General features: G+C 70.8%; 60 protein-coding genes (1 of these 60 cut by a window edge). 26 read left to right on the forward strand and 34 right to left on the reverse strand.

The features are described 5' to 3' along the window. Positions 1 to 29 precede the first annotated feature (29 nt). Positions 30 to 290: a DUF397 domain-containing protein gene (locus OG520_RS17320; RefSeq protein ID WP_406013753.1), complete on the reverse strand. Its 261-nt coding sequence runs from the start codon at positions 288 to 290 to the stop codon at positions 30 to 32. Between OG520_RS17320 and OG520_RS17325 the strand changes: the two genes are divergently transcribed. After that, the gene (locus OG520_RS17325) at positions 285 to 1,406 is read left to right on the forward strand and encodes a radical SAM protein (RefSeq protein WP_406013754.1); all 1,122 of its coding nucleotides are present in this window, start codon (positions 285 to 287) and stop codon (positions 1,404 to 1,406) included. The genes OG520_RS17320 and OG520_RS17325 overlap by 6 nt on opposite strands. Before the next feature lie 13 nt (positions 1,407 to 1,419). Here the strand turns inward: OG520_RS17325 and OG520_RS17330 are convergent, their stop codons facing one another. The 10 genes from OG520_RS17330 to OG520_RS17375 all read right to left on the reverse strand — a co-directional run bounded on the left by OG520_RS17330 (position 1,420) and on the right by OG520_RS17375 (position 12,956). Next, a complete protein-coding gene (locus OG520_RS17330; protein WP_406013755.1) occupies positions 1,420 to 2,994 on the reverse strand; it encodes an AMP-binding protein in 1,575 nt (524 codons plus the stop codon). A gap of 50 nt (positions 2,995 to 3,044) precedes the next feature. Continuing rightward, complete coding sequence (locus OG520_RS17335) at positions 3,045 to 4,205, reverse strand: acyl-CoA dehydrogenase family protein (RefSeq protein ID WP_406013756.1); 1,161 nt, start codon at positions 4,203 to 4,205, stop codon at positions 3,045 to 3,047. Beyond that, the gene (locus OG520_RS17340; RefSeq protein WP_406013757.1) at positions 4,202 to 6,157 is read right to left on the reverse strand and encodes an acetyl/propionyl/methylcrotonyl-CoA carboxylase subunit alpha; all 1,956 of its coding nucleotides are present in this window, start codon (positions 6,155 to 6,157) and stop codon (positions 4,202 to 4,204) included. Before OG520_RS17340 ends, OG520_RS17335 begins: the two co-directional genes overlap by 4 nt. Positions 6,158 to 6,165: 8 nt before the next feature. After that, complete coding sequence (locus OG520_RS17345; RefSeq protein WP_406013758.1) at positions 6,166 to 7,773, reverse strand: acyl-CoA carboxylase subunit beta; 1,608 nt, start codon at positions 7,771 to 7,773, stop codon at positions 6,166 to 6,168. Positions 7,774 to 7,833: 60 nt separating this feature from the next. Beyond that, positions 7,834 to 9,567 (reverse strand): acyclic terpene utilization AtuA family protein, encoded by a 1,734-nt coding sequence (locus tag OG520_RS17350; RefSeq protein WP_406013759.1) that lies wholly within the window; start codon positions 9,565 to 9,567, stop codon positions 7,834 to 7,836. Next, on the reverse strand, positions 9,564 to 10,364 hold the full coding sequence (locus OG520_RS17355; RefSeq protein ID WP_406013760.1) for a TIGR03084 family metal-binding protein: 801 nt from the start codon (positions 10,362 to 10,364) through the stop codon (positions 9,564 to 9,566). Before OG520_RS17355 ends, OG520_RS17350 begins: the two co-directional genes overlap by 4 nt. Before the next feature lie 153 nt (positions 10,365 to 10,517). Further along, complete coding sequence (locus OG520_RS17360) at positions 10,518 to 10,922, reverse strand: GntR family transcriptional regulator (RefSeq protein ID WP_406013761.1); 405 nt, start codon at positions 10,920 to 10,922, stop codon at positions 10,518 to 10,520. Positions 10,923 to 10,967: 45 nt separating this feature from the next. Beyond that, positions 10,968 to 11,252, reverse strand: coding sequence for a hypothetical protein (locus OG520_RS17365; protein WP_406013762.1), 285 nt, complete (start codon positions 11,250 to 11,252; stop codon positions 10,968 to 10,970). A gap of 200 nt (positions 11,253 to 11,452) precedes the next feature. Then, a complete protein-coding gene (locus OG520_RS17370; RefSeq protein ID WP_406013763.1) occupies positions 11,453 to 11,884 on the reverse strand; it encodes a DUF3592 domain-containing protein in 432 nt (143 codons plus the stop codon). Positions 11,885 to 11,966: 82 nt separating this feature from the next. Then, on the reverse strand, positions 11,967 to 12,956 hold the full coding sequence (locus OG520_RS17375) for an EamA family transporter (RefSeq protein WP_399331378.1): 990 nt from the start codon (positions 12,954 to 12,956) through the stop codon (positions 11,967 to 11,969). 150 nt (positions 12,957 to 13,106) lie between these two features. On the opposite strand from OG520_RS17375, the gene OG520_RS17380 reads away from it, so the two are divergent. Beyond that, on the forward strand, positions 13,107 to 14,006 hold the full coding sequence (locus OG520_RS17380) for a LysR family transcriptional regulator (RefSeq protein WP_406013764.1): 900 nt from the start codon (positions 13,107 to 13,109) through the stop codon (positions 14,004 to 14,006). A gap of 32 nt (positions 14,007 to 14,038) precedes the next feature. Here the strand turns inward: OG520_RS17380 and tgmC are convergent, their stop codons facing one another. The 6 genes from tgmC to OG520_RS17410 all read right to left on the reverse strand — a co-directional run bounded on the left by tgmC (position 14,039) and on the right by OG520_RS17410 (position 18,705). Next, entirely contained in the window at positions 14,039 to 15,160 is a 1,122-nt protein-coding gene (tgmC, locus tag OG520_RS17385) for an ATP-grasp peptide maturase system methyltransferase (RefSeq protein WP_406013765.1), read from the reverse strand. After that, positions 15,153 to 16,097, reverse strand: a complete 945-nt coding sequence (gene tgmB, locus OG520_RS17390; protein ID WP_406013766.1) for an ATP-grasp ribosomal peptide maturase — start codon at positions 16,095 to 16,097, stop codon at positions 15,153 to 15,155. The genes tgmC and tgmB overlap by 8 nt, the downstream gene beginning before the upstream one ends. Further along, positions 16,040 to 16,837 carry a helix-turn-helix domain-containing protein gene (locus OG520_RS17395; protein WP_406013767.1) on the reverse strand — a complete coding sequence of 266 codons (798 nt, stop codon included), beginning with the start codon at positions 16,835 to 16,837 and terminating at the stop codon, positions 16,040 to 16,042. The genes tgmB and OG520_RS17395 overlap by 58 nt, the downstream gene beginning before the upstream one ends. Further along, positions 16,834 to 17,370, reverse strand: coding sequence for a DUF6879 family protein (locus OG520_RS17400; RefSeq protein ID WP_406013768.1), 537 nt, complete (start codon positions 17,368 to 17,370; stop codon positions 16,834 to 16,836). Before OG520_RS17400 ends, OG520_RS17395 begins: the two co-directional genes overlap by 4 nt. Further along, a complete protein-coding gene (locus OG520_RS17405) occupies positions 17,363 to 17,581 on the reverse strand; it encodes a hypothetical protein (protein ID WP_406013769.1) in 219 nt (72 codons plus the stop codon). Before OG520_RS17405 ends, OG520_RS17400 begins: the two co-directional genes overlap by 8 nt. A gap of 176 nt (positions 17,582 to 17,757) precedes the next feature. Then, entirely contained in the window at positions 17,758 to 18,705 is a 948-nt protein-coding gene (locus OG520_RS17410) for a MarR family transcriptional regulator (RefSeq protein WP_406013770.1), read from the reverse strand. 598 nt (positions 18,706 to 19,303) lie between these two features. Here OG520_RS17410 and OG520_RS17415 point away from each other — a divergent pair. The 3 genes from OG520_RS17415 (at position 19,304) to OG520_RS17425 (ending at position 21,051) form a co-directional block, all read left to right on the forward strand. Further along, a complete protein-coding gene (locus OG520_RS17415; RefSeq protein WP_399331362.1) occupies positions 19,304 to 19,843 on the forward strand; it encodes a hypothetical protein in 540 nt (179 codons plus the stop codon). 2 nt (positions 19,844 to 19,845) lie between these two features. Then, positions 19,846 to 20,232: a tail fiber domain-containing protein gene (locus OG520_RS17420; protein WP_406016505.1), complete on the forward strand. Its 387-nt coding sequence runs from the start codon at positions 19,846 to 19,848 to the stop codon at positions 20,230 to 20,232. 69 nt (positions 20,233 to 20,301) lie between these two features. After that, positions 20,302 to 21,051, forward strand: coding sequence for a 2OG-Fe(II) oxygenase (locus OG520_RS17425; protein WP_406013771.1), 750 nt, complete (start codon positions 20,302 to 20,304; stop codon positions 21,049 to 21,051). Between the two features lie 30 nt (positions 21,052 to 21,081). Here OG520_RS17425 and OG520_RS17430 read toward each other — a convergent pair whose 3' ends face one another. After that, complete coding sequence (locus tag OG520_RS17430; RefSeq protein ID WP_406013772.1) at positions 21,082 to 23,928, reverse strand: FAD-binding and (Fe-S)-binding domain-containing protein; 2,847 nt, start codon at positions 23,926 to 23,928, stop codon at positions 21,082 to 21,084. A 293-nt stretch (positions 23,929 to 24,221) separates the two neighbouring features. On the opposite strand from OG520_RS17430, the gene OG520_RS17435 reads away from it, so the two are divergent. From OG520_RS17435 to OG520_RS17470, 8 genes are all read left to right on the forward strand, one after another. After that, positions 24,222 to 25,787: a sensor histidine kinase gene (locus tag OG520_RS17435; protein WP_406013773.1), complete on the forward strand. Its 1,566-nt coding sequence runs from the start codon at positions 24,222 to 24,224 to the stop codon at positions 25,785 to 25,787. After that, the gene (locus tag OG520_RS17440) at positions 25,784 to 26,227 is read left to right on the forward strand and encodes a roadblock/LC7 domain-containing protein (RefSeq protein ID WP_399331352.1); all 444 of its coding nucleotides are present in this window, start codon (positions 25,784 to 25,786) and stop codon (positions 26,225 to 26,227) included. Before OG520_RS17435 ends, OG520_RS17440 begins: the two co-directional genes overlap by 4 nt. Beyond that, complete coding sequence (locus OG520_RS17445; protein ID WP_362195378.1) at positions 26,224 to 26,586, forward strand: DUF742 domain-containing protein; 363 nt, start codon at positions 26,224 to 26,226, stop codon at positions 26,584 to 26,586. Before OG520_RS17440 ends, OG520_RS17445 begins: the two co-directional genes overlap by 4 nt. Further along, the gene (locus OG520_RS17450; RefSeq protein ID WP_406013774.1) at positions 26,567 to 27,220 is read left to right on the forward strand and encodes a GTP-binding protein; all 654 of its coding nucleotides are present in this window, start codon (positions 26,567 to 26,569) and stop codon (positions 27,218 to 27,220) included. Before OG520_RS17445 ends, OG520_RS17450 begins: the two co-directional genes overlap by 20 nt. After that, on the forward strand, positions 27,217 to 28,497 hold the full coding sequence (locus tag OG520_RS17455) for a cytochrome P450 (protein ID WP_399331348.1): 1,281 nt from the start codon (positions 27,217 to 27,219) through the stop codon (positions 28,495 to 28,497). The genes OG520_RS17450 and OG520_RS17455 overlap by 4 nt, the downstream gene beginning before the upstream one ends. Continuing rightward, positions 28,494 to 29,702, forward strand: a complete 1,209-nt coding sequence (locus OG520_RS17460) for a cytochrome P450 (protein ID WP_406013775.1) — start codon at positions 28,494 to 28,496, stop codon at positions 29,700 to 29,702. Before OG520_RS17455 ends, OG520_RS17460 begins: the two co-directional genes overlap by 4 nt. A 96-nt stretch (positions 29,703 to 29,798) precedes the next feature. Beyond that, positions 29,799 to 30,917: a phosphoserine transaminase gene (serC, locus tag OG520_RS17465; RefSeq protein WP_406013776.1), complete on the forward strand. Its 1,119-nt coding sequence runs from the start codon at positions 29,799 to 29,801 to the stop codon at positions 30,915 to 30,917. A gap of 149 nt (positions 30,918 to 31,066) precedes the next feature. Beyond that, positions 31,067 to 31,678 carry a Uma2 family endonuclease gene (locus OG520_RS17470; protein ID WP_406013777.1) on the forward strand — a complete coding sequence of 204 codons (612 nt, stop codon included), beginning with the start codon at positions 31,067 to 31,069 and terminating at the stop codon, positions 31,676 to 31,678. Here the strand turns inward: OG520_RS17470 and OG520_RS17475 are convergent, their stop codons facing one another. From OG520_RS17475 to OG520_RS17485, 3 genes are all read right to left on the reverse strand, one after another. After that, positions 31,679 to 32,086, reverse strand: a complete 408-nt coding sequence (locus tag OG520_RS17475) for a DUF4259 domain-containing protein (RefSeq protein ID WP_406013778.1) — start codon at positions 32,084 to 32,086, stop codon at positions 31,679 to 31,681. 66 nt (positions 32,087 to 32,152) lie between these two features. Continuing rightward, entirely contained in the window at positions 32,153 to 32,680 is a 528-nt protein-coding gene (locus OG520_RS17480) for a GNAT family N-acetyltransferase (protein ID WP_406013779.1), read from the reverse strand. A gap of 61 nt (positions 32,681 to 32,741) precedes the next feature. Further along, a complete protein-coding gene (locus tag OG520_RS17485; protein WP_406013780.1) occupies positions 32,742 to 33,737 on the reverse strand; it encodes a WD40 repeat domain-containing protein in 996 nt (331 codons plus the stop codon). Positions 33,738 to 33,795: 58 nt separating this feature from the next. Here OG520_RS17485 and OG520_RS17490 point away from each other — a divergent pair, with 58 nt between their 5' ends. After that, positions 33,796 to 34,482, forward strand: a complete 687-nt coding sequence (locus OG520_RS17490; RefSeq protein WP_406013781.1) for a GDSL-type esterase/lipase family protein — start codon at positions 33,796 to 33,798, stop codon at positions 34,480 to 34,482. Positions 34,483 to 34,554: 72 nt separating this feature from the next. On the opposite strand, the gene OG520_RS17495 is transcribed toward OG520_RS17490, so the two are convergent. Then, positions 34,555 to 35,178: a helix-turn-helix domain-containing protein gene (locus tag OG520_RS17495; RefSeq protein ID WP_399331332.1), complete on the reverse strand. Its 624-nt coding sequence runs from the start codon at positions 35,176 to 35,178 to the stop codon at positions 34,555 to 34,557. A gap of 35 nt (positions 35,179 to 35,213) precedes the next feature. Beyond that, positions 35,214 to 35,804 carry a TetR/AcrR family transcriptional regulator gene (locus OG520_RS17500; RefSeq protein WP_399331402.1) on the reverse strand — a complete coding sequence of 197 codons (591 nt, stop codon included), beginning with the start codon at positions 35,802 to 35,804 and terminating at the stop codon, positions 35,214 to 35,216. 480 nt (positions 35,805 to 36,284) lie between these two features. Between OG520_RS17500 and OG520_RS17505 the strand changes: the two genes are divergently transcribed. Next, positions 36,285 to 37,034: a class I SAM-dependent methyltransferase gene (locus OG520_RS17505; RefSeq protein WP_399331330.1), complete on the forward strand. Its 750-nt coding sequence runs from the start codon at positions 36,285 to 36,287 to the stop codon at positions 37,032 to 37,034. Between the two features lie 30 nt (positions 37,035 to 37,064). Here OG520_RS17505 and OG520_RS17510 read toward each other — a convergent pair whose 3' ends face one another. Then, positions 37,065 to 37,673: a TetR family transcriptional regulator gene (locus OG520_RS17510; RefSeq protein WP_406016506.1), complete on the reverse strand. Its 609-nt coding sequence runs from the start codon at positions 37,671 to 37,673 to the stop codon at positions 37,065 to 37,067. Between the two features lie 105 nt (positions 37,674 to 37,778). On the opposite strand from OG520_RS17510, the gene OG520_RS17515 reads away from it, so the two are divergent. Further along, on the forward strand, positions 37,779 to 38,747 hold the full coding sequence (locus OG520_RS17515; RefSeq protein WP_406013782.1) for an oxidoreductase: 969 nt from the start codon (positions 37,779 to 37,781) through the stop codon (positions 38,745 to 38,747). A 60-nt stretch (positions 38,748 to 38,807) separates the two neighbouring features. Here the strand turns inward: OG520_RS17515 and OG520_RS17520 are convergent, their stop codons facing one another. After that, positions 38,808 to 39,461: a hypothetical protein gene (locus tag OG520_RS17520; protein WP_399331328.1), complete on the reverse strand. Its 654-nt coding sequence runs from the start codon at positions 39,459 to 39,461 to the stop codon at positions 38,808 to 38,810. A gap of 118 nt (positions 39,462 to 39,579) precedes the next feature. Beyond that, positions 39,580 to 40,164 (reverse strand): isochorismatase family protein, encoded by a 585-nt coding sequence (locus OG520_RS17525; RefSeq protein ID WP_406013783.1) that lies wholly within the window; start codon positions 40,162 to 40,164, stop codon positions 39,580 to 39,582. Between the two features lie 136 nt (positions 40,165 to 40,300). Here OG520_RS17525 and OG520_RS17530 point away from each other — a divergent pair, with 136 nt between their 5' ends. The 4 genes from OG520_RS17530 (at position 40,301) to OG520_RS17545 (ending at position 42,056) form a co-directional block, all read left to right on the forward strand. After that, complete coding sequence (locus OG520_RS17530) at positions 40,301 to 40,633, forward strand: hypothetical protein (RefSeq protein ID WP_266415905.1); 333 nt, start codon at positions 40,301 to 40,303, stop codon at positions 40,631 to 40,633. A 21-nt stretch (positions 40,634 to 40,654) separates the two neighbouring features. Beyond that, a complete protein-coding gene (locus OG520_RS17535; protein ID WP_266415907.1) occupies positions 40,655 to 40,966 on the forward strand; it encodes a pore-forming ESAT-6 family protein in 312 nt (103 codons plus the stop codon). Between the two features lie 105 nt (positions 40,967 to 41,071). After that, entirely contained in the window at positions 41,072 to 41,509 is a 438-nt protein-coding gene (locus tag OG520_RS17540; RefSeq protein WP_406016507.1) for an SUKH-3 domain-containing protein, read from the forward strand. Positions 41,510 to 41,528: 19 nt separating this feature from the next. Continuing rightward, entirely contained in the window at positions 41,529 to 42,056 is a 528-nt protein-coding gene (locus OG520_RS17545) for an SUKH-3 domain-containing protein (protein WP_406013784.1), read from the forward strand. Positions 42,057 to 42,112: 56 nt separating this feature from the next. Here OG520_RS17545 and OG520_RS17550 read toward each other — a convergent pair whose 3' ends face one another. From OG520_RS17550 to OG520_RS17560, 3 genes are all read right to left on the reverse strand, one after another. Further along, positions 42,113 to 42,730, reverse strand: a complete 618-nt coding sequence (locus tag OG520_RS17550) for a hypothetical protein (protein ID WP_406013785.1) — start codon at positions 42,728 to 42,730, stop codon at positions 42,113 to 42,115. A 128-nt stretch (positions 42,731 to 42,858) separates the two neighbouring features. Beyond that, the gene (locus OG520_RS17555) at positions 42,859 to 44,898 is read right to left on the reverse strand and encodes a serine/threonine-protein kinase (protein WP_406013786.1); all 2,040 of its coding nucleotides are present in this window, start codon (positions 44,896 to 44,898) and stop codon (positions 42,859 to 42,861) included. A gap of 123 nt (positions 44,899 to 45,021) precedes the next feature. Beyond that, complete coding sequence (locus OG520_RS17560) at positions 45,022 to 45,516, reverse strand: hypothetical protein (RefSeq protein ID WP_406013787.1); 495 nt, start codon at positions 45,514 to 45,516, stop codon at positions 45,022 to 45,024. A 79-nt stretch (positions 45,517 to 45,595) separates the two neighbouring features. On the opposite strand from OG520_RS17560, the gene OG520_RS17565 reads away from it, so the two are divergent. Further along, a complete protein-coding gene (locus OG520_RS17565; RefSeq protein WP_406013788.1) occupies positions 45,596 to 46,591 on the forward strand; it encodes an aldo/keto reductase in 996 nt (331 codons plus the stop codon). Positions 46,592 to 46,853: 262 nt separating this feature from the next. Here OG520_RS17565 and OG520_RS17570 read toward each other — a convergent pair whose 3' ends face one another. Further along, positions 46,854 to 47,381 (reverse strand): PadR family transcriptional regulator, encoded by a 528-nt coding sequence (locus OG520_RS17570; RefSeq protein ID WP_399331314.1) that lies wholly within the window; start codon positions 47,379 to 47,381, stop codon positions 46,854 to 46,856. Positions 47,382 to 47,460: 79 nt separating this feature from the next. Here OG520_RS17570 and OG520_RS17575 point away from each other — a divergent pair, with 79 nt between their 5' ends. After that, the gene (locus OG520_RS17575; RefSeq protein WP_406016508.1) at positions 47,461 to 48,237 is read left to right on the forward strand and encodes an alpha/beta fold hydrolase; all 777 of its coding nucleotides are present in this window, start codon (positions 47,461 to 47,463) and stop codon (positions 48,235 to 48,237) included. 215 nt (positions 48,238 to 48,452) lie between these two features. Here the strand turns inward: OG520_RS17575 and thpR are convergent, their stop codons facing one another. Beyond that, positions 48,453 to 49,028 (reverse strand): RNA 2',3'-cyclic phosphodiesterase, encoded by a 576-nt coding sequence (thpR, locus tag OG520_RS17580; protein ID WP_406013789.1) that lies wholly within the window; start codon positions 49,026 to 49,028, stop codon positions 48,453 to 48,455. 100 nt (positions 49,029 to 49,128) lie between these two features. On the opposite strand from thpR, the gene OG520_RS17585 reads away from it, so the two are divergent. Then, positions 49,129 to 49,713: a Uma2 family endonuclease gene (locus tag OG520_RS17585; RefSeq protein ID WP_406013790.1), complete on the forward strand. Its 585-nt coding sequence runs from the start codon at positions 49,129 to 49,131 to the stop codon at positions 49,711 to 49,713. 93 nt (positions 49,714 to 49,806) lie between these two features. Here OG520_RS17585 and OG520_RS17590 read toward each other — a convergent pair whose 3' ends face one another. Together OG520_RS17590 and OG520_RS17595 are read right to left on the reverse strand one after the other, a co-directional pair. Next, positions 49,807 to 51,141 (reverse strand): MFS transporter, encoded by a 1,335-nt coding sequence (locus OG520_RS17590; RefSeq protein ID WP_406013791.1) that lies wholly within the window; start codon positions 51,139 to 51,141, stop codon positions 49,807 to 49,809. A gap of 95 nt (positions 51,142 to 51,236) precedes the next feature. Beyond that, entirely contained in the window at positions 51,237 to 51,677 is a 441-nt protein-coding gene (locus OG520_RS17595) for a MarR family winged helix-turn-helix transcriptional regulator (RefSeq protein WP_266415935.1), read from the reverse strand. A gap of 145 nt (positions 51,678 to 51,822) precedes the next feature. Between OG520_RS17595 and OG520_RS17600 the strand changes: the two genes are divergently transcribed. Next, complete coding sequence (locus tag OG520_RS17600; protein ID WP_266415937.1) at positions 51,823 to 52,038, forward strand: ribbon-helix-helix protein, CopG family; 216 nt, start codon at positions 51,823 to 51,825, stop codon at positions 52,036 to 52,038. On the opposite strand, the gene OG520_RS17605 is transcribed toward OG520_RS17600, so the two are convergent. Then, the gene (locus OG520_RS17605; protein ID WP_406013792.1) at positions 52,031 to 53,485 is read right to left on the reverse strand and encodes an NCS2 family permease; all 1,455 of its coding nucleotides are present in this window, start codon (positions 53,483 to 53,485) and stop codon (positions 52,031 to 52,033) included. The two genes, OG520_RS17600 and OG520_RS17605, sit on opposite strands and share 8 nt — an antisense overlap. A 189-nt stretch (positions 53,486 to 53,674) precedes the next feature. Here OG520_RS17605 and OG520_RS17610 point away from each other — a divergent pair, with 189 nt between their 5' ends. Both OG520_RS17610 and OG520_RS17615 read left to right on the forward strand, forming a co-directional pair. Beyond that, entirely contained in the window at positions 53,675 to 53,953 is a 279-nt protein-coding gene (locus OG520_RS17610) for a DUF2530 domain-containing protein (protein WP_317865990.1), read from the forward strand. A 149-nt stretch (positions 53,954 to 54,102) separates the two neighbouring features. Further along, positions 54,103 to 54,973 carry the 5' portion of an HAD-IC family P-type ATPase gene (locus tag OG520_RS17615; RefSeq protein WP_406013793.1) on the forward strand. The gene runs 1,610 nt beyond the window's last position, so 871 of the gene's 2,481 nt are visible here — the first part of the coding sequence; its start codon is at positions 54,103 to 54,105; the stop codon falls past the right edge of the window.

A 54,973-nucleotide genomic window follows, 5' to 3' on the forward strand; every position in this document is an offset into this window, starting at 1 on the left:
TGCCCCGCCCGCATCGCCACGGGCAGGTCCTACAACGCGCCCTCGGCCACGCTTCCGATAAAGGTCTGCCACCCCTCGGAAGCACAGGTCAGAACCGGCCCCGCCTGCTCCTTGCTGTCTCGCACGGCGACCGCGCCGCCAAGGTGTGCCACCTCGACGCACTGAACCTCTCCGTTGCTGTAGCTCGACTTGAACCAGTCGGCGTTCTCACCGCGGTTCGGGTAGGCCGACACCCGCACCCGTCGGCCGGGACTCCCGCCCCGGCCGGACCGAGAGGGACCAACATGCACAACCTGTCCAACCTGCCGGTCGAAGCGCAGCCGGACCGGACCTTACGCGTGAAGATCATCGATGCGTGCGGCCTCTCCTGTTCCTTCTGCCACAACGAAGGGACGCCCGTGACGGCCGACAACATGCACCGTCCCGCCGATCAGTTCACCGGCAGCTCAGGCCGTTCCGGGCGCGTCTCCATCTACCTGCGCACCAACGGCGCCGACTTCTTGCCGACTCGGATCGCCGCCGACGCCGACTTCGCCCTCGCGCTCGCGCTCGCCGCCGTACGCGGCGCACTGCCGACCTCAGAAGTCCACCTCACCGGCGGAGAACCCACCCTTCACCCGGACCTGCCCGGCCCCATCACCATTGCCCGCCGTCTGGGTCTCACCGTGGGACTCACCTCGAACGGCGAAGCCGGAGCCGCAGTACTGCCCGCTGCCGCGGCCGCCGGCCTCGACCGCATCAACCTGTCCGTCTTCGGAACCACGCCCGAAGAACTCGCCGCCGTACAGGGGCCTCGCCTCGCCTCCCCGAAACTGGCCGAGCGCAAGCTCGCCACCCTTGATGCCACGATCGAGACTGCGACCGCGCACGGGGTAAAGGTGTCCGCGAACATCGTGATCCCCGACCGCAGTCACGTGGACCGCGTGCTTCGGATCATCGAGCGGCACGGCCGCGCCGTCGTCGTGCGCATGCTCGTGTCACTGGAGGACGGCGGTGCGTCACTCAACGCGATGCAAGCTGTCGTTGATCACGTCGGCGCCGTACCGGTCCGCCGCATCGTCACAGCCGGGGCGTCCGATCAGCGCGTGCGTTATGTCCTCCCGGACGGGCGCACACTGTACGCCAAGAGCATCCGCCCCGTGCGCCTCCCCGAGACATGCATCGGCTGTCGGTTCAACAATGACCAGGACTGCCAGGAGGGCTATTACGGGGTCCGGCTGTACCGGGCCACGGACGGACCTTTCATGGTCGGGGTGTGCATCCAGCGCATGGATCTGTGCATGAGCCTCGGCGAATTCGTCATGAGCCAGCGGTGCCGCGAGGTGGCCGCGTTCCGCGACGACGAGACCGCGCGTCTCACAAGACTGCACGCCACGGCGTCGCGGGCCGCGCAGGGCTGCCCTTGAGTCCTGCATGCGGTCAGTGGCTCCGTTCCCGGTCGCGCAGTTCGCGGCGGAGGATCTTGCCCGAGGTGGCGCGTGGTATCGCGTCGATGAACTCGGCCTGCCGGACCTTCTTGTACGGGGCGACGCGCTCGGCGACGTACGTCATGACGTCGTCCGCCGTGAGGTCCGGGGCGGAGGGCTGGCGGACGACGTATGCCTTGGGGACCTCGTTGCCCTCGTCGTCGGTCACGCCGATGACGGCGGCGTCGGCGATGGACGGGTGGGTCAGGAGGAGAGCTTCGAGTTCGGCGGGGGCGACCTGGTAGCCCTTGTACTTGATCAGTTCCTTCACCCGGTCGACGACGAACAGCCAGCCGTCGGCGTCGACGTGTCCGATGTCGCCGGTGTGCATCCAGCCGTCGGCGTCGATCATTTCGGCGGTGGCCTCGGGGCGGCCGAGGTAGCCCTTCATCACCTGCGGGCCGCGGATGAGGATCTCGCCCTGCCCGGACGAGGAGTCGGACAGCGGGACGATGCGCATCTCGGTGCTGGGCAGCAGCTTGCCGACTGTGCCGGGCGGCGGGTTCTCGGCGGCGAGCGGGACGACGTGGGTGCCCGGGGAGAGTTCCGTCATGCCGTACGCCTGGCGCACGGGCGGCAGGCCGAGCCGCTTCGAGCAGGCGGCGGCGAGCGCGGCGTCGAGCGGGGCGGCGGCGCTGACGACGTACTCCAGGGAGGAGAGGTCGTAGCGGTCGACCGCGGGGTGCTTGGCGAGGGCGAGGACGATCGGCGGGGCCACGTACAGGCCGGTGATGCGGTGCTTCTCGATCGCGGCGAGGAACTGGTCCAGGTCGAAGCGGGGCAGCACGACGACGGTGGCGCCCAGGCGCAGCGGGGCGTTCATCAGGGCGGTGAGGCCGTAGATGTGGAAGAAGGGCAGGACGGCCAGGATGCGGGCGCCGGGGCCCATGGGGATGAAGGGGCGGAGCTGCTCCAGGTTGGTGCCCATGGAGCGGTGGGTGAGCATGACGCCCTTGGGGGTTCCGGTGGTGCCGGAGGAGTAGGGCAGGGCGGCGATGTCCTCGCCGGGGTCGACGGCGACGTGGGGTTCGGGGGCGGTCGTGGCGAGCATGTCGAGTACGGAGGTGTGTCCCTCGGCCCGGTCGCAGACGAAGATCTGCTCGATGGAGCCGACGAGTCCGGCGGCCTCGCGCGCTGTGTCCAGGAGCGGGGAGACGGTGACGATCCAGCGGGCGGAGGAGTCGCGGAGCTGTTTGGCGAACTCCTCCGCCGTGGCCAGCGGGTGGACGGTGGTGACGGTGGCGCCGGCCCGTGTCGCGCCGAAGAACACCGCCGGGTAGGCGATGGTGTTGGGGCTGTGCAGGGCCAGTACATCGCCCTTGTGCACCCCGGTCCCGGCGAGCGCCGCGGCGATCTTCCGGTGGAAGGCGTCGAGCTGCCGGTAGGTGAGGGCGGAGCTGTCGTCCGTCCCGTCGATCAGGGCCACCGTGTCGCCGTACGAGGTGGTGGCCTGCCCCAGGACCGCGTCATGGATGGGCACGTCGAGTGTCTGTACGGCGGGGTAGTCGCTGTGGAACACGTGCGCCATGGCGGTGGGTCCCTTCGGAGCGGCGGTGTGGGGAGACAGACTGCCGTGTGTCAGTACGACTTGGGGAGGCCCAGGGACTGGTGGGAGACGTAGTTCAGGATCATTTCCCGGCTGACGGGGGCGATCCGGGCGACGCGGGCCGCCGTGATCAGGGACGCGAGGCCGTATTCGCGGGTGAGGCCGTTGCCGCCGAGGGTGTGGACGGCCTGGTCGACGGCCCTGACGCAGGCTTCGCCGGCCGCGTACTTCGCCATGTTGGCGGCCTCGCCCGCGCCGATGTCGTCGCCGTCGTCGTAGAGCCGGGCGGCCTTCTGCATCATCAGCCGGGCCAGTTCCAGTTCGATGTGGGCCTGGGCGAGGGGGTGGGCGATGGCCTGGTGGGAGCCGATGGGGTCCTTCCAGACCTGGCGGGTCTTCGCGTACTCGACGGCGCGGTCGAGTGCGTAGCGGCCCATGCCGATGCCGAACGCGGCGGTCATGATGCGTTCGGGGTTGAGCCCGGCGAAGAGCTGGAGCAGTCCGGCGTCCTCATCTCCGACGAGGGCGTCGGCGGGGAGGCGTACGTCGTCGAGGACGAGCTCGAACTGCTTCTCCGGGGCCTGGAGTTCCATGTCGATCTGCGAGCGGCCGAAGCCCGGGGCGTCGCGGGGGACGATGAAGAGACAGGGCTTGAGCCTGCCGGACCTGGCGTCCTCGGCGCGGCCGACGACGAGGGTGGCGTCGGCGATGTCGACGCCGGAGACGAAGACCTTGCGGCCGGTGAGCAGCCAGTCCTCGCCGTCCTTGCGGGCGGTGGTGGTGATGCGGTGGGAGTTGGATCCGGCGTCGGGTTCGGTGATGCCGAAGGCCATGGTGAGGCTGCCGTCGGCGAGGCCGGGGAGCCACTGGCGCTTCTGGGTGTCGGTGCCGAAGCGGGCGATGACGGTGCCGCAGATCGCCGGGGAGACCACCATCATGAGCAGCGGGCTGCCGGCCGCGCCCAACTCCTCCAGGACTATGGAGAGTTCGGCCATGCCGCCGCCTCCGCCGCCGTACTCCTCGGGGAGGTTCACGCCGAGGTAGCCGAGCTTGGCGGCTTCGGTCCACAGTTCGCGCGGGTGGGCGCCGTCGCGGACGACGGAGGTCATGTAGTCGCGTCCGTAGCGCTTTCCGAGTGCGGCGACGGCGGCGCGCAGCGCCTGGTGCTCTTCGGTTTCGAGGACGGTGCTCATTGCTTCGGTTCCTCCTGTACGTCTTGCACGACGGCGAGCAGGGCACCGACCTCCACCTGGAGGCCGGGAGCGGCGTGGAGCGCGGCGAGGGTGCCGGAGGCGGGGGCGAGGATGCGGTGTTCCATCTTCATCGCCTCCAGCCAGATCAGCGGCTGTCCGGCCCGGACGGCGGCCCCGGGGGTGAGTCCTTCGGCGACGCGGACGACGGTGCCGGGCATGGGAGCGAGCAGAGAGCCGGGTTCGGTGCGGTCGGTGGGGTCGGTGAAGCGGGGCAGGGCGGTGAAGGTGTACGAGCCGTGGGCGGTGTCCACGTACGCCTTGTCCCGGTGGACGGCGATGTCGAAGTGGCGGGTGATGCCGTCGGCTTCGAGGGTGACGCGATCGGGCCCGGCGGCGATGACGCGTTCGCCGGTTTTGGGGACGGGGCCGGTGCGGGTGGTGCGGTAGGCGGCCTCGTGTTCGGTGCCGTCGGGTTCGGCGCGGTAGCGCTTGGTCCGGGGCTGCGAGGAGATGTTGCGCCAGGCGCCGAGGCGGACGGGGCCAGGTCCGGGGCCGTGCTGCCGGGCGGCGGCGTCGGCGAGTGCGGCGGCCAGGGCGGCGCGGCGCGGTCCGGCTTCGTCGGGGGCCGGGGCCGGGGTGAGGGCGTCCAGGTGGCGGTCGTAGAAGCCGGTGTCGAGGCGGGCGGCGAGGAAGTCGGGGTGGCGCAGGGACCGTACGAGCAGGTCGCGGTTGGTGACCGGGCCGTGGATGCGGGCGCGTTCCAGGGCGCGGGCGAGGAGGCGTACGGCTTCGGTGCGGGTGGGGGCGTGGGCGATGACCTTGGCGATCATGGGGTCGTAGTGGACGCCGATGGTGTCGCCGCCGGTGTATCCGGTGTCCAGGCGGATGCCGGGTTCGCCGGGTACGTGAAGGGTGTGCAGGGGGCCGGTCTGCGGCTGCCAGTCGCGGGTGGGGTCCTCGGCGTAGAGGCGGGCCTCGACGGCGTGGCCGTGCGGTGCGGGGGGTGCGGTGGTGGGCAGCGGTTCGCCCTCGGCGATACGGAGTTGGAGGGCCACGAGGTCGAGCCCGAAGACGGCTTCGGTGACGGGGTGTTCGACCTGGAGGCGGGTGTTCATCTCCAGGAAGTACGGCTGCCCGTCGGCGGCGAGGAGGAATTCGACGGTGCCCGCGCCCCGGTAGCCGACGGCGCGGGCGGCGGCCACGGCGGCGTCGTGCAGCCGGGTCCGCAGCGCGCCGTCGAGACCGGGTGCGGGGGCCTCCTCGACGACCTTCTGGTGGCGTCGCTGGAGGGAGCAGTCGCGGGTGCCGAGCGCCCAGACCCCGCCGTGCTCATCGGCCATGACCTGGACCTCGACGTGCCGGCCGCGCTCCACGTACGGCTCGGCGAAGACCTCGCCGTCCCCGAAGGCGGCCGTGGCCTCGGCTGCCGCCGCCGTCAACTCGGCGGGCAGTTCGGCGAGTTCGCGGACGATCCGCATCCCGCGACCGCCGCCGCCCGCCGCCGCCTTGAGCAACAGTGGCAGGTCGTCGGCGGTGGCCCGTTCCGGGTCGACGGGGGCGAGCAGCGGCACCCCGGCGGCGGCCATCAGTTCCTTGGCGCGGGTCTTGGACGCCATCAGCTCGATGGCCTTGACCGGCGGGCCGACCCAGACGAGGCCGGCGTCCTGCACGGCACGGGCGAATCCGGCGTTCTCGGAGAGGAAGCCGTAGCCGGGGTGGACGGCGTCGGCACCGGCCGCGAGCGCGGCGCGTACGACGAGGTCGCCGCGGAGATAGGTGTCGGCCGGGGCGGCGCCGGGCAGCCGTACGGCGGTGTCGGCCTCCCGTACGTGGAGCGCGTCGGCGTCCGCGTCGGAGTACACCGCGACGGTGGCGATGCCGAGCGCGCGGCAGGTGCGGAAGATCCGGCAGGCGATCTCGCCCCGGTTGGCGACGAGCAGGGTACTGATCATGGTCGTCCTCACATCCGGAAGATTCCGAAGCCGCCGCGGGCGCCTTCGACCGGGGCGGTGTGGATCGCGGACAGGCACATCCCGAGGACGGTCCTGGTGTCGCGCGGGTCGATGACCCCGTCGTCGTACAGCCGCCCGGACAGGAACATCGGCAGCGACTCGGACTCGATCTGCTGCTCGACCATGGCGCGCAGTGCGGCGTCGGCCTCGTCGTCGTAGGGCTGCCCCTTCGCGGCGGCGGAGGCGCGGGCGACGATGGACAGCACTCCGGCGAGCTGCTGCGGCCCCATGACGGCGGACTTGCTGCTGGGCCAGGCGAAGAGGAAGCGCGGATCGTAGGCCCGGCCGCACATGCCGTAGTGCCCGGCCCCGTACGAGGCGCCCATCAGTACGGACAGGTGCGGGACCTTCGAGTTGGACACCGCGTTGATCATCATCGCGCCGTGTTTGATGATGCCGCCCTGCTCGTACTCCTTGCCGACCATGTAGCCGGTGGTGTTGTGCAGGAAGACCAGCGGGATGTCGCGCTGGTTGGCGAGCTGGATGAACTGGGCGGCCTTCTGCGACTCCTCACTGAACAGCACCCCCTGCGCATTGGCGAGGATGCCGACGGGGTAGCCGTGGAGGGTCGCCCAGCCGGTCACCAGGCTGGTCCCGTACAGCGGTTTGAACGCGTCGAAGTCGGAGCCGTCGACGAGCCGGGCGATGACCTCGCGCGGGTCGAAGGGCACCTTCAGGTCGCCGGGCACGATGCCGATCAGCTCGTCCTCGTCGTACTTCGGCGGTTCGGCCGGGCCCGGATCGGCGTGTGCCTTGCGCCAGTTGAGGCGGGCTACGATCCGGCGGGCCTGGCGCAGCGCGTCCAGCTCGTCGACGGCGAAGTGGTCGGCCAGCCCGGAGGTGCGGGCGTGCATCTCGGCGCCGCCGAGCGATTCGTCGTCGCTCTCCTCGCCGGTCGCCATCTTCACCAGGGGCGGCCCGCCGAGGAAGACCTTGGACCGTTCCTTGATCATGACGGTGTGGTCGGACATGCCGGGGACGTACGCCCCGCCCGCGGTGGAGTTGCCGAAGACGACGGCGACGGTCGGGATCCCGGCGGCCGACAGCCGGGTGATGTCGCGGAAGAGCGCCCCGCCGGGGATGAAGATCTCCTTCTGCGAAGGGAGGTCGGCGCCGCCCGACTCGACGAGGCTGACGCAGGGCAGCCGGTTGGCGAAGGCGATCTCGTTGGCCCGCAGTGCCTTCTTCAGGGTCCAGGGGTTGGAGGCGCCGCCGCGTACGGTCGGGTCGTTGGCGGTGATCAGGCACTCCACGCCCTCGATCACCCCGATCCCGGTGATGAGCGAGGCGCCGACTGTGTACGCGGGGGCCTCACTGCCCCAGGCGGCGAGCGGCGACAGCTCCAGGAACGGGGTGTCCTCGTCGATCAGCAGCTCGATCCGCTCGCGGGCCAGGAGCTTGCCGCGCGAGCGGTGCCGCGCCACGTACTTCTCGCCGCCGCCCGCCTGCGCCTTGGTGTGCTCGCCGGCCAGTTCGTCGAGTTTCGCGAGCATGGCCGTGCGGTTCGCGGCGTATTCGGGGCTCGCGGTGTCGAGCGCGGTGGGCAGGACGGTCATGCGTGCGCCTCCGGTGTATGGGCGGTCATGTGTACGCCTCCCGTACGTGGACGGTCAGGCTCATGCGTGCGCCTCCGGTGCGTGGACGGTCTCCAGCAGCGCTACGGGTACGGGCAGGTGCCGGGAGCGCAGCCACTCCCCCACCGCCTTGGCCTGCGGGTCGAACCGGTGCTGGGCGGCGACGCCCTCGCCGAGCAGCCCGTGGACGGTGAAGTTCAGCGCGCGCAGGTTCGGCAGGACATGGCGTACGACGGTGAGGGCGGCGGTCTCCGGCAGCAGCTCCCGGAACCGTTCGACGGTCAGTTCATGGGCCAGCCACCGCCAGGCGTCGTCCCCGACGGCCCATACGCCCACATTGGCGTCCCCGCCCTTGTCGCCGCTGCGGGCGCCCGCGATCCGGCCGAGCGGGGCGGACCGGGTGGGGCCGGGGTCCGGCAGGGGTTCGGGCAGCGGGGGTTCGTCGGCGTCCCGGAGCGGCCGTGTCGTCGCGGGGGGTGCCAGGCTCTGTCGCCGACCGTCGGGGAGCACGGCGATGTGCGGGACCTCGCCGGCCGGTACGTACCGCGCCTCGAACACCCCGTACGGCGCGCCCTTGCCGGGCGGGGCGGTGACGTGGAAGCCGGGGTAGCTGCCGAGCGCCAGCTCGATCGCGGCGCCGGAGACCGCGCGTCCTACGGTCTCCTGGTCCCGGTCGCGGACGACGAGCCGGAGCAGGGCGCTCGCGGTCTCCTCGGCGGCGGCGTCGGCCCGGTCGGTCCGGGACAGCTCCCACCGCACCTCGCCGGGTTCGGCGCCGGAGCGGGCGAGCGCGTCCGCGAACTGTTCCCGTACCAGCTGCGCCTTGGCCTCGATGTCGAGGCCGGTGAGCACGAAGACGACCTCGTTGCGCCAGCCGCCGAGCCGGTTCAGCCCGACCTTGACGGTGGGCGGCGGGGCCTCGCCGCGCACCCCGGAGATCCTGACCCGGTCGGGTCCGTCCTGGGTCAGCCGTACGGTGTCGAGCCGGGCGGTGACGTCCGGTCCGGCGTACCGGGCGCCGCCGGTCTCGTACAGCAGCTGGGCGGTGACGGTGCCGAGGTCGACGACGCCGCCGGTGCCGTCGTGCTTGGTGATGACGGACGAGCCGTCGGCATGGATCTCGGCGACGGGAAAGCCGGGCCGGCGCAGGTCGTGGCCCCGGAAGAACGAGTAGTTCCCGCCGGTGGCCTGGGTGCCGCACTCCAGGACGTGTCCGGCGACGACGGCCCCGGCGAGCGCGTCGAGGTCGTCGGGCCCCCAGCCGAACCGGGCGGCGGCGGGTCCGGTGACGAGGGCGGCATCGGTGACCCGGCCGGTGACGACGATGTCCGCGCCCGCGTCGAGGCAGGCGGCGATCCCGGCGCCGCCGAGGTAGGCGTTGGCGGTGAGGAACCCCTCGGGTACGGGGAGGCTGTCGCCCTCCACATGGGCGACGCGCACGGGGACGCCGACCTTGCGCGCCAACTCCCGTACCGCGTCGGCCAGTCCGGCCGGGTTGAGTCCGCCCGCGTTGGCGACGATCCGCACCCCGCGCTCCTGGGCGAGCCCGAGGCCCTCTTCGAGCTGGCGCAGGAAGGTGGTGGCGTAGCCGCGCGCGGGGTCCTTGAGCCTGCTCCGGCCGAGGATGAGCATGGTCAACTCGGCCAGGTAGTCCCCGGTGAGGATGTCGAGCGGCCCGCCGGTGAGCATTTCGCGCATCGCGTCGAAGCGGTCGCCGTAGAACCCGGAGGCGTTGCCGATCCGCAGCGGTGCGGGCGCGTCCGCCGTCGACGTCACGCCCCGCTCCCCCGCTTCGGGGCGCGGCCGGGTCCGGCGGGTCCGGCGAACGCCTGGGCGATGTCGAGCCACTGGTCGGCGTCGGGGCCGACCGCCCGGACGGCGAGGTCGCCGCGGTGGGCGCGCTGGGTGACGAGGAGGCAGAAGTCGACGAGCGGCCCGCTTACGCGCTGCGGTGCGTCCGGCGTTCCGAAGGCGATCAACTCCCCGCCCGGGGCCCGGAGTTCGACCCGGAACTCCTCCTCGGGCGCCTTGATCCCGCGTACCAGATAGGCGTAGTCGCGGGCCCGCACCCCGATCCGGGCGACGTGCCGCAGCCGGGCGGTGGGGGTCCTGGTGACCCCGAGGGCGTCGGCGATGTCCTGGCCGTGCGCCCAGGTCTCCATGATCCGGGCGGTCGCCATGGACGCGACGCTCATCGGCGGCCCGTACCAGGGGATGCGCGTACCCGCCGGGGCCTCCCGCAGCACCGCCTCCAGCCGCTCCCGCCCGGCGCGCCACCGCGCGAGCAGCGCCGCCGGGGCGAGGGCGGCGGCGATCTCCTCGGCGCCCCGGTCCACGAAGGACTCGGGCGCCTCCATGGCCTTGGCCACCTCCCCGGCGAAGGCGTCGGCATCGGTGGCGGCGAGCAGCGCGACCTCGTCGGTCCAGGTGAGGTGGGCGATCTGATGGGCGATGCTCCAGCCGGGCGCAGGCGTCGGCACGGACCACTGCTCCGCGCCCAACTCCCGTACCAGCAGGTCGAGTTCATCGCTCTCGTCGCGCAGATCGCCGATCACGGCTGCGACTTCGGACACGGTGCGCTCCCCTCGGGGCGTGGCGGTGTGCCCAGGAGCATGGCAGCGAAGCAATAAACAAGCAAGCATGCTTGCATTATTTTCCGCCGCCCGCCTGCGCCCGCCACGTCCCGCCGGGTCGCCGGACCACCGAGTCACTCGGCGGATCGCGGCTCAGCCGTCCGTACCGCCCGGATACACCGCCGCGCGGACCGACTCGAAGAGGGCGAGGACCTCCTGACCGCCGAGGCCCTGGGAGCGTGCCTCGTTCAGCCACTCGGCCAGCTGCGCCCGCAACGGGGATTCGGAGGCCGTCTGCGCCGGGGCGAGGGAGCGGGTGACGAAGGTCCCCGCTCCCTGCCGGACCTCGGCGAGGCCCGCGCGTTCCAGCTCGCGGTACGCCTTGAGGGTCGTGTTCGGGTTGACCTTGGTGTCCGCCGCGACCTGCGCGGCCGTGGGCAGCCGGTCCCCCACCTTCAGGGTGCCCATGCGCAGCGCCTGTTCGACCTGTCGCACGATCTGGAGGTACGTCGCCACTCCGCCGCGTCTGTCGATGCGGAACACGACCACTGCTTTCACCTCCCGTGGGACTGCCGAAACGATACGCACATGCGGTGATATGTCCTAAAGAGGGCGCCGGGAGGCCCACCACAGGGCGAACGCGGTGAGGGCGATCGTACCCAGGAGCAGGAAGCCCGCCCCGGTCCACTGCATGGACGGCATCTGGTCGTACCCCAGGTACTTGACCACGTTGTCGACGATGCCGTTCTCCTTGACGCAGGCATTGACGGCCGACTCGGATTCCAGGCTGCTGCAGTGGGCCCAGCCGAAGAGCTTGCCGTCGGAGTCGCTGACCCAACGATCCATTTCGTACATGTCGTTGAGCTTGGCGGGGGCAGCCGCGTTCAACGGATAGTTGATCATCCGTGGCGAGGGCGACGTGGGCGGGTCAGCACGCTCGCACGACTTTCCACGCGCCCAGATGGTGCCTTCCATCAGACCCTGTTGCGGGTTCCACAGACCCCGTTGCGGGTTCCACAGACCCCGTTGTGCGTTCCATCAGGCCCTGTTGCGGGGCGAGCGCCCCAGGGAACCGGCGAGCGCCGCGCTCAGCCGACCACGGCGATGACGACCGCCGAGACCAGGGCGAAGAAGCAGCCCGCCGCGGTGATCACGGCCCTGGCGTGGCGCATGCCGAAGGACGGAGCCCGGGTCGTCGCACCCTCCGGGTTCGCGGCGCTGTAGTGGACGGTCACGAAGTCGCCCTCGGCCGGGACGAGGCGCGACTGACGCTCCTCGAAGCTGACGGCGCGCCCGTCGGCCGTGCGGAACTCCAGGGTGGGCCGGGCGTTCAGGACGAAGCCGCCCTCGGCGTCCTGGACCTCCTCGGTGCGCACGGCGGTACACCGGGCCTCGGCCGTGAGGCCCTCGGCCCAGGCTGCCCGGAGCCGGGGGCCCTGGAGGTTACGGTCCAGGCCCCTTCCGGACATCACGGCCGCCCCCACGGCGACGACGAAATAGACGGCGGCGACAACGACCATGGGGTCCCCCTGCGTGATCCCGTGCGAGGGCAGACATGATCCCGCGCGCGGAACGGGCCGACAAGGGCCCAGCCCCCGGGCGTCAGGCGCGTTCGCGGGGTTTCGCGCGCCGGGTCTGGCTGCGTACCGCGCCCATGCTCGCCCCGATGACGAGCGCGATCGCCAGCGCGTCGGTGGTCGTCAGGGCCTGGTCGAGGATGAGGAAGCCGGCCGTGGCCGCGATCGCCGGTTCCAGGCTCATCAGGATCGCGAAGGTCGGCGCGGGCAGGCGGCGCAGCGCCATGAGTTCGAGGGTGTACGGAAGCACCGAGCTCATCAGCGCCACCGCCGCGCCCAGCCCCACCGTGGACGGGACCAGCAGCTTCGAGCCCGACTCCATGATGCCGAGGGGCAGCGAGAGGAGCGCGGCGACGACCATGGCCAGGGCCAGGCCGTCCGCCTGGGGGAAGCGGCGGCCGGTGCGGGCACTGAAGACGATGTACGTCGCCCACATGGCACCGGCGCCCAGGGCGTACGCGGCGCCGACCGGATCGAGACGGTCGAGGCCGCCGCCGCTGAGCAGCACGACGCCGCCCAGCGCGAGCCCGGCCCAGACCACGTTGATCAGGCGCCGGGACGCGAACACCGAGAGGGCGAGCGGGCCCAGCACCTCCAGGGTGACGGCCGCGCCCAGCGGGATGCGGTCGGCGGCCTGGTAGAAGAGCGTGTTCATGCCGCCCATGGCCAGCCCGAAGGCGAGGACCGTGCCCCAGTCGGCGCGCGAGTGGCCGCGCACCTTCGGGCGGCAGACGACCAGCAGCACGAGCGCGGCCACGGCCAGGCGCAGCGTGACGACGCCGAGCGCACCGGCCCTCGGCATCAGCAGCACCGCGACGGCGGAGCCGAACTGGACGGAGAGGCCGCCCGCGACCACCAGCGCGACCGGGGCGAGCGCCGCGCCCCGGCCCTTGGGGCGTGCGGGGCCTGCCGCGTCACCCAGGGCGGGAACGGCCTCGGGTACGGCGACAGCCGCGGCCCGCTCTACGGCCGCCACGGCCGCCGGGGCCCCTGCTGCACTGCGCTGGTCGTTCACCTGCGGTGTTCCTCCCGAATCCGACAGTGCAATTCAATGCACTACTCGATTGAACATACTGCACTCCACTCGTGCGGTACGTCCTCTTACGGTAGGTACCTCCGCGTGCCACGTGAAATGTCGATCGTGCTGTGGTTATGCTCCCGGCGCATGAGCATCGGGCGTTCCGGACAAAGCACCGGCCGCGGTATCGAAGTGCGGCATCTGCGCGCCTTCCTCGCCGTGGCCGACGAGGGCAATGTCACTCGCGCCGCCGCCCGCCTCCGCCTCACCCAGCCCGCGGTCTCCCGCACCCTCGCCGCCCTGGAGCAGCACCTCGGCGTCCGGCTCGTCGAGCGCTCCACCCACCATCTCGCCCTCACCCCCGAAGGCGTCGTCTTCCGGGACAAGGCCGCCGCCGCGGTCGCCGCCTTCGACGAGGCGCTCGACTCCGGCGGGCTGCACCACTGGCCGCTGCGGCTCGGGCACGCCTGGTCGGCGTTCGGCCCGTACACCACACCGCTGCTGCGCCGCTGGCACGAACGGTATCCACGGACCCCGCTCGAACTGCTGCGGATCGACGACCGCACCGCCGGGCTGACCCGCGGCGAGGTCGACGCCGCGCTGCTGCGGGGCCCGGTGGAGGCGCCGGGACTCGTCACCGAGGTGCTGTTCGAGGAGGACCGGGTGGCGGCGGTCGCGGCGGACGGCCCGCTCGCGGACCACGCGGCGCTCCGCCTCGCCGACCTGGTGGGCGAGACCATCGTCCTCAACACCGTCTCGGGCACGACGACCATCGACCTGTGGCCGCCGGACGCACGGCCCACCGCGACCCTCACCGTCGCCAACACCGACGACTGGCTGACCGCCATCGCGGCGGGACGCGGAGTCGGCGTCTCCGCCGCGTCCACCACCGACATGCACCCGCACTCCGGTGTCGCCTACCGTCCGCTGACCGACGCCCCGTCCGTACCCGTACTACTGGCCCGGCGGGATGTCCCGGGGCACCCGGCACTGCCGAACCTGGTCGCGCTGGCGCGCGAGGTGGTGGGGCGGGGTGGCGGCGGCTGAGGCGGCGTGGCTCGGAGGCCGTCAGCCCGCGGTCACGCCCAGGTGAGGCGCTGCCCGTCGGGGCCCACGTGCAGCCGCATGCGGTCGGCGGGCAGGCATCCGTCCGCCTGCCACTGCGAGACACCCTCGGTGATCTCGTCCCACAGACGCACCGGGCCGCCCTGCCGGACCATCCACCGTCCGCCGACCTGGAAGAGGACCGCCCACGCCCCGGCGTCCACGTCGACCACGACGTGTTCCGTCCGGCCGTCACGTTCCAGCGTGAGCCGCTGCGCGCGGGGCGCGGCGAACTGCGCGACGAACCGGGCCGTCCAGTCGTCGAGCGCGTCCGCGCCCAGCTCGGCGGGCACCGCGTCGCCCTCGCCGAGGTTCGGCAGGATGCCCAGCGGGGGCGGAAGGTGGGGCCGGGCGAGCATGAACGAGACCTGTCCGCCGAGCACCGGGCCGTCGGCCGTGCCGTCGTCGGCGACGGTGAGCCGTACGAGTTCGGATGCGTGCATCCACCCGCCGACCGTGACCAGGATTTCGCCGCCCGGCCGGGTCTGTGCGAGCCAGTCGGCCGGCACGGTGCGCACCGCGCACGTAGCGATCACGCGGTCGTACGGGCCCCCCTCCCCGTAGCCCGCCAGGCCGTCACCGACCACGCGGAACGGCCAGTACCCGGCCCCCACGAGGGCCGTTCCCGCGCGGGCGGACACCTCGGCATCGACCTCGACCGTGGTCACGTCGTCCTCGCCGACGACATGACAGAGCAGCGCGGTCGAGTAGCCCGTGCCCGTACCGATCTCAAGGACGCGCGTCCCCTCGGTCGCCCGCAGGTCTTCGAGCATCCGCACGACCAGACTCGGCAGGGTGGACGACGACGTGGGGGCCGCGGCGATGCGCCCGTCGACCTGGTCGGGGAAAACGCCCCCGGCCACCTGTGTCACGAGGGTGTCGTCCTGGTAGATCCGCGAGAGTCCTCCCGTGGAGTTCCCGGATGCCGGGCGGTACCAGCCGCCGCCTTCGTACTCGAACCAGCCGTGCGCGAGAAACGCCTCGCGGGGCACCGACATGACGGCCGCTGCCCATTCCGGGTTGCGCAGAGTGCCGGAGTCCGACAGGCGCCGCGCGAGATCGGTACGAAGGTCCTTCGAGGCCAGGGGGTCAGTCATGGCGGCTCGCTCCGTTCTCCAGCAGGTCCGCGATTGCGGCGGTGATCGGCAGTCCGGCCGCGTCTTCGAGCCACGCCCACTGGCCGTTGGGGTTGCACTCCAGGAACCACCATGCGCCGTCGCCGGTCACGGCGAAGTCGAAGGCTCCGAAGTTCAGCCCGAATTCGGTGAGGAAGCGCGCCAGTACCCCACGCGTCTCCACCGGGCAGGCGACCGGCTCGTAGGTGAGGTTCCGGTACTCGGATCTCCAGTCCACGACCCCGGGCGGCGCGGTGATCCGGGCGCTGAACACCCGCTCGCCGACCACGACCGCCCGCACGTCCGCCACCTTGGGCACCCGCGCCTGGAACAGGTGCGCGCTGTGGCTCACCGCGCCGTCGATCTCGCCCGCCTCGACTCGGGCGGCCCAGATCCCGGCGGGCTCGCCCTCGATGCCGTACACCCCCGCGTGCAGGGGCTTGTAGATGGCGGGCTGTCCGGCGCAGAACTGTTCGGCGTCCCCGGGGTCGTTGGTGATCAGGGTGGCCGGGACAGTGAGTCCTGCCCGGGTCGCCGCGTCCAACTGCGCGGGCTTGTACTCCGCCCGCGCGATGGCCTGCGGATGGCTCAGATACAGGCACCCCGGCAACGCGCCCAGCACGCCGCCCAATCCACGCCGGTTCTCCTGTGCGGCGAACCGGGCTGCCTGCACACCGCCGTCCGTCCGGCAGGGGCTCGGTCGGCGGTGGTACAGGGCGCGTACGGCGGAGAGATCGGCCGTACGCTCACCGACCGTCAGCCGCCCCTCCCAACCCCCTTCACCGATGTGTGCGGCAAGCACGGCAGGTGCGGGGAAGTCACACCCCGGGTCGAACCGGACGACAGGCACCCGGCGCCGGTTCAGTTCCGCGATGACCAGATCAGCGGTCGCGTCCTCGCGCTCCGTGCAGACCAGCACAAGCCGGTCTCGGCAGCGTCCGTGAGGCGCAGTTCCGCACCGATCGTCTCGACCATGACGAGCTGCTCGTCGAAGATCCAGAAACCGTGGGTGGGCACAACGGTCAGTGCCGCACCGAGCGGGACGACGGCCAGGTGGACGGTCGACATTCCGAAGACCCCGGCGAGCCGGTCCAGCTGTCCGGCCATGACATCACGCGGGCACAGGAGCATGCGCAGGGCCGGTTCCCAGACCATGAAGTGGAACATCCTGCCTGGTGTGTAGAGAGCCTGTTGCCGTTGCATACGCGCGTTCACACCGGCGTCGATGTCCTGCACCGTGCGGTGGAGCGCGGTCGTGCGGATGAACATGTGGCGTGCGTACTCGGCAGTTTGAAGCAGGCCGGGAATCACGGCGGACTCGAAATTCCACACCGTGCCGGCCGCATTCTCCGTCACCTGCCACGCTTCCTGACGCGCCCGCACTCCGGCTGCCAGCTGGCGGCGCCACGCCGCATAGTGCGTTTCGAGAGACCGCAGCCGACCCGTCAGTTCGCCCATGGTCTCCGGCACATGGAGCGCGTCCGTCCAAGCGCGCAGGTCGTTGCCGGTCGGGCTCTGCTTACCCGTCTCGATCTTGCTGACCTTCGATGCCGGCCACCCGAGCCTGGACGCCAACGACTTGCCGGTCAGCCCGCACTCGACGCGCAGCTCACGAAGCCGCGCGCCGAGTGCGGTCCGGGACGCCTGGTAGTCGCTCACGGGCGAGGCACGTGCTCCTTGCGGTACGTCTCGAAGGTGATCGCATGGTGCCATGCCGCCTCGCGCCATCGCGCGTGACGCAGGATGTCCTCGGGATCATCCGAGAGCACGACACCCAGGAACCGGTCGTGCTCTCCGAACCGAAGCAGGGCAACGGCCTGGGCATCGAACAGCCAGAAGTCGTAATCCGGCAGTCCAGCAGCCTTGGCCCGGTCACGGTCGAGGTAGCGAATGTCCTCACCGGCCGCGAGATTGTGGGGTGTTCCCCACAGCTCGAACCGCAGGTAGTCCGACGGCGGAGCGTCGATCACCCTGACCCGCTCGATCCTTTTCCCTTTCCCGGTCTCCGCCCGCATGAGGTCGAGCCACGGGGCAAACCAGTCAAGCCCCGGATCCTCCCCCGCGAGGAAGCGCCGGTACGGTTCGTCCTCGTCCGGGATTCCGTAGGAGGTACGGACTTCCAGGCGGAACGCGGAGTGCGCACAGTCTTTGAAGAGCCGAAGGAACGCCTCACCACTGACCAGATCAGGCACCGGTCACCTTCGCAGCGTGGTACTCGAACAGGACAGCCGGTACGACGACGAACTCCTCGCCCGGTTTCACCTTGAGGAGCTGAGCGATCTTGTCGGGGTCCGCGAGTTTGTTTCCCTGGACGACGATGTCACCCGTTTCGGTGTCACGGTAGAAGGAAGGACAGCCGCCTCCTTGCGAGGTGTTGCTGCTGCCCAGAAACTCAAGTGCCATGGCTCCAGCCCTCCGTCGTGGTGGACGACTCAGTTTGCTCGCCGTGGCACTCCCACGGACTTCGATTGCTCGAAATTTCGCCTAGGAGTGCGGCTCCGATCGAGTTTCTTCGCCGCGGGTCCGACTCCGGACACCCGAAACCGTCCCCGGTTCCGGCGGGGGCCGTTGTCATGCCGTCAGGCCGGGTCGGGTTCGCGGCAGGGCCTGCACAGGCCGTCGCGGAACGCCTCGGGCCTGCCCGGGGCGCCGCACTCGGTGCACTCGACCATCAAGCGGCGTACGGGAGTTCCCGGCGCGGCCGGGGCCGTGGCGGGCAGGCGGGGCGGGAGTTTGTCGTGGAGGCGGCGGCGGACGAAGCCGAAGGGTGAGTCGACGGACGCGGGGAGCCCGGCGGTGAGGGCGTGCGTCAGGTAGTCGGCGTCCACACCGCGTGCCAACCACTCGGCGGCCGCCCGCTCCAGTGCCGCGCAGTCCGCTGCCGAGAGGGCCAGGCGGGAGTCGGTACGGCCGAGGCGGGCCAGGGCGGCGAAGGCGGGAGAGGGATGCCCCACCGTATGACTTGGCGCCGACGCCAGAAGTCCCACGGTGCGCTGCTGCGGTACCACCATGGCGGGCGGCTGCGCCGGTACGGGTGCGGGCTCGGGTACAGGCGCGGGCTCGGGCGCTTCGTCCGGGACGTCCGCCCCGGCGGCCTCTGCCGCCTCCTGCGGCGCGGGGTGGTGCTCCTCGGCGGCCAGGAAGGCGTCCCACCACTCGTTGTCATGGGCGACCCGGGACCAGAAGGTGCGGGTCACCCAGCGGACCTGGTCGCCCTCGCCGCTCAGGCATCGCACATGCCGCAGATGACCAGCCACCCCCAGGGCCCGCAGCGCGCTGCCGACAGCCATCTGTCCGTACAACGGCTGGCTCCTGGCCAGCGACTTGATGTCCATCGCCGCACCCTCGGGCAGCGCGTCCACGTAACCGGCGATGTGCCGCTCGCGTTCGGGGAGAAGCGTGAAGTCGCCCTCGCGGCCTTGGCGTTGCTTCGGCACGGATCGCTTTCCGTAACCGGGCCTGGCCTTCGGGTGGGCGCGCGAGGATGCGGGCGCACGCAGGGCAGGGCTAAGGTTTGAGACAGCCACGGGATCGCCTACTTCGGTCTTGGGGTCAGACCCCGGCCGGTGCTGAGAACACCGCGTCGGGGTCGTTACGTTGGGCACCGTAAGCAGCCGCGACTCCGCGCCGCAAGTTGGTCACGACTAGTCATACTTGCTGGCCGTGACGGGGCAGGGAGGGGGGGAGGTTTTCCCAACCCCCTTCATTTACCCACCGGTTGTACGGCATCGCTCGAATCCCGACGTCCGGATCCCGGCTCCCGAAGCCCGAAGCTCAAGACCCGGCCCCGAGCCTCACCGCGTACCCACGAAAGAGTGAACAAGCCCTCCCCGAAGCTCGAAACCCGACTCCCGGGACTCGGGCTCCGGATATGCCCCCAACAGGGGCTTCGCCGGTCGTTCGTCGGTTTGTACGCGTTGATCGTGTTCGTCACTGTTCTACCGACGGTTCATCAGATAGCGCTAACTCGCGTTTGTCTGCTGGTTGGGCCGGATGGGCGTGGATAGCGTCGTTCGCGCCGTCCGGAGAGGTCGGCACCCGTCACGTGCTGCACGCGCCCCGGGCCGTCCCTCCGTCATGCGCCGGTACGGGGCTCGCGCCAGGGCGGTTCCTATGGGAGTGGACATGAGTTCTGTAGGCCGTAAGACCGTCGCGGTGATGGCCGCGGCTCTGGCGTCGCTGGGCGCGGGAAGCGGTGTCGCCGCGTCCGCGGCCACCCCGCCGGCCACGTCGTGCAGCGGGGCGGAATGCTCCAGCCTGAAACCGGTCAGGCTCGCGGCCAGTCAGGCCACCCTGAACATCACGCAGATGCAGCTGGAGAACATCCAGGCGATGGCGTCCGACGCGGTGACCGGGGAGCCCATCCGCGGTGCGAAGGTCGTGTTCGCCACCGTCGGCGGCCGGACGCTGGGGGCCGCCTATACCGACTACGACGGCGTGGCCGCGATCACCGCCCCGGAGAACCTGGGTCCGGGAACCCTCCAGGAGCTGCTGGGTGGCTACGAAGCCGCGTTGGTCGGCGACGGCGTCCACGCCCCGGTCGGGGCCCACGGAGCGATCACCGTCGGCACCGACCAGGCTCCCGGTGTCCCGAACGCCCCGTGCGGCATCTGCAGCGACCGCGGGCTCAAGCAGGACGTGGTCCCGGTCGACTGGAGCCGGTGAGGATGCGGATCTTCCGCCGCCGGTCCCGGGCGGCCGGTCAGGGCGCCCCGGACCCTCGTCCGGCCGGGGCGCGGGAGAGCGGGGCCGGGGCCGTGGCCCCGGTCGGTGCGGTCAACGGCCACGCGGTCCTGGACACCGTGGCCGCGCTGCCCATCAGTACCTGGCGCTATCTCTGGGAGCCCGAGGACGTGCGTCACCTCGGACCGATGGCCCAGGACTGGCACGCCGCCTTCGGTTTCAACCGGGACGACACCACCATCCCCGTCGTCGACGGCCTCGGCGTCGCCCTGGTGTGCGTCCAGGCACTGCACCGCCGGGTGGAGGAGCTCACGGCCGAAGTGGACCGTCTGCGAGAAGCCGCCCGCGTGAACCCGGCCGAGGCCGCGTGACGACGCCGGGGCCCGGACCAGAGGATCAGGACACCGTGACAAGCAGGACACCGTGACAAGCAGGACGGCATGACAGAGACGGAACAGGGCACCTCGGCAGGGCACGGAACCGTGACGGAGCCGTCCGGGGCGGTGGATGAGCCGTCACCGGTGTGCACGGACGCGATCTGGCGGCTTCCGGTGACGGTCTGCCGCATCACCCAGTTCCTGGGGGAGCGGACGGCCGACGCCCTGCTGGAGCGCGCCATCGCCTCCACCGGCGACACCTTGAAGCCCTCGATGATCCGGGACCGGGAGGTGGTTCCCGACGTTCGCCGGTCCCGGTCGTGCCAGGGCTTCGCCGCGCCCGAACTGATGGCGGCCATCGACGACGTGCTGGAGGCGGTCGAGCACACGCTGGGCATCTCCTGCCGGTACACCGAACCCGACTACAGCCTCAACGTGCACAACGACGGCGACTTCTACCGGCCGCATCAGGACACCAGCGCCGATTTCTCCCCCCGGCGTCTGCTCACGTTCGTGTATTACCTGCATCGCACGCCCCAGCCTTTCGACGGGGGCGAACTGCGGGTGTTCGACGCCGCCCTGCCGCTGCACACCGACACGACCGGGAAGTGGGAGGAGCGCACCTGGCGGGACTGGGAGCCCGAGCACGACAGCATCGTGTTCTTCCCGCCCACCGCCTGGCACGAGGTGCGGCCGGTCGGCTGCCCGAGCAAGCAGCACGCGGACAGCCGCTTCGCCGTCAACGGCTGGCTGTGCAGCCCCGACCCCGCACACCGCGCATCGCACACCCCGGGGCATGACGTGAGCCGGTGAGACCCGTCGCGTCTCGGTACTGCCCCGCTACTACCCCGCTTCCCGCCCGTCGGCCGGTCCTTCCGCCAGGCCCTGCGCCAGTACCTCCGCCAGGTGCCGTGCCCGTACGCCGCCCAGTTGTTCCAGTTGCGTCCGGCAGGAGAATCCGTCGGCCAGGACCTCCGTGCCCGGCTCGGCGGCCCGTACCGAGGGCAGCAGGCTCTCCTCCGCGCAGGCCGCCGACACCTCCCAGTGGCCGTGTTCGAAGCCGAAGTTCCCGGCCAGGCCGCAGCAGCCGCCGGTCAACTCGCCCGTCAGCCCGGCGCGTTCACGCAGCCGCCGTTCCGCCGCGTCGCCCAGGACCGCGTGCTGGTGGCAGTGGGTCTGGCCGACGACCGGGCGGTCCAGGCGGGGTGGCTGCCAGTCGGGGGCGTACTCCTCCAGGTACTGGGCCAGCGTCCGCACCGAAGCGGCCAGTTCGGCGGCTCTCGGGTCGTCGGGGAGGAGTTCGGGCAGGTCGGTACGGAGGGTCGCGGCGCAGCTCGGTTCGAGGACGACCACGGGGGTGCCGAGCGTGCCGCCCAGCCGGTCCAGGGTGCGGCGCATCACCGTGCGGGCCTTGTCCAGCTGGCCCGTCGAGACGTACGTCAGCCCGCAGCACAGCCCGCGTCCGGCGGGAATCGCGTGGCGGCCCGCCGCCTCCAGGACCCGCACCGCCGCCCGGCCCACCTCGGGAGAGAGGCGCTCGGTGAAGGTGTCGGGCCAGACCATGGCCACCTCGTCGTTCGAGAAGACGAATGTGCCCCTGCCCCAGCGCCGGTTCAGCCACCGGGTGAACGTCTCCCGCGCCAGGACCGGAATCCCGCGCTCCGGTGCGACACCCGCCAGCCGCTTGGCGAGTGCGGCGAGCAGGCGCACCCGGGCCAGCGCGTTCAGCGGGCCCGCGAAGGGGGACGCCAGGCGCAGCCACGTCGGCAGCCGGCCCATCGTGTAGTGGGCGGCGGGGCGCAGCCGCCCCCGGTAGTGGTGGTGCAGGAACTCGGCCTTGTACGTGGCCATGTCGACGCCCACCGGGCAGTCGCTCCGGCAGCCCTTGCAGGACAGGCAGAGGTCGAGCGCGTCGCGCACCTCCGTCGACCGCCAGCCATCCGTGATCACCCCACCCGCGTCGCCCGCGAGCATCTCGTGCAGCAGCCGGGCCCGGCCGCGGGTGGAGTGGGCCTCCTCGCCGGTCGCCCGGAACGACGGGCACATCACACCCGCGCCCGCCGGCTCCGCCGTACGGCATTTGGCGACGCCCACGCAGCGGCGTACCGCCGCCGAGAAGTCGCCGCCGTCGTGCGGATAGCCGAACTCGACGTCCACCGGGCGCTTCGGCAGCACCTCGAAGCGGAGGTTCTCGTCGAGCCGGGCGGGGCGGGCGAGGATGCCGGGGTTCATGCCGCCGTCCGGGTCCCAGACGTCCTTGAACCGGGAGAAGAGGGCGACCAGTTCGTCCCCGTACATGCGCGGGAGCAGTTCGGCGCGGGCCTGGCCGTCGCCGTGTTCGCCGCTCAGTGATCCGCCGTGCGCGACGACCAGGTCCGCAAGGTCCTCGGAGAAGCGGCGGAAGCGGGCCACGCCCTGCGTGCTCAGCAGGTCGAAGTCGATCCGGACGTGGATGCAGCCGTCGCCGAAGTGCCCGTACGGGGCGCCGCGCAGCCCGTGTCCGGCCAGCAGGGCGCGGAAGTCGCGGAGGTAGGGGCCGAGGCGGGCGGGCGGTACGGCGCAGTCCTCCCAGCCGGGCCAGGCCTCCGTGCCGTCCGGCATCCGGGTCGCGGTGCCTGCCGCGTCCTCGCGGATGCGCCACAGGGCCCGCTGTCCGGCCGGGTCGGTGACGACCGTGCCGTCCAGCGCGTCGGCCGCCCGCAGGACGCGCTCGGCGTGCGCCCGCGCTTCGGCCGGGGTGGCGCCGCCCGTCTCGACGAAGAGCCAGGCACCGCCGCGCGGCAGCCCGGCCGGTTCCCGTACGAGATCGGCGGCCATGCCCTCGACGGTGAGCGGGTGGTGCGGGAGCAGACCGGGGGCGGCTTCGGCGGCCGTAGCCTCGTCGGCGTAGCCGAGTACGGCCAGTGCGCGTGCGGCCGGTGCCTCGACCAGTCGTACGGTCGCCTCCGTCACCACGCCGAGCGTCCCCTCGCTGCCGCAGAAGGCGCGGGCGAGGTCGGTCCCGCGCTCGGGCAGGAGGGCGTCCAGGGCGTAACCGGAGATACGGCGCGGGAGCTCGGGGAATCCGGTGCGCAGCGGGGCGAGGTGGGTGCGGATGAGTTCGGGGAGGCCGGTCAGGGCCTCGGGGACGGTGCCCCGGTCCAGGCGCAGGGTGTCGCCGCCGTAGCGGGTCACGGTCAGGGCGTGCACGTTGTCGGCCGTGGTGCCCCAGGCGACCGAGTGCGCGCCGCAGGAGTTGTTGCCGATCATGCCGCCCAGCGTGCAGCGGCTGTGCGTGGACGGGTCGGGGCCGAAGGTGAGGCCGTGCGGGGCGGCGGCGGCGCGCAGCTCGTCCAGGACCACGCCCGGCTGGACGACGGCGGTACGGGAGCCGGGGTCCAGCTCGACGATCCCGCGCAGGTGGCGGGTGAGATCGAGCACGACGCCGGTGCCGGTGGCCTGCCCCGCGATGGAGGTGCCGCCGCCGCGCGGCACCACGGGGACCCCGTGCGCACGGCAGACGGCGAGTGCGGCGGCCACGTCGTCGGCGTCGCGCGGGGAGACGACGCCGAGCGGTACGCGGCGGTAGTTGGAGGCGTCCATCGTCGTCAACGCCCGTGCGGTGGGGCCGAAGTCGGCCTCGCCGCGGACCGCGGTGCGCAGGGCCTGTGCGAGTTCGGCGCGTTCCGTCGGATTCTGATGTGCGGCCATGCGGGCCAGGATGCCGTTGATCGGGCCACTGGACCGTCCGGCGCCGCTCGTTTCCCCTGAATACGTCAATACGTCGGAATACGTCGGACGCGTAGTCACATACGTAACAGAGAACGCTACAAGATCTTCCCAAAGAGAGCGTCAATTCTCATATAGTGACCGAGACTTGCCTTGGAATTGTCAGCTCCAGTTGCCATGTTCACCCCGGCAGTTCCGAACTGTCCCGATCTGAACCGTTCAATCTGCCCGACCTGTCCGTTCTGTCCCCACCCGTCCGTAACCAAGGACTCCCATTGAGCCCCTCATCCCGGCCGACCGCAGTGGCCCTGCTGCTATCGCTGGCCGTCACCGGATCCCTGTGTCTGTGGGCGGTCGTCGCCGCCCCCGACTCGGTACGGACCGAGCTGGCCTGGGGGGCGGGTGCCGCCGCCGTACTGCTGTCCGCCGCCGTGGCCACCGCCGTCCAGGCCCGTGCCAACGCCGGCCGCCTGCGCGCCCGGCTCGCCTCGGAGACCCAGCGGTTCACCGGCGAGATCAGCCGCCTCGTGTCCGCCTCGGCGGCCGAGGGCCAGCGGTTCACCGCCGAGACCGCCCGGATCAAGTCCGCGGCGGCGGCCGAGACGGCGCGGCTCAGGTCCGTGACCGAGGCCGAGACCGCCCGGATCACCACGCAGGCCGCCGCCGACGTCGAACGGCTCACCGCCGAGACCGCGCGGCTCACCGCCCGCGCGACCCGCAGCGAGACCGAGCGGTCCGCCGCGGTGGCCGCCTGCGCCAACGCCGCGGGCCGGATGCAGGCCCTGGCCACCAGCATGCTCGCCGACCTGCGCGAGATGGAGCACCGGCACGCCGCCGAGGACGTGCTCGGTGATCTGCTCCACCTGGACCACCGCACCGCCCAGGCGGGCAGGCTCGCCGACTCCATCGCCGTACTGACCGGCGCCCGCTCCGGACGGCGCTGGGCGAAGCCGATCGTGATGGAGTCGATCCTGCGCGGCGCCATGGGCCGGATCAGCGGCTACCAGCGGGTGCGGCTCCACTCGACCAGCGATGTCGCGGTCGCCGGCCACGCCGCCGAGGGCGTCATGCACGCGCTCGCCGAACTCCTCGACAACGCCGCCAACTTCTCGCCGCCCACGGCGGAGGTCCATGTGTACGTCGAGGAGGTGCCGGCCGGCATCGTCCTGACCGTCGAGGACAGCGGCCTGGTCATGAGCGATGTGCAGCTGCGCCGCGCCGAGCGTGCGGTGTCGGCCACCGACCACGACCTGACGGGTCTCTCCGGCACCCGGCTCGGCCTCGCCGTCGTCGGCCGGCTGGCCCGCAAGCACGGTCTGACCGTCTCCTTCCGGCCGTCCGCGCGCGGTGGCACGGGTGCCCTGATGATGCTCCCGCAGGAGCTCCTCACCCGGACCCCCGTACCGGCCCCGGAACCGGCGTCCCGGCCGGTGCCCGAGCCGGAGCCCGCGCACGGCACCGCGTCGGCATCGGCGTCGGCATCGGCATCGGCGGGGACCGCGGCGACGGTCACGGCCGACGCTCAGCACCCCGTCACGGCCGACGCGCAGCACCCGCCGCACGCACCGGCCGCCGCCGAACCGGCCGAACCCGGCCCCACGGACTCCCCGGCGTCCGAGACCACCGGCAGCCTCCCCCGGTTCGGCGAGAGCGGGCTGCCCAAGCGCCCCCGAGGCCGCACCCTCGCCGCCGCGGAGGCCCGCGCCCACGCCCACTCCGACGACGCCACGGCCTCCCGGCCCCGCACCTCCGACCCCAAGGAACAAGCAGCCCGCTTCAGCAGCTTCCGCCAGGCTGTTCGGGCCAATTCCCCGCACCCGGAAGAAGGCAACACCCGATGACCGCCACCACCGACGAGAAGCTCAACTGGCTGCTGGAGGGGCTCCTGGAGCGCACCCCCGGCACTCGTCACGCCCTCGTCCTGTCCAGGGACGGCCTCAAGCTGTGCCGCACCCCCGAGCTCTCCGTCGACCAGGCCGACCAGTTGGCCGCGATCTCGGCCGGTATCCAGAGCCTGTCCCACGGCGCCTCCGTCGAGTTCGGTGACGGCACCGGCGGCGTACGGTCCGCGATGGCCGAGTTCTACGGCGGTGTGCTGTTCATCGTCGAGGCGGGCGCGGGCGCCCATCTCGCGGTCGTCGCCTCCGAGGACTCCGATGTCGGCCTCATCGGCCACAACATGAGCGAGCTCGTCGAGCAGCTCGGCGAGCACCTCAGCGCCCCGCCGCGCTCCCCCTCCGCCTCCGAGGTCACCGCCGCCGACGCCGACGCGGCCGTATGACCCGCCCCCGCCCCGGCCGGGACGACGATCCGGACCGGCTGTACACCCTCACCGGGGGTCGCAGCCGGTCCGACTCGGACGCGTTCGACCTGGTGACGCTGGTGGTCTCCGAGTGCGAGCCGACCCCCGGCATGCAGTCGGAGCACGTCACGATCCTGCGGATGTGCCAACTGCCCACCGCGGTCGTGGAGATCGCGGCGGGCCTCGGCCTGCCCGTCAGCATCGTCCGGATCATGCTGTCCGACCTGCTGGACACCGGACGGATCAGCGCCCGCCACCCCCGTACTGCCCGTGTCGCGGACCGGCTCCCCGACCCCGACATCCTGGAACAGGTGCTCGTTGGACTCCGCAACCTCTGACCGTGCCGCCCTGCAGGCGACGGCCGACAACGGACTGAAGATCGTCGTCGTCGGCGGCTTCGGGGTCGGCAAGACCACCATGGTCCGCTCCGTCAGCGAGATCCGTCCGCTGAACACGGAAGAGACCATGACCCGCGCGGGCGAGGCCGTCGACCACCTCGACGGTGTGCAGTCGAAGACGTCCACGACCGTCGCCTTCGACTTCGGCCGGATCTCGCTCGACGAGCGCTCCGTGCTGTACCTCTTCGGCGCGCCCGGCCAGGAACGCTTCTGGTTCCTGTGGGACCGGCTGTTCTCCGGCACGCTCGGTGCCGTCGTGCTCGTCGACACCCGCAGGCTCGCCGACTCCTGGTACGCGATCGACCGGCTGGAGCACCACGGCACGCCGTTCATCGTGGCCTGCAACGACTTCGGCGGCCCGCTCCACACCGAACAGCAGATACGCGAGGCGCTCACCCTCTCGGACGACGTGCCCCTGGTGGAGTGCGACGCCCGGGACCGCTCGTCCAGCAAGTACGTACTGATCACGCTCGTCGAGTACCTCCACACCCTCTCGCAGGGCGGGGCTGCCGCCCGGTCCGCCGCCGCCCGTCCGGAGATCGCGCCGGAGAAGACCCCGGAGCCCACCCCGTGACCCAGCCCCCGGCGCCACCCGCAGGATGCCCCGTCTCCCAGGGCCGCGTGCCGCTCTCCGGCCCCCGGTTCCAGACCGATCCGACCGGGCTCTACCGGGACATGCGCCGCGACCACGGGTCCGTGGCACCGGTCGTCCTCGACGGCGACATCCCCGCCTGGCTCGTGATCGGCTACCGCGAACTGCACCAGGTCACCGGCGACCCGGTGCTGTTCAGCCGCGACTCCGACCTGTGGAACCAGTGGGACCGCATCCCCGACGACTGGCCGCTGCTGCCGATGATCGGCCGCAAGCAGCCGTCGATCCTGTACACGGTCGGCCCCCGGCACACCGAGCGCGCCGCGATGATCAGCAACGCGCTGGAGGCCGTCGACCCGTTCGCGCTGAAGCGGTACGCGGAGGAGTTCGCCGACGGTCTCATCGACCGGTTCTGCGCCACCGGCGGCACCGAGATCATCGCCGAGTACGCGATGCTGCTGCCCGCCCTCGTCCTGGCGAAGATCTACGGCTTCAGCGACACCATCGGCGAGGCGCTGGTCGGCTCGCTCAACGACATGATCGACGGCCGGGAGCGGGCGCTGGCCGGTCAGCAGCACCTCGCCTCGTCCATGTTCCAGCTGCTGGCCGACAAGCACGCCGAGCCCGGCGACGACGTCGCCTCGCGGATGCTCGCCGACCGCGGCCACTTCACCGACGAGGAGGTCGCGCAGGACCTGATGGTCATGATGGCCGCCGGTCACCAGCCGACCGCCGACTGGATCGGCAACTCGCTGCGGCTGATGCTCACCGACGACCGGTTCGCCGCCTCCCTCTCGGGCGGCCGGCACAGCGTCGCCGAGGCCATGAACGAGGTCCTGTGGGAGGACACCCCGACGCAGAACGTCGCGGGGCGCTGGGCCTCGCGCGACACCCGCCTCGGCGGCCGTCACATCCAGGCGGGCGACCTGCTGCTGCTGGGCATCGGAGCCGCCAACGCGGACCCGCAGGTCCGCACCGACGGCTCCGCGATGACCGGCGGCAACAACGCGTTCCTCTCCTTCGGCCACGGCGAGCACCGCTGCCCGTTCACGGCCCAGGAGACCGCCGAGGTCATCGCCCGTACCGGCATCGAAGTACTGCTCGACCGGCTCCCGGACATCGACCTCGCCGTCCCCGCCGGACAGCTCACCCGGCGCCCGTCCCCATGGCTGCGGGGCCTGACCGACCTGCCGTTGACCTTCACGCCCACCCTCGCCCTGGGACCCACCGCGGGAACCGCCACCGGAGGCAAGAGATGACCCGGATCGCCCTCGACCCCTTCGTCACCGACCTCGACGGCGAGAGCGCCCGGCTGCGTGCCGCGGGCCCGCTCGCCGAGGTGGAACTGCCGGGCGGGGTGCACTGCTACGCGGTCACCCACCACGCCGAGGCGCGGCAACTGCTCACCGACAGCCGGATCGTGAAGGACATCGACGTCTGGAACGCCTGGCAGCGCGGCGAGATACCGATGGACTGGCCGCTGATCGGCCTCGCCAACCCGGGCCGCTCCATGCTCACGGTCGACGGCGCGGACCACCGCCGGCTGCGCACCCTGGTCGCGCAGGCGCTGACCGTGAAGCGGGTGGAACGGCTGCGGGCCGGCATCGAGGCGCTGACCACGGCGAGCCTGGACCGGCTGGCCGCGCTGCCGAAGGGCGAGCGGGTCGACCTGAAGGCGGAGTTCGCCTACCCGCTGCCGATGAACGTCATCAGCGAGCTGATGGGTGTGGACAGCGCGGACCACCCGCGGCTGAAGGAGCTGTTCGAGAAGTTCTTCTCGACGCAGACGCCGCCCCAGGAGGTCCCGCAGATGATGGCGGACCTCGGCGCGCTCTTCACGAAGATCGTCGACGCCAAGCGGGAGAACCCGGGCGACGACCTCACCAGCGCCCTGATCGCGGCCTCCGAGAACGGTGACCAGCTCACCGACGAGGAGATCGTCAACACCCTCCAGCTGATCATCGCGGCCGGTCACGAGACCACGATCAGCCTGATCGTGAACGCGGTCGTCGCGCTCCAGACGCACCCCGAGCAGCGCGAGCAGGTGCTCGGCGGCGAGGTGCCGTGGGAGAACGTGATCGAGGAGACCCTGCGCTGGAACACCCCCACGTCGCACGTCCTGATCCGGTTCGCCACCGAGGACGTCGAGGTGGGCGACAAGGTCCTGCCCAAGGGCGAGGCGCTGATCGTCTCCTTCGGCGCGCTCGGCCGCGACGAGGCGCAGCACGGCCCGACGGCCGGTGAGTTCGACATCACCCGCGCCCCCAACCGCCACATCGCGTTCGGCCACGGCCCGCACGTCTGCCCGGGTGCGGCGCTCTCCCGGCTGGAGGCGGGCGTGGCACTGCCCGCGCTGTACGGGCGGTTCCCGGAGCTGGAGCTCGCCGTACCCGCGTCCGAGCTGCGGAACAAGCCGATCGTCACCCAGAACGACCTGCACGACCTGCCGGTGGATCTGGGCTGACCGGCGGTCCCCGCACGCCGTCCACGGACCGGAGCGGGCGTCTCATCCGACGGACACGGTGCTCGGCCGTGTCCGTGAGGCACTACGCTCCGGTTCGTGGCCGATATCCAGATTCCCGCTGACATCAAGCCCGCCGACGGACGCTTCGGCGCCGGTCCTTCCAAGGTGCGGACGGAGGCGCTCGACGCGCTGGCCGCCACCGGTACGTCTCTTCTCGGTACGTCCCACCGCCAGGCCCCGGTCAAGAACCTGGTCGGCGCGGTGCGTCAGGGCGTGCGCGACCTCTTCTCCCTCCCCGAGGGCTACGAGGTGATCCTGGGCAACGGCGGCTCCACCGCCTTCTGGGACATCGCGACGCACGGACTCATCGAGACGAAGTCCCAGCACCTCAACTTCGGCGAGTTCTCGTCGAAGTTCGCGAAGGCCGCCAAGCTCGCCCCGTGGCTGGCCGACCCGACCGTGATCGCCTCCGACCCGGGCACCCACCCGGACCCGCAGGCCGAGTCGGGCGTCGATGTCTACGCCTTCACGCACAACGAGACCTCGACCGGTGTCGCCGCGCCGGTCAAGCGCGTCGCGGGCGCCGACGAGGGCTCCCTGGTCCTGGTGGACGCCACCTCCGGCGCGGGCGGCCTGCCCGTCGACATCACCGAGTCGGACGTCTACTACTTCGCCCCGCAGAAGTCCTTCGCCTCCGACGGCGGCCTCTGGATCGGCGTCTTCTCCCCGGCCGCGCTGGAGCGCGCCGCGCGCGTCCACGCCTCGGGCCGCCACATCCCGGAGTTCTTCTCGCTGCCCACGGCGATCGACAACTCCCTGAAGAACCAGACGTACAACACCCCGGCCCTGGCCACGCTGTTCCTCCTGAACGAGCAGCTGACCTGGATGAACACCCAGGGCGGCCTGGACTTCACCACCGGCCGCACGGCCGCCTCGTCGCAGAACCTGTACGGCTGGGCCGAGGAGTCGAAGTACGCGACCCCGTTCGTCACCGACCCGGCGAAGCGCTCGCAGGTCATCGGCACGATCGACTTCGCGGACGAGATCGACGCCGCCGCCGTCGCCAAGGTGCTCCGCGCCAACGGCATCGTCGACACCGAGCCGTACCGCAAGCTGGGCCGCAACCAGCTGCGCGTGGCGATGTTCCCGGCGATCGACCCGTCGGACATCCAGGCGCTGACCGCCTGCATCGACTACGTGATCGAGAAGCTGTAACGAGTAGCCGTACGAGAAGGGCCCCGCGCCGTTTGCGCGGGGCCCTTTGCCGTCGTTCACTCGGTCGGGTGGCGGAACGGCTTTCGGGCACTGGCGACCGGACCGGCCTACGATGATGACCTCGACATCACCCCTTCAGGAGGCCCGCAATGTCTGCAGCAGCAGTCGAGCACCCCTGTGACGGTGAGCCGGAATCGCTGCTCGACACGGCCAACAGGCTCGCGGAGCAGAACCCGGGTTGCCGTGTCGAGATCATCGGAGGCGTCATCACCGTGGCCCCACCCCCGGACGGCCCGCATGCCAACGCACTGACCACGCTCATGATCCCCTTCCTGGCCGCAGGCCTTCACGGCGAGGAGACCAGCGTCCTCCAGGGAATCGGCCTGTGGCTCCCCGGCGGCCCCGAGGACTACGCCTTCCCCGACCTGGCGATCGTCGATGCCGATCTCGACGAGCATCTGGTCGAGAACAACTGCTACGACCCCGCCGTCTTCCGCCTCGTCCTGGAGGTCACCTCCAGCAACTACAACAACGACCTGCGCAACAAGGTCGCCGCCTACTCCGAGGCCAAGATCCCGGTGTACGTGATCATCGACCGGAAGCACGGCCGGGTACATGTCCTGACCGAGCCCATGGGCGGCGGTTACGAGAGCCACCAGGTGTACGCCCCCGGGCAGACCGTCACCCTCCCCGAGTCGATCGGCGCCCCGGTGACCCTCGATGTCGCCGAGCTCATCCGGGCCGGCCGCCCCCGCGCCTGATCACCCGGCCGCCGCCACCAGGACCTCCCGGAGCCGGGTTATGCCCGGGGCCCACTCCTTGTCCCCCGCGTCGTCCCACAGCTCGCGCAGCTCCGAATTCTCGCCCAGCACCGCGTCGAGGGCCTTCACCGCGAGGGGGCGCAGGTCCGTCGCGAGGACGGGCAGCGGCTTGTCGGGGCCGTACGCGGTGGTCACCGGCTCGCCACCCGGGCACTGGGAGGCGACCAGCGCGGCCGACGCGACGGCGATCACGGCTTCGTCGCTGTCCAGGTAGTCCGAGGGAGCGACCGCCCCCTCCAGGGCCTTGCGAATCACCGCTTCCCGCCCCGCCTCCGGCGCATCGTCGATCTTCCCCGAGAAGTCCGCAGCGGTGTCGTTGTCGAAATGGCCGGTGTCCCAGGTGCCCATGAGGTCCCCTCCGCAAGTGCTGTCCGTACGTGGACCACTCTCGCACCGGCCACTGACAACGGCGGGTCAGTCCTCTCCCGCGCCCCGCTCCCAGCGCCGTTCGCCCTCGCACCACTGCTCCGTCGGTGCCAGCCCCGCCGCACCGGCCACGGCTGCGGAGGCGTCGTGGTCCGGATGGATGTGGGCGAGGACGGTACGCACCGCCCCCGTCCCCGGCCCCGCCGCCAGCAGGTGCGCCACCAGCCCCGCCGCGGCCTCCTTCGCGTACCCGCGCCCCTGCCACCGCGTCCCGACCACCCAGGCGATCTCCGCCTCCGCGCCCGGCACGTCCACCGTCGCCTGGACGTATCCGGCCAGGCGGCCCTCGCCCCGTACCCGCAGCACCCAGTTCCACCACCGCACCCCGGGGTCCGGCGAACCGGCGGTCTGGCGTCCGTAGCGGGCCCTCAGCTCGTCGGCGGTCTCCGGGGCGCCCCCGGTGTACGTGTGCAGGGCCGGGTCGCCGAGCACCGCCGCCATCTCGTCCGCGTACGCGACCCGCAGCGGCAGTACGTCCAGTCGTGCGGTGGCGAACGGTTCGGGCGCAAGGATCATTTGGCTCTCCATAGGGCCCCGACCTTACGCGCGCCCCGGTGTGCGCCGGGTCGCGGCGTCCTCAGTTCCCCTTCCGCCGACGCCCCATGAGCACCAGGAAGCCGATGCCGGCCAGCACGAGCACACCGGTCAGGGTCGTCCCCTTCACGTCACCGGTGCCCCCGCTCCCCGCTCCGGCGGACGAGGCCGACGCGTCGCCGCCCCGGGACGGCGACTTCCCGCCGCCCCCGCTGCCGCTGTCCACGTCCACCCGTTCCACGTCGCTCTGCTCCCCCTCCGAGCCGAACATCAGCGCCGAGCCGTCCGCCGTGTACGTCACGGATTCGGCCTGCCGCTGGATCGGCGCCCGGACCGCGTGGTCGGCGCCGAGCCTGCCGCTCTCGAAGACGTAACCACGGGCGCTGAAGTACGAGCGCAGCACCAGTTCCTTGCCGTCCGGCGAGAACGCCCCGTCCGTCACCCACGGCACCTCGCCCACCCGCCGGAAGACGTTGGTGGCTCCGGTGGTCAGCTTCGCCGGGCCCTCGTACAGCCCGCCGCCGTCCTCGTTCTTCGACGCGATGTAGACGCGCCCGGTCGTGGGATGGACCATCAGCGCCTCGGCGTTGCGCGGGCCGTCCGCGTACTTCACGTCGAACTGGGTGGCGCTGACCGTCGCGTCCTTCAGCTGCTTCGGCTCCGGGAAGCGGTAGATCCAGACGTGGTCCCAGCTGCCGTTCAGGTTGTCGCCGATGTCACCGACGTACAGGTTGCCGTCGGGTCCCAGGGAGATCGCCTCCACGTCGCGGGGTTCGCCCACCCCCTTCATGGTGATGGTCGCGACGGTCTTCCCGGTCCGGGAGTCGACGGCGTAGACGTACGGCCCGTCGTCGCTGTCGTTGTGCGTCCAGTAGATGCCGGGGTGGGCGCGGCTCGCGGCGAGGCCGCTGGACTCGGTGATCCGGGGGTCCTCGATCGTGAAGCTCCGGTCGGCTCCGTCGTCGGCCACGGCCGGAGCCGACCCGGCGAGGAGGAGGAGCAGCGCGGCGGCTCCGGACACAGTCAGGTACGAACGCATGGCACAAGTGTCCATCGTCACGTCGCAGGCGGCAGGAGTGATCCGCGATGATGACGCCATGCGGTTCACGTTTGTCGGCGATTCCATGACCATCGGCTGCGCCGGCGACTTCACCTGGCGCTACCGGATGTGGCAGCACCTCACCGCCGCCCTCGGTGAGCCGTTCGCGATCGTCGGGCCGCGCAGCGCGCTGTACGACACGGCGGCGGGCACCCCGGTCAGTCACGCGTACGGCGCGCCGGACTTCCCCGCCGAGGCCCGCACCCACCTGGCCGGCTGGGGCGAGGGCTGGCTGCACATGGCCCCGGTGATCGCCGGCACGGTGGCCGGACACCGCACGGACGTCCTGCTCGTCTCGCTCGGCCTGATAGACCTCGGGTTCTACACGGACAGCGCACAGACCGCCCTGAACGCAAGGGCGTTCATCGTGGCGGCGCGCACCGCGAACCCGCACGTCAAGATGGTCCTCATGCCCGTGATACCGAACATCAGGGCCGAGTCGGACGCCCCGTTCGCCGCCGAGTGCGACCGCTTCAACGAACTGCTGGCGAAGGCCGTCGCCGACCTCGACGACCCGATGTCCCCGGTCCTGCTGGCCTCCAGCCCCCCGGGGTACGACATCCACGAGGACACGTACGACGGAACGCACCCCGGCCCCACCGGCGAGCACGCGCTGGCGGGCGCGTTCGCCGACGCGATGCATCAGGCATGGGGGCTGGGCGGCCCGTACACGCCCCGCCCGTGACCGGACGCGTCGCGCCCCGGCGGAGTTCACCGGTCGCCGGGCCTCCGGCTCCGAGCCCGGGGGCGGGGCGGCTCACCGCTCCGAGGAAGGCCGGGCCCTCACATGCATGCGCTCACCCTGCTGCCCGAACAGGCTGAGGAATTCGACCGGATCGGGCCCGGCGCTGGCCCAGGCGTGCGGCGTACGCGTGTCGAACTCGGCGACCTCGCCGGCCGTGAGCACCAGATCGTGCTCCCCCAGCAGCAGCCGCAACCGCCCCGCCAGCACGTACAGCCACTCGTATCCCTCGTGCACCCGCTGCTCCAGCGGCCCCGTGGACCCACGGCCGCCGGGCAGGATCTGCTTGTACGCGTGCAGTCCGCCGAGGTGCCGGGTGAGCGGTACGAACGTCATGCCGTCGCGGGTGAAGGGGCGGAAGTGGATGCGCGGGTCTCCGGTGGCCGGGGCGCCGACCAGTTCGTCCAGCTGCACCCCGTACGCCTTGGCCAGCGGCAGCAGCAGTTCGAGCGTGGGCTTGCGGCCGCCCGACTCCAGGCGCGAGAGGGTGCTGAGGGAGATCCCGGTCGTCTCGCCGAGCTGCGCCAGGGTCGTGCCGCGTTCCTGGCGCAGGGCCCGCAGGCGCGGGCCGACGCCTGTCAGGGCCGTCGTGATCTCGTCGTCGTCCGGTCGTTCCGCGTGCTCCGCGCCGTCTTCCATCTCCCCATTATTTGCCGTCCCCGCGACCGGACGCGTCAGGACGACAGGATCATGGCCAGCGAGAGCCGGGTCAGCTCGTCGGTCAGCCACTCGGCGTCGACCTGACGGGGCCTGCGGCCGTGGTGGGCCATGAGCTCGTCCACCGCGTGGTTCAGCACCGTGACGGTCACCGTGTGGTCGCTCGCCACCGCCTCGCCCCGGCGCACGGCGCGCTCGGCCTCGGACGTCAGGAACTCGATCCACATCGCCCGCCAGGTCGCCAGGTGCCGGTCCACCTCGCGGCTCACCCCGAGCACCTCGACGAAGGCCACCCGGGCCGCGCACCGGTCCTCGGTGACCGCCTTCACGTAGGCCTCGAAGAGCAGCCGGACCCGTTCCGACGTCGGGCAGTCCTCCATGCCCTCCGCCATCAGGGCGTTCTCGGCGGCGCGCAGCCCGTAGGTCGCCACCTCGTCGTACAGCGCCATCAGCAGCACCTCCCGGGAGAGGAACTCCTGCTGGAAAACGTGGACGGGCACCTTCGCCCGAGCGCACAGCTCCTCGACGCCCGTGCGCGCGAACCCGTACGCGCCGAACAACTCGCGCCCTGCCCGCAGGAGTCGGTCCCGTGCTCCCAGGAGCTCCATGGACTGCCCGGCCGCCCCGTTCCGCCGGCTCGCCACGACACCCTTCATCGGTCCTCCTTCGTCGTCCGTACCGCTGCCCCCCACTCTCCCCGCTCCGCCCGGTCGGTGGTGGGTCCGCCACGCACTCCGGCCCGCGCAGGGTGGTGCCCCGGCCAAGTCCGATTACCCATCGAACCGTTGCTGGTATGGGGGGCGTTCGCGGCTCTCCCGCTCCCTCGGCTCACCTCCCGGACTCCATCACCTCCGGGGCTCCCCCGCCCCCGGAACTCCCCAAGAAACCACCCTCGGGGGGCGCGAAACCTGCCTCTTCACGCCTCGGCGCGGGTGCCCCGGCGCCCGAAGCAGGCCCGCACGACAGGGGTTTCGACCCCGTCTCCTCCCGCCCGTCACGCTGCCGCCGACAGGTTTCGCCGGCACGTTCCCAACTGGGCCCCGGGGCCCCGCGGATCTACGATTTCCCCTGGTGGAAAGGGGGTCCACATGGACCGGAACATACGCACGACGGATGACGTACTGAGGCTCATGGACGGCCTGTTCGCACGGGATGCCGACCGGTGGACGGCCGACGCGAGCTCCTGGTGGGACGGCTTCTACGCGGACCGGGAGAAGCCCGTGCCGTTCTTCGTGGCGAAGCCGGACGAGAACCTCGCCTCGTACGCGGACCGCGGGCTGATCGCCCCGGGCCGTGCCCTGGAGCTCGGCTGCGGTCCGGGCCGCAACGCCGTCCATCTGGCGTCCCTGGGCTTCGAGGTCGACGCGGTGGACCTGTCCCCCTCGGCCCTCGCGTGGGCCGAGGACCGCGCCCGCGAGGCCGGGGCCGACGTCCGGTTCCACCACGGCGACGTCTTCGCCCTCACGTCGACGGAACTGACCGGCCCGTACGACCTCGTCTACGACTCCGGCTGCTTCCACCACCTGCCGCCGCACCGCCGCATCAGCTACCTCGCCCTTCTCGACAGCGTCCTCGCCCCCGGCGGCTGCTTCGCCCTCACCTGCTTCGCGTCCGGCGAGGGCGGCATGGGCTCCGAACTCCCCGACGAGGCCTTCTACGACCGGGGCGGGCTGCGGGGCGGCCTCGCCTACACGCCGGAGTCGTTGCGCCGGATCTTCTCGGACCTGACGGAGGTCGAGCTCCGCCGGATGCACGACGAACCGTCCGACTCCCCGCTCTTCGGCGAGCCCTTCCTCTGGACGGCCCTGTTCCGCCGGACCGCCGGGGAGGGCGTCTGACCGACGGGAGGCGGGCGGCGGAAACGGGAGTCAGGAGGCCGCGGTGCCGCCCCGGCCCGCGTCCAGCGCCGGAGCGATCACGTCGAAGGCCCGGTCCAGCAACGCGACGGGATCCTCGGCGCCGTCGCCGGCACTCCACCGCTCCAGCACCGCGTCGAAGGCGGTCAGCGCCATCCCGGCGGCCAGCCGCGGGTACAGATCGGCGTCGGACCCGAGCCCCGTCCGGTGCGCCAGCTCCGCCGTCAGCTCCTCGCGCCACTGCGCCTGACGCTCCATGAAGCGTGCCCGCAGGGCGGGCGTACGCAGGATCAGCTGGACCACGCGCAGCGCCCGCTCGGAGTGGTCGGGGTGGGCGCAGGCGGCGAGGGAGCCGGAGACGGCGCGCAGCAGCGCCACCGAGGGGCGCTCCCCGGCCGGGCGGGCCGCCAGCTCCTCGCGCATACCGGCGCCCATGTCGGCCAGGAACTGGACGACCACGTCCTCCTTGGACGCGAAGTACCGGAAGAACGTCCGCTTGGACACACCGGCGGCGGTCACGATCTCGTCGACGGTGACCGCGTCGAACCCTTTCGACGCGAGCAGTTGCAGCGCCGCTTCGGTCAGCTCGCCAGAGACGAGACGGCGTTTGCGCTGGGCCATGGTCACTTCGGGGCGGGAGCTCACCCACTCATGGTAACCCCATGCCTTTTGTGGCACCCGGGATACTTCTTGACACCGAGTGCCACTGAGGGCAACGTGTGTCACATGACACGGCAACAGCACTGGACCACCGAGCAGATCCCGGACCAGACCGGCCGGGTGTACGTCGTCACCGGAGCCAACAGCGGCCTGGGGCTGGCGACCACCCGGGCGCTCGCCCTCCGGGGCGGACACGTGATCCTCGCCGTACGCGACGAGGAGAAGGGCCGCCGGGCGGCCGCGGAGATCGCCGCCGCGCAGCCGGACGCCGATCTGGAGGTGCGCCGTCTCGATCTGGCGGACCTCGACTCGGTCCGGGCCTTCGCCGACCGGCTGCGCGCCGACCATCCACGACTGGACGTGCTCGTCAACAACGCCGGGGTGATGGCACCGCCCCGGTCGCTGAGCGCACAGGGCCATGAACTCCAGTTCGCCTGCAATCACTTGGGCCACTTCGCGCTCACCGGGCTGCTGCTCGACCTGCTGTCCGTCGGGCGCGATCCCCGTGTGGTCACGGTGAGTTCACCCAATCACCGGCAGGGGCGGCTCTTCTTCGACGACCTCTCCGGCGAGCGCTCGTACGCGCCGATGGGGTTCTACAACCAGTCGAAGTTCGCCAACGCCGTCTTCGGCCGGGAACTCCATCTGCGGCTGACCGCGGCCGGCAGCCCGGTGCTCAGCCTGCTCGCCCACCCCGGCTACACCTCCACCAACCTGCAGACGAGCGCGCCGGTCGGCCTGGTGAAGCTGCTGTACGGCCGCGTGCTCCGCCCGCTCGCCCAGACCCCGGCGCGCGGCGCACTGCCGCAGCTGTACGCGGCGACCCACCCGGGCGTGCGGGGCGGCGAGTTCATCGGGCCGGACGGCCCGGCCGAGCTGCGCGGCGGGCCGACCCGGGTGCGGCTGGCCCCGGCGGCAGCGGATGCCGGGACCGGACGCCGCCTGTGGGAGCTGTCGGAACGGCTGACCGACGTACGGTTCGCGTTCCCGGCCCCGGGGCCCGTCGATTCCTCCGGGACACCGCACGGCCGGTGAAGCGTGGGCTTCACCGGCCGCGGTGAGTTCATGGGCGTGGCGCCGGCCGGCGCCGGCCGGTCAGGCCTTGCCGGTGCAGATCGCGTCGTACGGCCGCCCCGGGCTCGGGAACAGCTCCAACGGCTTGCTTCCGACCGGGCACTGCTCGGCCGTCTTCGTCAGGTCGAGCACCTTGCTCACGCCGCTTCCCCCGCTGCCGCAGGCGACCTCCTTGGCCTGGTCGTCCACGCAGTCGCCCTTCACCAGCTGGCCGCCGCCCATACCGGCGTCACCGGGGTGGTCGCCGGTCAGGTTGCGGCCGCAGATGGTCTTGCTGGGGATACCGGACTTGGCGTCACCACCCGAACCGAAGGAGACCTTCACCGAGATGATCGCGTCCGTGCCGGCCGGGCACTGGATGGAATCGGAGAAGATGGCGCCGTCCTTGATCTCCAGGGCCTTGAGCGTCGCCTTGGAGTCGCCGCAGTCCAGGGGCTGGTAGGCGTCCTTCGCGCTGCTGTCGGGCCCGGCACAGTCGCCGACCTTCCAGTCCTTGGCCGCGTGGGTCCCGTCGCTCGACGACTTGTTGCAGGCGGTGGCCGCCCCCAGGACGAGCGCGACGGCCAGCACCGCCTTCGAGCCGTTCAGGAGAGCCGTACGGGAGCTGCGTCGCGAGGAGGAAACGGTGCTGCTCCGGCTGCCGCTGCGAGGTCGCGTGCTGCCGTTAACTCTCATGCTGCTCCTTTGAGTTGCGTGTATGGGGCGCGGCCCGCACGGCACTCGGCGCGGACCGCGCGTGGTGGCGCGCCTGATGACGACAGGACCGGGCGCCGCGGTTCCCGATCCGGCCGATTCAGCGGGCCCGCGCGGGAGGGGCGGCGAACGCCACGTCCGCGGCGCACGGCACGACCTCCAGCTCGCTGCCGAGGGCCCATTCCGCGACCCGTGAGACCGCGGCGGCCGGGATCCTGTCGCTGATTCCGGGCGCGGCCGGGATGTCGTGCGTCGCATGGGCGTCGTGCGGCATGACGACCCGGTACCCCAGCGCCAACGCCGTACGGGCCGTCGCCTGTACGCACATCTCGGACATCACGCCGCAGATGGCGAGCGCCCGTACCTCCGACCCGGTCAACAGGCCCTCCAGGGGCGTCCCGTGGAACCCGTCGTCCCTGGTCTTGCGGATCACGACCTCCGTGGGCGAGGCCTCGACGGCGTGGTGGAGCTCCCACCCGGGCGTGCCCGGCTCGTCCCCCGCTCCGGGCTGCCCGTCGTTCTGTACGTGGACGACGAGCGCCCCGCCCCTGCGTGCCCGAGCGATCAGATCCGTCGTCCGGTCCAGGAGCCGGGCCGCCTCGGGCACCGCCCGGTCACCGCCGACCGCGTCCGCCTGAACGTCCACAACGACCAGTGCCTGTACGGGAAGTACGCGATTGTTCATGGCGCCATCATGTCCGCCGTCGCCGGGCGCCTCCACATGTTTGAATCGGAGGGTGCTCCCACGCGCCACCGGCCCCATTGGTAGGGTCTTCAGCTCAATGTGATGTGAGCGCATGCATGGAACGGGGAAAACCGGCATGAAGTTCGACATGGGGGCGCAGGTTCTGACGAATCTGTCGTCGAAGTCGCGTGGGTCGAGTGATGACCTGGGTACGTTGATTCGTCAGCTGTTGCAGGCGGCGGCGCCGTTGGAGGGGAAGTTCAACGGTGCGGGCCGTGCGGCGTTCGATTCGTTCAAGGGTCGTTCGGACGAGATCACGGCGGCGTTGAACGGTTCGCTTTCGGCTCTTCTCGGTGGTCAGTCGGGGATGGAGCAGGCGTTCGGTTCGGGTGATCAGGAGCAGGGTGACAACGCGCGGCAGCAGATGTCGGCGGCAAACTTCGACGCGGCGCGCTTCGGCGGCCGGTGACAACGGGGAGTTGGGTTTCTGATGGCTGGTGACGGTGACCGTCGTTCGTACGACATCGGTGCGTCCGCGGACGCGCAGGGCAACATCCAGGTGGTGATCGGGCGTCTGGAGGAAGTGATCGCCGCGCGGGACGGCCAGGTGAAGGCGGCGATGGCGGACTTCGCGGCCGATGGTGTGGCGGACGAGTACCACGGCAAGGAACTGCGGTGGAACCGTTCCTCGCAGGAGGTCAAGAACATCATCCAGCTGCTGAAGACGACGCTGGAGAAGAACGACGGCACGGCGCAGCACACGATCACGCGCGCGAAGGCCGCGGTCGACAACATCGGCTGAGCTGTTCCTGATCGGCTGTCATCGATTGATTGGCTAAAGATCCACCCACAGAACAGGAAACGCACCATGCCTCCGACTCGACCAACCACAGAAGTACTCGATTGACTGACTCGACATGGCTGGTTTCCTGGGCGAGACATCGGCGATTCGGCACGAGATCTTATCCAGGTGAGACTTCAGGACGCAGAGGCGCAGGGGTTTCCGCTCAAAGCCGTGGATGCGGCCGTTAGTGTTATCCACACGTACGGGCTTCTGGATTTGACGCATCCAAGAGCATCGCATTCCTCATTCGAGATGGAGCCGACAGGCGGATATGACGGCGATGCTCGATTGATTGCAGAAATTGCGTCCGGCTTGGGTGTGCCACTCTTTCCAGTGGGGTTCGAGTCGTCAGAGTTCGGAATCATCCTGGTGGATGAAATCGGCCGGTGGTTTCTTCTTCACCACACAGGTGGATATTTCCTCGGCGAAGATGAGTACGATGCATTCTCTCGATTCATCACCAACGCTGACACTCCGGACGTGGAGGACTTCTTTGCCTGAGGAACGCACCGCCTCGGGGATGGCGGAGAAGTTGACCGCAGGCATCGAAGGGGCCGATTCCGAAATGAGTCACCCTCCGGCGCAACCAGCCCCAGAGGTGCTCGACTGGCTGACCCAAAACGGCTGGTTCCCAGGTCGCGACATCGGCGAGCAAGCCGATGAACTCATCCAGGTCCGGGTACAAGACGCCCAGCGACAAGGAATCACCATGTCGCCCGTACCGGCCGCAGTGCGCGTTATCCACACTTACGGCTCACTCCGCCTCAATCACCCAAGAACACACGACTTCTCCTGGATCATGAAGCCGACACTTGGATATGACGGCGACGCAAGACTTATTCAAGAATTAGCATTCAACCTGGGCACAGAGCTTTTCCCTATTGGCTACGAGTCTTCCGAGTATGGAATTCTCCTGGCCGACCGGAAAGGGCGCTTCTTCCATCTCCACCACACCGGAGGCTACTTTTTGGGAGAGGATGAAATGGATGCCTTCTCCCGGTTTCTCATGGGCATATCCGACCCCGACGCCGAGGATTTCTTTGTCTGAGCGGTGCTCATCGTCCGGGTCGGCGCAGCCGCCGTCCCTGCCCGATCGACCGCCCCCTACTCGCTCAGCCCCACGACACCCCAGCCCCGCCGGGCGGCCTCAGCGAGGATCCGTCCCCACTCCTCCAGCAGAGGGGCGAACGCGTCGAAGTCGCCGCCCCGGCCGTCGGGGACGGCGGAGTACACGGTGAAGGCCTCGCGCAAGCCTTCGAGCCGTGGCCGTATGCCCTCCCAGGTCGCGGCCAGCTCCCGGACACTGTCCGGTGACCGTGCCACCAGCAGGCCGTACGCGACTTCCGGGTCGTCGGAGAAGAAGTCCCTGTCCGTCTCCCCCGACTCGCCGTCCATGCCACCCCAGATCAGCCCGAGCAGGAAGGCGTCCAGCCCGGCCCGCAACACCGGATCGGCGTGGTCTCGGACGCGCTCCCAGTAGTGCGTGGCCCAGAAGTGCGGCTTGTACGAGCCGAGGGTGTGCAGGAACTCGTAGAGGGCGAAGAAGGCGCCGTTCGGCCCCTTCGGCCACTCCCAATCACCCTCGTTCGGCGGGGCATCGTGGTCCCACAGGCCCGTCTCGTCGGCGTACCAGGCATTCCTCAACCGCAACAGCCGCTCGCGCTCGGGCACTTCGCCCAGCCATGACCAGTCGGCGATCATCACCGTGATGTCGAGCCCCATGGCGTGAGGCTACCGGGCACGGTCAGGTCGCGGGTCCGTCCGCCTCCGCCGCGAGCGCTGCGACGCGTTCGCGCCACGGTGTGTGGGGCGGATCGTCCTCGTACGCGGCCGCCTGGGCGCGGTAGCCGTCAGGACGGGCATTCCTCCAGCTTCGGCTTGTTCGGCGGGTTCGACCTGTTCAGCAGCGGGGCGAGGTGGTCGGCGTACAGCTGCTCCCAGACCCCGTCGGTCATGATCTTCTTCAGCGACGAACACACCTCCCGCTTCAGTCCCTTCGCGTCCGGATTCATGGCGACGCCGTAGCCCTCCGCGCCCGGACCGCTGTCCAGCCGCTTCAGCTCGGAGGGGTTGTTCTTGACGAACCCGGCGAGGATGACGTCGTCCGTGCTCACCGCGTAGACCGACGACGTCGGGTCCAACAGGTCGCGCACGCACCTGTCGTAGCCGTTCGGCAGCGACCCCGTCATGTTGTAGCCCGCCTTGGGCAGCCATGTCTCGTACGTCGAACTCCTCGCGGTACACACTTCGAACTGCTTCTGCCGCAGCATCCTGGAGTCGTCGATCGACACCTTCTTCGCCTTCTTGCGGACCATGAAGCTCCGGCTGGCCACGTAGTACGGGCCGGCGAACGCGACGCTGTAGTCGGGCGGCTTCGCGTGCTTGCGCTCCGGCGTGATGCTGTAGGTGGCGATGACCAGATCCACATCGCCCTTCTCCAGTATCGTGCTCCGGTTCTCGCTGCTCACGGGCTCGAAGGCGACCCGGTCGCGGCTGTAGCCCATGTCGTGCGCGATGGCATAGGCCACGTCGATCTCGTACCCGCGGTACTTGCCGTCCTTGGTCTTCTCGCTCAGTCCGGGCTGATCGGCCTTGACGCCCACCTTCAGGATCGGGTGCGTCTTGATGTACGGCTCCGGTTCGGAACCCCGGCCGGGCCGGGCGCCCGCGTCCGCCTCGCCGTCCCCCCGCATCCGGTCCGCGGCGAACCATCCGAGACCGGCCAGCAGGGCCCCACACACCACGGCCGCCGAGACCTTCTGCCACCCCGGGACGCGCTTCTTCGGCACCTGGGGCGGTGGGGGCGGCGGAGGCGGTGCCTGAGGGCGTACGGGGGCGGGTGGCGGCACAGGCTCGGGTACGGGGTCCGGCTTCGCCGCCGAATCACGGAGGATCTTCCGCAGCATCTCCTCCGCGCTCTCGGCGCTCAGGCGCCGGCGCGGGTCCTTGTGCATCAGCCGGCCCACGACCTCGGCCAGGCCCCCGCCGTGTTCCATCGGAAGGGGGTCGGACTGGCAGGCGGCGACCAGGACCTCGTATTCGTTCGGCCGGTCGAAGGGGTGCCTGCCCTCGACCATCTCGTACAGCGTGACGCCCAGCGACCACAGGTCGGACGCGGGTGTCGCGGCGCTCTCCTGGGAGGTCTGGCCGAGCAGTTCGGGCGCCAGGTACTTGAAGGTGCCGATGAGTTCACCGGCCCTGGTGAGCGGGACGGCACCGTCGAAGGTCGCGATGCCGAAGTCCGCCAGGATCGCGAAGTCGTCCTTGGCGAAAAGGATGTTGGCGGGCTTCACGTCGCGGTGGACCACCCGCGCCTCGTGGACCGCCCGCAGCCCGCCCAGCACCTGGAGGCCGATCGCGGCCGTCCGCCGCAGCGGGAGCCGCCGCTCCTCGCGCATCAGGTCCGCCAGCGAACGCGCGTTGAGCAGGTCCATCACGATCCAGACCTGGTTGCCGGACTCGACCCGGTCGTGCACCGCCACCACGTTCGGGTGCCTGATCTTGGCGATGGCCGCGGCCTCCCGCCGGGCCCGCTGCATCATCTGCTCCTGCGTGGCCGCGCCGATGGCATCCCGGCCGAGCAGGCCCTTCACCGCGACATGACGGTCCAGACGGGTGTCCAGCGCCTCCCAGACCTCGCCCATGCCACCGCGTCCGAGGCTGTGCAGGAGCTCGTAACGGCCGTCGATCACGTGGTGCGGTGCGGGGGTCGCCGCCCGGTCCGGCGACGGTGAGGAATCCGGCGTCGGATGCGTGTCCGGCCACGCCTGCGCGTGCTCGGTCGAATCGCTCCGGGGGAAGCCGCCCGCCCGACCGCCGTCGGCCCTGCGGGGGGATCCGTCGCCTTGCCCGTGGTCCGAATCGCGACCGGCCGTACCCTCGCTGTGCATGCGACCCCCTGTGGACTACATGGAGCAACAGACTAGACGCTCGGTCATATTCTCAGCGGTCCACAGCACTTGGGATTCGGTCACCCCACGACCGCTCCCGGCCACCCTCGCGGCAGTCCGCTCTCACCCTTCGGCGAACCGCTCCCCGCACCGGCTGCAGAACACCGGCTCCGGGTCCTGCGAGAGCCGGCCGCACGCCGGGCAGACCCGGTCCAGCATGCAGGGGGCCTCGCCGCCCTCGTACGACAGGGCGGGGGCGGCCGAGGACTTGATGGTCAGGCCGGGGCGGCGGCGGTGGACCGTCAGGCAGGTGAGGCCGTCCGGGCCGGCGGCGAGGGAACGGCGGGAGGTCCGGGGCAGCCAGGCCACGGTGCTGGGCGCCAACTCCAGCGAGCCGCTCCCGGCGTCGATCCGGCCATGGCCCGCGACGACGACCAGGAGGACGTCCAGGACGTCCTCCTGGTGCGCACCGACCTCGCCGCCGGGCGGCAGGCGTACCAGGTTGGCATCCAACTCCCGGCCCTGCTCGGCCAGTTGCCACAGCGCGCCGCGATCGTCACGGCTCGCATCGCGGAGCAGATCGTCGAGTACGGCCAGAACGCGCGGTACGGAATTCACGGCAGCCAGGCTACGTCCCGACGGGGCGGCGCCGGTCGCCCTTGCTTCGAGCGGACTCGAAGGCGTTGGCTTGGTGTCCATGGAGTACACGCAGCTCGGACGCACCGGACTCAAGGTCAGCCGCCTCGTCCTCGGCACCATGAACTTCGGCCCGCACACCAATGAGGTGGACAGCCACGCCATCATGGACGCGGCGCTGGACACGGGTCTGAACTTCTTCGACACCGCGAATGTGTACGGCTGGGGCGAGAACAAGGGCCGCACCGAGGAGATCATCGGCACCTGGTTCGCCCAGGGCGGCGAACGCCGCGACAAGGTGGTCCTGGCCACCAAGATGTACGGGAACATGGGCGCCGACGGCGAGGCCTGGCCCAACCACGACAAGCTCTCCGCCGTGAACATCCGGCGCTCCGTCGATGCCTCGCTGAAGCGGCTCCAGACGGACTACATCGATCTCTACCAGTTCCACCACGTCGACCGGAACACCCCCTTCGAGGAGATCTGGCAGGCGATCGACGTCCTGGTGCAGCAGGGCAAGATCCTCTACGCCGGTTCGTCGAACTTCGCCGGTTACAAGATCGCCCAGGCCAATGAACTGGCCGCCCGGCGGGGCTCGTTGGGCCTCGTCAGCGAGCAGTGCATCTACAACCTGATGGAGCGCCGCGCCGAGATGGAGGTCATCCCGGCCGCGCAGGAGTACGGCCTCGGTGTCATCCCGTGGTCCCCGCTGCACGGCGGACTGCTGGGCGGCGTGCTGAAGAAGGAGCGCGAGGGCACGGCCGGACGCTCGGCCTCCGGCCGCAGCGCGGACGCGCTGAAGGACGCGGCGCTGCGCGGGAAGATCCAGGCGTACGAGGATCTGCTCGACAAGCACGGCCTGGAGCCGGGCGAGGCCGGTCTGGCCTGGCTGCTCACCTGTCCCGGGGTGACGGGGCCGATCGTCGGACCGCGCAACCGGGAGCAGCTGGACTCGGCGCTGCGGGCGCTGGAGCTCGATCTCTCCGCGGAGCTGCTGGCCTCGCTGGACGAGATCTTCCCGGGTCCGGGGCCTTCGCCGGAGGCGTTCGCCTGGTGAGGACCGTCCGACGGACCACCGGGCCGTCGCCGTCCCGTCCCCGCAGGGGGCGAGGACGGCGGCGGCCCGTTTCCGTGTGTCCGCGAAGGGCGCTCGGCTCAGAGCCTGTCGGGTGACCTCGGATCGGGTAGCGGACGCGGTCTGGTGCGTGCGATTCCAAGGCGGAGGAGGGAGTCGACGCGGAGCGTTGGCGACCGACGACAACGCGGGAAGCGTGCGTGCCGGGGCGTGGCCGCCCGGTCGGAGGTCACCCGACAGGCTCTCAGGGCGCGTCCAGCTCCTTCAGCGTCTCCCCGAGCCAGCTCAGCTCCGCCTCGCTGGTCGCGCGGGCGATCCTCAGCAGCCCCCGCCGGAACGGGTCGTCGAACGACTCGGCGCCGAGCGGCCGCTCGCCCTCGTAGAAGAAGCTGCTCGGCTCCTCCAGGAACGCGAGCCGGCGCCGCAGCACGTCCGCCTGCTCGGCCGGGGACGGCAGATGACGCAGGAAGGCGAGGACCGTGAACCAGCGGTTCTCGTCGCTGATGTCCACCTCGTCGGCCTCCCGCAGGCGTCGCCGCAGCTCCTCGCGCCCCGGGCCGGTCAGGGTGAGGGTGTGGCGGGGAGCGGCCCTGGTGCCGGGTTCGGTGCGGCGCTCCAGCCATCCGGCGCGCTCCAGGCGCTTGATCGCCGGGTACAGCGTGCCGTCCGCGATGGGGCGGACGTGCCCGGTGAGGTGGGCGACCCGGCGCTTCAGCTCGTAGCCGTGCAGCGGTTGCTCGTACAGAAATCCAAGGATGGCCAGTTCCAGCATGTGCGTATCCTCTCCGACGATTGTTATACATCGATGCCGATGTATAGTCGTCCCGATGGTTGGCGACGAGGAGGAAGACATGCACAACGCCCAGGTGACGGCCGACGGCGCGCGCATCAGGTGGGTGGAGCTGCCCGGCCTGCCCGGCAGTACCCGTACCCGGGTCTGCCTGCACGGGCTCGGGGCCTCGTCCGGCCCGTACTTCACCGCGAGCGCCACCCATCCCCTGCTGGCCGGCGGCCGGACGCTGCTCATGGACCTGCTGGGCTTCGGGATCAGCGACCGCCCCACGGATTTCGGCTACACGCTGGAGGAGCACGCCGACGCGGTGGCGGCGGCGCTGGAGGCGGCCGGCGCGTACGACACGGACGTGATCGCGCACAGCATGGGCGGCGCGGTGGCCATCGTGCTCGCGGCGCGCCATCCGCGCCTGGTGGCCCGGCTGGTCCTGGTCGACGCCAATCTGGACCCGGTCGCCCCCGGGCCCGCGCGGCCGGGCAGCAGCGGCATCGCGGCGTACTCGGAGGAGGAGTTCCTGGCGCACGGCTGGGCCGAGGTACGTGACCGGGTGGGGCCGCACTGGTGGGCGACCATACGCCTGGCGGGCCGCGAGGCGCTGCACCGCAGCGCGGTGCAGCTCGCCCGCGGGACGACGCCGACGATGCGTGAACTGCTGCTCGACCTGAAGATTCCGCGCACCTTCCTGCGGCCGCAGAACGACGGGCCGCTGCCCGGCGAGGAGGCGCTCGTCGAGCAGGGGGTACGGGTGGTGGCGGTCCCGGAGTGCGGGCACAACATCATGCTGGACAACCCGGAGGCGTTCGCCGAGGAGACCGCGCGGGCCCTCGCTGCCTGAGGAGGGATGCGCGGCCGGATGCGACGGGCCCTGCGGGGCCTTCGCCGCCGGGTCCGCCGGCTGCGGCACGGTCACTGAGGGGCGGCCCGGGGCCCCGGCCGCGTCACGCCCCGACGGCGGCCGCCACGGCGACGACGACGAACATCAGCACGAGCACGGCCGCCATGATGCGGTTTCTGGTCTTCGGATCCACCCTTCGAGCCTAACCGCCGGTCTCAGTGCCCCAGCGACCAGGATGCGACCACCTCGTACCCGGGCCGCTCGCCCGGCACCCCCGAGACCGGCAGATCGCTGCGTACGAGGGCCAGCTCGCCGACCTCCCACCCGGTGCCCTCGAAGCTTCCGAGCGCCTCGACGCAGGGCCGCAGGTCGACCTCGGCGCGCCGGCTGCGGGCGAGGGTGAGGTGCGGGTGGTAGCGGCGGTGCTCGTCCATCGGAATGCCGGTGCGGCGGGCGGCGGCGTCGGCGCGCTCGGCGAGCAGCCGCAGCGTGTCGAGCGCGCCCGCGGCCCCCACCCAGAGCGCCCGGCCGCCGAACCGGCCGGCGCCGTGGATGCGCAGCGGGAAGGGGTCGGTGCGGTGGGCGGCCCGTGCGAGGCGCTCCTCCAGCTCGGGCAGCAGCTCCTCGTCCACGGACCCGAGGAAGGCGAGCGTGAAGTGCCAGCCGGACACATCGGCCCAGCGAAGCCCCTCGGCCTCGGGCAGCGCGTGCAGCGGGGCGGCGGCACGGCGCAGTTCCTCGACGGCGGGGGCGGGCGGCAGCACGGCAACGAAGAGTCTGAGACGGCTCATGGGCCGAGTGTCGCACCGTACCGGCGTGTCTCGGCCTCCGTACGTATCGTTGTACTACGCGGCTCCCCGCGCCCGCGCGGCAGCGGGGAGGAGCGCCACGATGACCGTCGCAGAGACCGACAGGATCGAGATGGCCGACAGCAGCGACGAGCGCACTCTGGACATGATGTTCGAGTGGCTTGAGCCCACCCCCGAGGGATTCAAGGTCGAGATCGTCGAGGGGAACATCTACATGTCGCCGCAGCGGCGCACACACTGGCGGATCATTCTCGACATCATCGAGCAGTTGCGCGCAAGGTACCCCCGGGAGCGCTTGCTGTCCGATGTGCGCATCGACTTCCCGGGGCTGCTCAACGGTTTCGCCTCAGATGTCGTGGCATTGACCGACGGCGCCACCGAGGACACCAACGGCCGGTGCCGCTACCAGGACATCGAGTTCGTGGCCGCGGTGGTCTCGAAGAGCACCGCCGCCAACGACTACGGATCGAAGAAGGCCACCTACGCCACCGCCGGTGTGCCCGTGTATCTCATCGTCGACCCGTACACCGGTACATGGCATCTCCACACGCTGCCGAAGGAAGACGAGTACCGCAGCGTGCTGAGCCTCGACTTCGGCACCCGGGTCGACCTCACCTCGACCGTGGTGGGCCTCGCTCTGGAGACCGGCGACTTCCCCCGCGACTGACGCTCCCCGACACACGGCGGCCCCGACCGGTGCTCACCGGTCGGGGCCGTGCCCATGTGCTTCGGCCGTGACATGCGCTTCGTCGGACGGCGCTCACGCCGCCGCGGCCAGCTCCTCCCGTGGGACGAACCGGACGTGCGGGCGGCCCGGTCGCAGGTCGACGCGGAGGCGCAGGCCTCCGACGCGGGCCAGCATGAGGCCGACGCCGAGCGCGGCCACCAGCGAGAACGCGCCGCCGACGGCCATGCCCGTACGGACCCCGTAGGCGTCGCTGATCCAGCCGACGATCGGGGCGCCCACCGGCGTACCACCGGCGAAGACCATCATGTACAGGCTCATGACCCGGCCGCGCATGGCCGGGTCGGCGGCCATCTGGACGCTCGTGTTCGCGCTGATGTTGGTCGTCAGGCCGATCATGCCGATCGGGACCAGCAGGATCGCGAAGAGCCAGACGGACGGCGACAGCGACGCGATGATCTCCAGCAGACCGAACGCCGTGCCCGCGGCCACCAGCATCCGCAGCCGGGAGGAGCGGCGGCGGGCGGCGAGCAGGGCACCGGCGAGGGAACCGGCCGCCATGAGGATGTTGAAGAACGAGTACATCCCGGCGCCGCCGTGGAAGATCTCGTCCGCGAAGGCCGTGAGCCAGATCGGGAAGTTGAACCCGAACGTGCCGACGAAGCCGACCAGGACGATCGGCCAGATCAGCTCGGGGCGGCCGGAGACGTAGCGCAGGCCCTCCCGCAGCTGTCCCTTGGCACGCGGTACGACAGTGGTCTTGTGCAGCTCGCTCGTACGCATCATCAGCAGGCCGACGAGCGGGGCGGCGAAGGACAGGCCGTTGAACATGAAGGCCCAGCCGCTGCCGACCGTGGTGATCAGGACACCGGCGACGGCCGGGCCGATGAGCCGGGCGGACTGGAAGTTCGCCGAGTTGAGACTGACCGCGTTGCGCAGCTGGGCGGGTCCGACCATCTCGGACACGAACGACTGGCGGGCCGGGTTGTCGACCACCGTCACCATGCCGAGCAGGAACGCGATGAGGTAGACGTGCCACACCTGGACCACACCGGAGAGCGTGAGCACCGCGAGGGCGATCCCGCAGAGGCCGAGCGCCGCCTGGCTGACGAGGAGCAGCTTCCGCTTCGGGAGACGGTCCGCGATGACACCGCCGTAGAGGCCGAACAGAAGCATCGGAAGGAACTGGAGGGCCGTGGTGATGCCGACGGCGGTGGCGGACCCGGTGAGGCTCAGGACGAGCCAGTCCTGCGTGATGCGGGACATCCAGGTACCGGTGTTGGAGATCACGGCGCCCGTGGCGAACAGGCGGTAGTTACGGATCTTCAGCGACGAGAAGGTCCCGCCGGGCTTGCTCTCGTGGGTGGAAGTCGGTGCGGGGGCGGAGTCTGCTCCGGATCCCGTACTCAAAAGGGTTCGCCTCCTCGGGCGTATGCGTTTCGCTGACTGACGGGGTGCGGCGGTGCGGGCGGTGCGCCGGCTGTGGCCCGGCGCGGCCCGCCCCGCTACAGGTGGGCGAGCTTCTCCAGCACGGGCGCCGCCTTGCGGAGCGTCGCCCACTCGTCCTCGTCCAGGCCCTCGGCGAGGGCGGTCAGCCAGGCGTTCCGCTTGGAGCGGCTCTCTTCGAGCATGGCTTCCGCCTGCTCGGTCTGGCTGACCACCTTCTGGCGACGGTCATCGGGGTGCGGTTCCAGTCTGACCAGCCCCTTCGCTTCCAGCAGCGCGACGATGCGAGTCATCGACGGAGGCTGCACATGCTCCTTGCGGGCCAGCTCGCCCGGTGTGGCCGAGCCGCACCTGGCGAGCGTGCCGAGCACCGACATCTCGGTGGGGCTCAGCGACTCGTCGACGCGCTGGTGCTTGAGGCGCCGGCTGAGCAGCATCACGGCGGAGCGAAGGGAGCTCACGGCGGCCGCACTGTCGCCGTCGTGGATCAGGTCAGGCATGTTTATTAGCGTAACTCATTACCTACCCTAAAGACCATTCGTGTTACACGCGCGAGAGGCACTTCACCCAATCGGTCACCCGAACGAGTGAGTCGGATCCGTAAAGTGACGCGAAACGACCCACTGGGCCGTAACCCTGCTTTCCATGGGATCGACTGTGCTCAGCCTGCGGATAGACGGTGAGCTGCTCGACCGGCTCCGGCAGCATGCCGCCAAACGCGGAATGAGCGTCCAGGACTATGTCGTCCGGACGCTCATTCGCGATGACTTCGACGAGCGCTTCAAGGCGGCCGTCGACGAGACGGAGAGGTTCTACGGCCCCGAGGGGACCACAGGGATCAGGGCCGAAGAGGTCACGTGAGGCCGAGGGCCGGCATCGCGTAGTAGAAGACGAAGACCGCCGACACCACGTACATGGGCACCGGCACCTCGCGCCAGCGTCCGGCCACCACCCGCAGCACGGAGAAGGCGATGAAGCCGATGCCGATGCCGTTGGTGATCGAGTACGTGAACGGCATCATCAGCATGGCGAGGAAGGCCGGGATGGCGAGCGTGTAGTCGCTCCAGTCGATGTCCCGCACCGAGCCCGAGATGATCAGGAAGCCCACCGCCAGCAGCGCGGGGGTGGCCGCCTGCGACGGGACCATGGTCGCCAGCGGCGTCAGGAACAGCGCCACCGTGAACAGCAGGCCCGTCACGATGCTCGCGAAGCCGGTGCGGGCGCCCTCGCCGACACCCGCCGTGGACTCCACGAAGCAGGTGCCCGCGGAGGCGGAGCTCGCACCGCCCGCGGCGACCGCGATGCCGTCCACGAACAGCACCTTGTTGATGCCGGGGAAGTTGCCGTCCTTGTCCGTCAGCTTCGCCTCGTCGCCGACACCGAGGATGGTGCCCATCGCGTCGAAGAAGCAGGACAGCAGCACGGTGAAGACGAACAGGATGCCGGTGAGCACACCGACCTTGTCGAAGCCGCCGAACAGACTGACCTTGCCGATCAGCCCGAAGTCCGGGGTGGCGACCGGATTGCCCGGCCACTGCGGGACGGTCAGCCCCCATGCCTGACCCGGCAGATCGGCGATCGCGTCGATGATCATCGCGAGGACCGTCATCGCGACGATGGAGATCAGGATCGCGCCCGGCACCTTGCGGACGATCAGCGCGAGGGTGAGCAGCGCGCCGAGGATGAAGACCAGGACCGGCCAGCCGTCGAGGTGGCCGTCGCCGCCGAGCTGGAGCGGCACGGTGGTGTGCGCGGCGTCCGGGACGCGGGAGACGAAGCCCGAGTCGACCAGACCGATCAGCAGGATGAAGAGGCCGATGCCGATCGCGATGCCCTTGCGGAGCGAGGTCGGCACGGCGTGCATCACGCGTTCCCGCAGACCGGTCGCAACCAGCAGCATCACCACGATGCCCGCGAGGACGACCATGCCCATCGCGTCCGGCCAGCTCATCCGGGGGGCGAGCTGGAGGGCCACGACGGTGTTGACGCCGAGGCCGGCCGCCAGCGCGATCGGCACGTTGCCGATGACGCCCATCAGGAGCGTGGAGAACGCGGCGGTCAGCACGGTGGCGGTGACCAGCTGGCCGCCGTCGAGCTGATGGCCGTACATGTCCTTGGCGCTGCCGAGAATGATCGGGTTCAGCACGATGATGTACGCCATCGCGAAGAACGTGGCGAAACCGCCGCGGATCTCGCGTGCAACCGACGACCCCCGCTCGGAGATCTTGAAGAAACGATCCAGGCCACCTTGTGGCTGCGGAGCCGCGGGCTGACTGGCATCGACCGGAGCGGTGGCCGAGGGGGACATGTATGACCTCAGTCGTACGTAGAGGGGGAGTGAAAGTGGTCAGCTTTGGACTTTTACACGAATAATTCGAGTCAGCCGTAAGCAGATTCAGTATGAATACATAAGGCAAAGATCGCTATCTCCGCGCGTAGACCCTTGGGCCGCCTGGACCGGGAAGGCTTCGCGCATGGGGGCCCATACACTGAGGTCATGGCGAAGTGGACACCGAAACACGAGGCACCCGAGCCCCTGGAGGGGCCCGTCGTCGCCACCATCACCGGCGGCACGATCCTCTGGTTCGTCCTCTTCCTGGTCCAGCTCCCCTTCTACGGCTGGTTCGACGACCACGGCCACCTGTGGTGGGTGTGGACCTGTCTGGCCGGTGCGGGGCTCGGCCTGATCGGCATCTGGTACGTGCGGGGGCGCGACGCGGCGATCAAGCGGGCGGCGGCCCAAGCCGAAGCCGAGGCGTCGCCCGACAGCCTCTAGGGGTCCGGCACGGGTCCGGTACCACCCGACAGCCTCTAGGGGGCCGACACCGGTCCCGTACCACCACAGGACCATTCCCCTCCTCCCCCGGTCTGATCTTCGGACCCCTCAGTGGGTGAACCGGACCATCCCCCCGTACCGTCGAAACCATGACGCAGCGGGCATCCCATCCCTTCGGCGAGCAGACTCCCGAAGCAACCGGCTCCACCGGTCACCCCGGTTCGGCCATGATCGACGCCGGGGCCGAGCTCGACCCGGTCCACCCGGTGAAGCTGCCCGCCCCGGCGGTGGACCCAGGCGGGCTGACCCCCGCCGAGGTCGCCGAGCGGATCGCCCGCGGCGAGGTCAACGACGTACCCGTCCGCTCGTCCCGCTCCGTCCGCGAGATCGTCCGCGCCAACGTCTTCACCCGGTTCAACCTGATCATCGGCGTGCTCTGGCTGATCATGCTGTTCGTCGCGCCGATCCAGGACAGCCTCTTCGGCTTCGTGATCATCGCCAACACCGGCATCGGCATCGTCCAGGAGTGGCGGGCCAAGAAGACCCTGGACAGCCTTGCGGTCATCGGCGAGGCGAAACCCACGGTGCGCCGCGACGGGGTCGCGGCCGAGATCTCCACCTCCGAGATCGTCCTCGGCGACCTCATCGAGCTCGGCCCCGGCGACAAGGCCGTCGTGGACGGCACGGTCGCCGAGGCCGACAGCCTGGAGATCGACGAGTCGCTGCTCACCGGCGAGGCCGACCCGGTGCTGAAACGGCCCGGCGACCTCGTGATGTCCGGCAGCTTCGTGGTCGCCGGCGGCGGCGCCTTCACCGCCACCAAGGTCGGCCGCGAGGCCTACGCCGCCCAGCTCGCCGAGGAGGCGTCCCGCTTCACCCTCGTCCAGTCCGAGCTGCGCACCGGCATCTCCACGATCCTCAAGTACGTCACCTGGATGATGGTGCCGACCGCGATCGGCCTGGTCATCAGCCAGCTCGTCGTCAACGACAACAACCTCAAGGGATCGATCGCCCGGACCG

It is taken from the genome of Streptomyces sp. NBC_00984 (assembly GCF_045162475.1).
Lineage (GTDB): Bacteria > Actinomycetota > Actinomycetes > Streptomycetales > Streptomycetaceae > Streptomyces.

Coding starts and splice junctions, on each gene's coding strand:
- OG520_RS17325 (WP_406013754.1), top strand. CDS start 285: ATGCACAACCTGTCCAACCTGCCGGTCGAAGCGCAGCCGGACCGGACC.
- OG520_RS17330 (WP_406013755.1), bottom strand. CDS start 2,994: ATGGCGCACGTGTTCCACAGCGACTACCCCGCCGTACAGACACTCGAC.
- OG520_RS17335 (WP_406013756.1), bottom strand. CDS start 4,205: ATGAGCACCGTCCTCGAAACCGAAGAGCACCAGGCGCTGCGCGCCGCC.
- OG520_RS17340 (WP_406013757.1), bottom strand. CDS start 6,157: ATGATCAGTACCCTGCTCGTCGCCAACCGGGGCGAGATCGCCTGCCGG.
- OG520_RS17345 (WP_406013758.1), bottom strand. CDS start 7,773: ATGACCGTCCTGCCCACCGCGCTCGACACCGCGAGCCCCGAATACGCC.
- OG520_RS17370 (WP_406013763.1), bottom strand. CDS start 11,884: ATGGTCGTTGTCGCCGCCGTCTATTTCGTCGTCGCCGTGGGGGCGGCC.
- OG520_RS17380 (WP_406013764.1), top strand. CDS start 13,107: ATGAGCATCGGGCGTTCCGGACAAAGCACCGGCCGCGGTATCGAAGTG.
- tgmC (WP_406013765.1), bottom strand. CDS start 15,160: ATGACTGACCCCCTGGCCTCGAAGGACCTTCGTACCGATCTCGCGCGG.
- OG520_RS17405 (WP_406013769.1), bottom strand. CDS start 17,581: ATGGCACTTGAGTTTCTGGGCAGCAGCAACACCTCGCAAGGAGGCGGC.
- OG520_RS17415 (WP_399331362.1), top strand. CDS start 19,304: ATGAGTTCTGTAGGCCGTAAGACCGTCGCGGTGATGGCCGCGGCTCTG.
- OG520_RS17420 (WP_406016505.1), top strand. CDS start 19,846: ATGCGGATCTTCCGCCGCCGGTCCCGGGCGGCCGGTCAGGGCGCCCCG.
- OG520_RS17425 (WP_406013771.1), top strand. CDS start 20,302: ATGACAGAGACGGAACAGGGCACCTCGGCAGGGCACGGAACCGTGACG.
- OG520_RS17430 (WP_406013772.1), bottom strand. CDS start 23,928: ATGGCCGCACATCAGAATCCGACGGAACGCGCCGAACTCGCACAGGCC.
- OG520_RS17440 (WP_399331352.1), top strand. CDS start 25,784: ATGACCGCCACCACCGACGAGAAGCTCAACTGGCTGCTGGAGGGGCTC.
- OG520_RS17445 (WP_362195378.1), top strand. CDS start 26,224: ATGACCCGCCCCCGCCCCGGCCGGGACGACGATCCGGACCGGCTGTAC.
- OG520_RS17460 (WP_406013775.1), top strand. CDS start 28,494: ATGACCCGGATCGCCCTCGACCCCTTCGTCACCGACCTCGACGGCGAG.
- OG520_RS17470 (WP_406013777.1), top strand. CDS start 31,067: ATGTCTGCAGCAGCAGTCGAGCACCCCTGTGACGGTGAGCCGGAATCG.
- OG520_RS17475 (WP_406013778.1), bottom strand. CDS start 32,086: ATGGGCACCTGGGACACCGGCCATTTCGACAACGACACCGCTGCGGAC.
- OG520_RS17480 (WP_406013779.1), bottom strand. CDS start 32,680: ATGATCCTTGCGCCCGAACCGTTCGCCACCGCACGACTGGACGTACTG.
- OG520_RS17485 (WP_406013780.1), bottom strand. CDS start 33,737: ATGCGTTCGTACCTGACTGTGTCCGGAGCCGCCGCGCTGCTCCTCCTC.
- OG520_RS17490 (WP_406013781.1), top strand. CDS start 33,796: ATGCGGTTCACGTTTGTCGGCGATTCCATGACCATCGGCTGCGCCGGC.
- OG520_RS17495 (WP_399331332.1), bottom strand. CDS start 35,178: ATGGAAGACGGCGCGGAGCACGCGGAACGACCGGACGACGACGAGATC.
- OG520_RS17500 (WP_399331402.1), bottom strand. CDS start 35,804: ATGGAGCTCCTGGGAGCACGGGACCGACTCCTGCGGGCAGGGCGCGAG.
- OG520_RS17505 (WP_399331330.1), top strand. CDS start 36,285: ATGGACCGGAACATACGCACGACGGATGACGTACTGAGGCTCATGGAC.
- OG520_RS17510 (WP_406016506.1), bottom strand. CDS start 37,673: ATGGCCCAGCGCAAACGCCGTCTCGTCTCTGGCGAGCTGACCGAAGCG.
- OG520_RS17515 (WP_406013782.1), top strand. CDS start 37,779: ATGACACGGCAACAGCACTGGACCACCGAGCAGATCCCGGACCAGACC.
- OG520_RS17520 (WP_399331328.1), bottom strand. CDS start 39,461: ATGAGAGTTAACGGCAGCACGCGACCTCGCAGCGGCAGCCGGAGCAGC.
- OG520_RS17525 (WP_406013783.1), bottom strand. CDS start 40,164: ATGAACAATCGCGTACTTCCCGTACAGGCACTGGTCGTTGTGGACGTT.
- OG520_RS17530 (WP_266415905.1), top strand. CDS start 40,301: ATGAAGTTCGACATGGGGGCGCAGGTTCTGACGAATCTGTCGTCGAAG.
- OG520_RS17535 (WP_266415907.1), top strand. CDS start 40,655: ATGGCTGGTGACGGTGACCGTCGTTCGTACGACATCGGTGCGTCCGCG.
- OG520_RS17545 (WP_406013784.1), top strand. CDS start 41,529: ATGGCGGAGAAGTTGACCGCAGGCATCGAAGGGGCCGATTCCGAAATG.
- OG520_RS17550 (WP_406013785.1), bottom strand. CDS start 42,730: ATGGGGCTCGACATCACGGTGATGATCGCCGACTGGTCATGGCTGGGC.
- OG520_RS17555 (WP_406013786.1), bottom strand. CDS start 44,898: ATGCACAGCGAGGGTACGGCCGGTCGCGATTCGGACCACGGGCAAGGC.
- OG520_RS17565 (WP_406013788.1), top strand. CDS start 45,596: ATGGAGTACACGCAGCTCGGACGCACCGGACTCAAGGTCAGCCGCCTC.
- OG520_RS17570 (WP_399331314.1), bottom strand. CDS start 47,381: ATGCTGGAACTGGCCATCCTTGGATTTCTGTACGAGCAACCGCTGCAC.
- OG520_RS17575 (WP_406016508.1), top strand. CDS start 47,461: ATGCACAACGCCCAGGTGACGGCCGACGGCGCGCGCATCAGGTGGGTG.
- thpR (WP_406013789.1), bottom strand. CDS start 49,028: ATGAGCCGTCTCAGACTCTTCGTTGCCGTGCTGCCGCCCGCCCCCGCC.
- OG520_RS17585 (WP_406013790.1), top strand. CDS start 49,129: ATGACCGTCGCAGAGACCGACAGGATCGAGATGGCCGACAGCAGCGAC.
- OG520_RS17595 (WP_266415935.1), bottom strand. CDS start 51,677: ATGCCTGACCTGATCCACGACGGCGACAGTGCGGCCGCCGTGAGCTCC.
- OG520_RS17600 (WP_266415937.1), top strand. CDS start 51,823: ATGGGATCGACTGTGCTCAGCCTGCGGATAGACGGTGAGCTGCTCGAC.
- OG520_RS17605 (WP_406013792.1), bottom strand. CDS start 53,485: ATGTCCCCCTCGGCCACCGCTCCGGTCGATGCCAGTCAGCCCGCGGCT.
- OG520_RS17610 (WP_317865990.1), top strand. CDS start 53,675: ATGGCGAAGTGGACACCGAAACACGAGGCACCCGAGCCCCTGGAGGGG.